The organism is Enterobacter cloacae complex sp. P15RS (genome assembly GCF_014895905.1).
In the GTDB taxonomy this organism is placed as follows: Bacteria; Pseudomonadota; Gammaproteobacteria; order Enterobacterales; family Enterobacteriaceae; genus Enterobacter; species Enterobacter quasihormaechei.
Map to the genome: position 1 here is coordinate 1 of NZ_JADBQL010000005.1, position 56,868 is coordinate 56,868.

58 protein-coding genes and 1 pseudogene (1 of these 59 only partly in view) are annotated in these 56,868 nt (G+C 54.0%); 20 read left to right on the top strand and 39 right to left on the bottom strand.

Annotated elements, in window-relative coordinates; genetic code table 11:
* The first annotated feature begins 260 nt into the window (after positions 1-260).
* Positions 261-1,370, top strand: coding sequence for a porin OmpC (gene ompC / locus IM267_RS03330; RefSeq protein ID WP_193032747.1), 1,110 nt, complete (start codon positions 261-263; stop codon positions 1,368-1,370).
* Positions 1,371-1,404: 34 nt separating this feature from the next.
* Here ompC and IM267_RS03335 read toward each other — a convergent pair whose 3' ends face one another.
* The 3 genes from IM267_RS03335 to IM267_RS21460 form a co-directional block, all read right to left on the bottom strand.
* The gene (locus tag IM267_RS03335; protein ID WP_193032749.1) at positions 1,405-1,827 is read right to left on the bottom strand and encodes a GFA family protein; all 423 of its coding nucleotides are present in this window, start codon (positions 1,825-1,827) and stop codon (positions 1,405-1,407) included.
* A gap of 3 nt (positions 1,828-1,830) precedes the next feature.
* Positions 1,831-2,028 carry a hypothetical protein gene (locus IM267_RS03340; protein WP_112791814.1) on the bottom strand — a complete coding sequence of 66 codons (198 nt, stop codon included), beginning with the start codon at positions 2,026-2,028 and terminating at the stop codon, positions 1,831-1,833.
* A 74-nt stretch (positions 2,029-2,102) separates the two neighbouring features.
* Positions 2,103-2,234: a hypothetical protein gene (locus IM267_RS21460; RefSeq protein WP_255507681.1), complete on the bottom strand. Its 132-nt coding sequence runs from the start codon at positions 2,232-2,234 to the stop codon at positions 2,103-2,105.
* Positions 2,235-2,267: 33 nt separating this feature from the next.
* Between IM267_RS21460 and IM267_RS03345 the strand changes: the two are divergent.
* Both IM267_RS03345 and ttcA read left to right on the top strand, forming a co-directional pair.
* Positions 2,268-2,513 (top strand): annotated as a pseudogene (locus tag IM267_RS03345) (tyrosine-type recombinase/integrase); the annotation flags it as partial.
* A gap of 49 nt (positions 2,514-2,562) precedes the next feature.
* Positions 2,563-3,498: a tRNA 2-thiocytidine(32) synthetase TtcA gene (ttcA, locus tag IM267_RS03350; RefSeq protein WP_063866612.1), complete on the top strand. Its 936-nt coding sequence runs from the start codon at positions 2,563-2,565 to the stop codon at positions 3,496-3,498.
* 42 nt (positions 3,499-3,540) lie between these two features.
* Here the strand turns inward: ttcA and dbpA are convergent, their stop codons facing one another.
* The 5 genes from dbpA to IM267_RS03375 form a co-directional block, all read right to left on the bottom strand.
* Positions 3,541-4,914 carry an ATP-dependent RNA helicase DbpA gene (gene dbpA, locus IM267_RS03355; RefSeq protein WP_193032751.1) on the bottom strand — a complete coding sequence of 458 codons (1,374 nt, stop codon included), beginning with the start codon at positions 4,912-4,914 and terminating at the stop codon, positions 3,541-3,543.
* A 57-nt stretch (positions 4,915-4,971) separates the two neighbouring features.
* Positions 4,972-5,118, bottom strand: a complete 147-nt coding sequence (locus tag IM267_RS03360) for a hypothetical protein (protein WP_369750614.1) — start codon at positions 5,116-5,118, stop codon at positions 4,972-4,974.
* Positions 5,119-5,398: 280 nt separating this feature from the next.
* A complete protein-coding gene (zntB, locus tag IM267_RS03365) occupies positions 5,399-6,382 on the bottom strand; it encodes a zinc transporter ZntB (protein WP_102751095.1) in 984 nt (327 codons plus the stop codon).
* Between the two features lie 90 nt (positions 6,383-6,472).
* Positions 6,473-7,603, bottom strand: a complete 1,131-nt coding sequence (locus IM267_RS03370; RefSeq protein ID WP_193032753.1) for a methyl-accepting chemotaxis protein — start codon at positions 7,601-7,603, stop codon at positions 6,473-6,475.
* A gap of 706 nt (positions 7,604-8,309) precedes the next feature.
* Positions 8,310-9,926: an ABC transporter substrate-binding protein gene (locus IM267_RS03375; RefSeq protein ID WP_063866594.1), complete on the bottom strand. Its 1,617-nt coding sequence runs from the start codon at positions 9,924-9,926 to the stop codon at positions 8,310-8,312.
* A gap of 183 nt (positions 9,927-10,109) precedes the next feature.
* Between IM267_RS03375 and mpaA the strand changes: the two genes are divergently transcribed.
* A complete protein-coding gene (mpaA, locus tag IM267_RS03380; RefSeq protein ID WP_193032755.1) occupies positions 10,110-10,823 on the top strand; it encodes a murein tripeptide amidase MpaA in 714 nt (237 codons plus the stop codon).
* Here the strand turns inward: mpaA and ycjG are convergent.
* On the bottom strand, positions 10,814-11,779 hold the full coding sequence (gene ycjG, locus IM267_RS03385) for an L-Ala-D/L-Glu epimerase (RefSeq protein ID WP_193032756.1): 966 nt from the start codon (positions 11,777-11,779) through the stop codon (positions 10,814-10,816). The genes mpaA and ycjG overlap by 10 nt on opposite strands.
* A 106-nt stretch (positions 11,780-11,885) precedes the next feature.
* Here ycjG and tpx point away from each other — a divergent pair, with 106 nt between their 5' ends.
* On the top strand, positions 11,886-12,392 hold the full coding sequence (gene tpx, locus IM267_RS03390; protein ID WP_063452311.1) for a thiol peroxidase: 507 nt from the start codon (positions 11,886-11,888) through the stop codon (positions 12,390-12,392).
* Between the two features lie 34 nt (positions 12,393-12,426).
* On the opposite strand, the gene tyrR is transcribed toward tpx, so the two are convergent.
* The 3 genes from tyrR to IM267_RS03405 all read right to left on the bottom strand — a co-directional run bounded on the left by tyrR (position 12,427) and on the right by IM267_RS03405 (position 16,526).
* Positions 12,427-13,968: a transcriptional regulator TyrR gene (gene tyrR / locus IM267_RS03395; protein ID WP_193032757.1), complete on the bottom strand. Its 1,542-nt coding sequence runs from the start codon at positions 13,966-13,968 to the stop codon at positions 12,427-12,429.
* A gap of 111 nt (positions 13,969-14,079) precedes the next feature.
* Positions 14,080-15,132, bottom strand: a complete 1,053-nt coding sequence (locus tag IM267_RS03400; RefSeq protein WP_193032758.1) for a YcjF family protein — start codon at positions 15,130-15,132, stop codon at positions 14,080-14,082.
* On the bottom strand, positions 15,129-16,526 hold the full coding sequence (locus tag IM267_RS03405; protein WP_193032759.1) for a YcjX family protein: 1,398 nt from the start codon (positions 16,524-16,526) through the stop codon (positions 15,129-15,131). The genes IM267_RS03400 and IM267_RS03405 overlap by 4 nt, the downstream gene beginning before the upstream one ends.
* 155 nt (positions 16,527-16,681) lie before the next feature.
* Here IM267_RS03405 and IM267_RS03410 point away from each other — a divergent pair, with 155 nt between their 5' ends.
* Complete coding sequence (locus IM267_RS03410) at positions 16,682-17,692, top strand: LacI family DNA-binding transcriptional regulator (protein ID WP_193032760.1); 1,011 nt, start codon at positions 16,682-16,684, stop codon at positions 17,690-17,692.
* Positions 17,693-17,725: 33 nt separating this feature from the next.
* Here IM267_RS03410 and IM267_RS03415 read toward each other — a convergent pair whose 3' ends face one another.
* From IM267_RS03415 to pspA, 15 genes are all read right to left on the bottom strand, one after another.
* The gene (locus tag IM267_RS03415) at positions 17,726-18,640 is read right to left on the bottom strand and encodes an OmpG family monomeric porin (protein ID WP_063866586.1); all 915 of its coding nucleotides are present in this window, start codon (positions 18,638-18,640) and stop codon (positions 17,726-17,728) included.
* Positions 18,641-18,706: 66 nt separating this feature from the next.
* Entirely contained in the window at positions 18,707-19,789 is a 1,083-nt protein-coding gene (locus IM267_RS03420) for an ABC transporter ATP-binding protein (protein WP_107535455.1), read from the bottom strand.
* 13 nt (positions 19,790-19,802) lie between these two features.
* Positions 19,803-20,468 (bottom strand): beta-phosphoglucomutase, encoded by a 666-nt coding sequence (gene pgmB, locus IM267_RS03425; protein ID WP_193032803.1) that lies wholly within the window; start codon positions 20,466-20,468, stop codon positions 19,803-19,805.
* Positions 20,458-22,737 carry a glycoside hydrolase family 65 protein gene (locus IM267_RS03430; RefSeq protein ID WP_193032761.1) on the bottom strand — a complete coding sequence of 760 codons (2,280 nt, stop codon included), beginning with the start codon at positions 22,735-22,737 and terminating at the stop codon, positions 20,458-20,460. The genes pgmB and IM267_RS03430 overlap by 11 nt, the downstream gene beginning before the upstream one ends.
* Entirely contained in the window at positions 22,731-23,789 is a 1,059-nt protein-coding gene (locus tag IM267_RS03435) for a Gfo/Idh/MocA family protein (RefSeq protein WP_193032762.1), read from the bottom strand. The genes IM267_RS03430 and IM267_RS03435 overlap by 7 nt, the downstream gene beginning before the upstream one ends.
* Positions 23,790-23,800: 11 nt before the next feature.
* Entirely contained in the window at positions 23,801-24,589 is a 789-nt protein-coding gene (locus IM267_RS03440) for a sugar phosphate isomerase/epimerase (protein ID WP_193032764.1), read from the bottom strand.
* Between the two features lie 17 nt (positions 24,590-24,606).
* Positions 24,607-25,659, bottom strand: a complete 1,053-nt coding sequence (locus IM267_RS03445) for a zinc-binding alcohol dehydrogenase (RefSeq protein WP_193032766.1) — start codon at positions 25,657-25,659, stop codon at positions 24,607-24,609.
* 28 nt (positions 25,660-25,687) lie between these two features.
* Positions 25,688-26,530: a carbohydrate ABC transporter permease gene (locus IM267_RS03450; RefSeq protein ID WP_063866579.1), complete on the bottom strand. Its 843-nt coding sequence runs from the start codon at positions 26,528-26,530 to the stop codon at positions 25,688-25,690.
* Positions 26,517-27,398, bottom strand: a complete 882-nt coding sequence (locus tag IM267_RS03455; protein WP_102750156.1) for a carbohydrate ABC transporter permease — start codon at positions 27,396-27,398, stop codon at positions 26,517-26,519. Before IM267_RS03455 ends, IM267_RS03450 begins: the two co-directional genes overlap by 14 nt.
* 21 nt (positions 27,399-27,419) lie before the next feature.
* Entirely contained in the window at positions 27,420-28,712 is a 1,293-nt protein-coding gene (locus IM267_RS03460; protein ID WP_193032768.1) for an ABC transporter substrate-binding protein, read from the bottom strand.
* Between the two features lie 13 nt (positions 28,713-28,725).
* Positions 28,726-30,423 (bottom strand): sugar phosphorylase, encoded by a 1,698-nt coding sequence (locus tag IM267_RS03465; RefSeq protein ID WP_193032770.1) that lies wholly within the window; start codon positions 30,421-30,423, stop codon positions 28,726-28,728.
* A gap of 184 nt (positions 30,424-30,607) precedes the next feature.
* Positions 30,608-30,832 carry a phage shock protein PspD gene (pspD, locus tag IM267_RS03470; RefSeq protein ID WP_063866575.1) on the bottom strand — a complete coding sequence of 75 codons (225 nt, stop codon included), beginning with the start codon at positions 30,830-30,832 and terminating at the stop codon, positions 30,608-30,610.
* Between the two features lie 12 nt (positions 30,833-30,844).
* Entirely contained in the window at positions 30,845-31,204 is a 360-nt protein-coding gene (gene pspC / locus IM267_RS03475) for an envelope stress response membrane protein PspC (protein ID WP_063452295.1), read from the bottom strand.
* A complete protein-coding gene (gene pspB, locus IM267_RS03480) occupies positions 31,204-31,428 on the bottom strand; it encodes an envelope stress response membrane protein PspB (protein ID WP_063452294.1) in 225 nt (74 codons plus the stop codon). Before pspB ends, pspC begins: the two co-directional genes overlap by 1 nt.
* A gap of 49 nt (positions 31,429-31,477) precedes the next feature.
* The gene (pspA, locus tag IM267_RS03485) at positions 31,478-32,146 is read right to left on the bottom strand and encodes a phage shock protein PspA (protein WP_063452293.1); all 669 of its coding nucleotides are present in this window, start codon (positions 32,144-32,146) and stop codon (positions 31,478-31,480) included.
* A gap of 151 nt (positions 32,147-32,297) precedes the next feature.
* Here pspA and pspF point away from each other — a divergent pair, with 151 nt between their 5' ends.
* From pspF to sapF, 6 genes are all read left to right on the top strand, one after another.
* Positions 32,298-33,290, top strand: coding sequence for a phage shock protein operon transcriptional activator (pspF, locus tag IM267_RS03490; protein ID WP_193032772.1), 993 nt, complete (start codon positions 32,298-32,300; stop codon positions 33,288-33,290).
* Between the two features lie 88 nt (positions 33,291-33,378).
* Entirely contained in the window at positions 33,379-35,019 is a 1,641-nt protein-coding gene (gene sapA, locus IM267_RS03495; RefSeq protein ID WP_193032774.1) for an ABC transporter substrate-binding protein SapA, read from the top strand.
* A complete protein-coding gene (gene sapB, locus IM267_RS03500; RefSeq protein WP_063452290.1) occupies positions 35,016-35,981 on the top strand; it encodes a putrescine export ABC transporter permease SapB in 966 nt (321 codons plus the stop codon). Before sapA ends, sapB begins: the two co-directional genes overlap by 4 nt.
* Positions 35,968-36,858: a putrescine export ABC transporter permease SapC gene (sapC, locus tag IM267_RS03505; protein ID WP_063452289.1), complete on the top strand. Its 891-nt coding sequence runs from the start codon at positions 35,968-35,970 to the stop codon at positions 36,856-36,858. The genes sapB and sapC overlap by 14 nt, the downstream gene beginning before the upstream one ends.
* Positions 36,858-37,850, top strand: a complete 993-nt coding sequence (gene sapD / locus IM267_RS03510) for a putrescine export ABC transporter ATP-binding protein SapD (RefSeq protein WP_063866571.1) — start codon at positions 36,858-36,860, stop codon at positions 37,848-37,850. The genes sapC and sapD overlap by 1 nt, the downstream gene beginning before the upstream one ends.
* 1 nt (position 37,851) lies before the next feature.
* Complete coding sequence (gene sapF, locus IM267_RS03515; protein WP_003856838.1) at positions 37,852-38,658, top strand: putrescine export ABC transporter ATP-binding protein SapF; 807 nt, start codon at positions 37,852-37,854, stop codon at positions 38,656-38,658.
* Here the strand turns inward: sapF and IM267_RS03520 are convergent.
* Complete coding sequence (locus IM267_RS03520; RefSeq protein WP_193032776.1) at positions 38,655-39,245, bottom strand: TetR/AcrR family transcriptional regulator; 591 nt, start codon at positions 39,243-39,245, stop codon at positions 38,655-38,657. The genes sapF and IM267_RS03520 overlap by 4 nt on opposite strands.
* Before the next feature lie 131 nt (positions 39,246-39,376).
* Here IM267_RS03520 and IM267_RS03525 point away from each other — a divergent pair, with 131 nt between their 5' ends.
* The 7 genes from IM267_RS03525 (at position 39,377) to osmB (ending at position 45,878) form a co-directional block, all read left to right on the top strand.
* The gene (locus tag IM267_RS03525) at positions 39,377-39,793 is read left to right on the top strand and encodes a RidA family protein (RefSeq protein ID WP_193032805.1); all 417 of its coding nucleotides are present in this window, start codon (positions 39,377-39,379) and stop codon (positions 39,791-39,793) included.
* 260 nt (positions 39,794-40,053) lie between these two features.
* Positions 40,054-40,842 (top strand): enoyl-ACP reductase FabI, encoded by a 789-nt coding sequence (gene fabI, locus IM267_RS03530; protein WP_003856831.1) that lies wholly within the window; start codon positions 40,054-40,056, stop codon positions 40,840-40,842.
* Positions 40,843-40,995: 153 nt separating this feature from the next.
* A complete protein-coding gene (locus IM267_RS03535) occupies positions 40,996-41,982 on the top strand; it encodes a CMD domain-containing protein (protein ID WP_193032778.1) in 987 nt (328 codons plus the stop codon).
* Positions 41,983-42,070: 88 nt separating this feature from the next.
* Positions 42,071-44,005 (top strand): exoribonuclease II, encoded by a 1,935-nt coding sequence (locus IM267_RS03540; RefSeq protein ID WP_193032780.1) that lies wholly within the window; start codon positions 42,071-42,073, stop codon positions 44,003-44,005.
* Positions 44,006-44,424: 419 nt separating this feature from the next.
* The gene (locus IM267_RS03545) at positions 44,425-44,607 is read left to right on the top strand and encodes a hypothetical protein (RefSeq protein WP_063867062.1); all 183 of its coding nucleotides are present in this window, start codon (positions 44,425-44,427) and stop codon (positions 44,605-44,607) included.
* Positions 44,608-44,644: 37 nt separating this feature from the next.
* Positions 44,645-45,397 carry a DNA-binding transcriptional regulator YciT gene (locus IM267_RS03550; protein ID WP_107535470.1) on the top strand — a complete coding sequence of 251 codons (753 nt, stop codon included), beginning with the start codon at positions 44,645-44,647 and terminating at the stop codon, positions 45,395-45,397.
* Between the two features lie 262 nt (positions 45,398-45,659).
* A complete protein-coding gene (gene osmB, locus IM267_RS03555) occupies positions 45,660-45,878 on the top strand; it encodes an osmotically-inducible lipoprotein OsmB (protein WP_017384212.1) in 219 nt (72 codons plus the stop codon).
* Between the two features lie 104 nt (positions 45,879-45,982).
* On the opposite strand, the gene yciH is transcribed toward osmB, so the two are convergent.
* From yciH to pgpB, 5 genes are all read right to left on the bottom strand, one after another.
* Positions 45,983-46,309 (bottom strand): stress response translation initiation inhibitor YciH, encoded by a 327-nt coding sequence (gene yciH / locus IM267_RS03560; RefSeq protein WP_193032781.1) that lies wholly within the window; start codon positions 46,307-46,309, stop codon positions 45,983-45,985.
* Positions 46,309-47,046 carry an orotidine-5'-phosphate decarboxylase gene (pyrF, locus tag IM267_RS03565; RefSeq protein WP_193032782.1) on the bottom strand — a complete coding sequence of 246 codons (738 nt, stop codon included), beginning with the start codon at positions 47,044-47,046 and terminating at the stop codon, positions 46,309-46,311. Before pyrF ends, yciH begins: the two co-directional genes overlap by 1 nt.
* Positions 47,047-47,230: 184 nt before the next feature.
* Positions 47,231-48,400, bottom strand: a complete 1,170-nt coding sequence (lapB, locus tag IM267_RS03570) for a lipopolysaccharide assembly protein LapB (protein WP_193032784.1) — start codon at positions 48,398-48,400, stop codon at positions 47,231-47,233.
* A 6-nt stretch (positions 48,401-48,406) separates the two neighbouring features.
* A complete protein-coding gene (locus IM267_RS03575) occupies positions 48,407-48,715 on the bottom strand; it encodes a LapA family protein (protein ID WP_006810839.1) in 309 nt (102 codons plus the stop codon).
* Between the two features lie 148 nt (positions 48,716-48,863).
* On the bottom strand, positions 48,864-49,631 hold the full coding sequence (gene pgpB / locus IM267_RS03580) for a phosphatidylglycerophosphatase B (protein ID WP_193032786.1): 768 nt from the start codon (positions 49,629-49,631) through the stop codon (positions 48,864-48,866).
* 197 nt (positions 49,632-49,828) lie between these two features.
* Between pgpB and ribA the strand changes: the two genes are divergently transcribed.
* Positions 49,829-50,419, top strand: coding sequence for a GTP cyclohydrolase II (gene ribA / locus IM267_RS03585; RefSeq protein WP_013096372.1), 591 nt, complete (start codon positions 49,829-49,831; stop codon positions 50,417-50,419).
* 37 nt (positions 50,420-50,456) lie between these two features.
* Here ribA and acnA read toward each other — a convergent pair whose 3' ends face one another.
* The 6 genes from acnA to topA form a co-directional block, all read right to left on the bottom strand.
* Positions 50,457-53,132: an aconitate hydratase AcnA gene (gene acnA / locus IM267_RS03590; protein WP_193032787.1), complete on the bottom strand. Its 2,676-nt coding sequence runs from the start codon at positions 53,130-53,132 to the stop codon at positions 50,457-50,459.
* 165 nt (positions 53,133-53,297) lie between these two features.
* Complete coding sequence (ymiC, locus tag IM267_RS21170) at positions 53,298-53,399, bottom strand: small membrane protein YmiC (protein WP_226847890.1); 102 nt, start codon at positions 53,397-53,399, stop codon at positions 53,298-53,300.
* Positions 53,400-53,533: 134 nt separating this feature from the next.
* Positions 53,534-53,704, bottom strand: a complete 171-nt coding sequence (locus IM267_RS03595; RefSeq protein WP_063866560.1) for a hypothetical protein — start codon at positions 53,702-53,704, stop codon at positions 53,534-53,536.
* Between the two features lie 2 nt (positions 53,705-53,706).
* A complete protein-coding gene (locus IM267_RS03600; protein ID WP_216636322.1) occupies positions 53,707-53,847 on the bottom strand; it encodes a YmiA family putative membrane protein in 141 nt (46 codons plus the stop codon).
* Positions 53,848-54,183: 336 nt separating this feature from the next.
* The gene (gene cysB, locus IM267_RS03605; RefSeq protein WP_006810844.1) at positions 54,184-55,158 is read right to left on the bottom strand and encodes an HTH-type transcriptional regulator CysB; all 975 of its coding nucleotides are present in this window, start codon (positions 55,156-55,158) and stop codon (positions 54,184-54,186) included.
* A gap of 186 nt (positions 55,159-55,344) precedes the next feature.
* Positions 55,345-56,868 carry the 3' portion of a type I DNA topoisomerase gene (gene topA / locus IM267_RS03610; protein ID WP_063866559.1) on the bottom strand. The gene runs 1,074 nt beyond the window's last position, so the window shows 1,524 of its 2,598 coding nt (coding positions 1,075-2,598); its start codon lies off the right edge, out of view; the stop codon is at positions 55,345-55,347.

A 56,868-nucleotide genomic window follows, 5' to 3' on the forward strand; every position in this document is an offset into this window, starting at 1 on the left:
GATGAAAAAATCTTAAAGGCATATAACGCCGGGAAGATTACCTGTTTACTCCGCAAATAATAATTTTTATTTTGTATCTGTCACTGTAATTTATTCACGGCATCAATCATCATTTCAGCCGCATTATTTGGTTGAGATTTTACTTAACCCGTAACAATTATATTTTATTCATCCGCCATCAGAGTGATTTAGCATGGGACACCTTTCCAGTCCGGAAAGTTCACGAAGTAATAAAAAATAACCGCAAAGGAATAATCCAAATGCAAAGAAAAGTACTGGCACTGATGATCCCCGCTTTGTTAATGGCTGGAACCGCTCACGCAGCTGAAATTTATAATAAAGACGGCAATAAACTGGATCTGTATGGCAAAGTCGATGGTCTGCATTATTTCTCTGACGACGCGTCGAAAGATGGCGACCAAACCTATATGCGTCTGGGTTTTAAAGGTGAAACCCAAATCAACGACATGATGACCGGCTACGCGCAGTGGGAATATAACATTCAGGCAAACAACACCGAAGGTTCTGACAATCAGTCATGGACGCGTCTGGCCTTCGCGGGTGTGAAGGTGGGCGACTATGGCTCCTTCGATTACGGCCGTAACTATGGCGTACTGTACGACGTAGAAGGCTGGACCGATATGCTGCCTGAATTTGGTGGCGACTCTTACACTTATGCCGACAACTTTATGACCGGTCGTGCCAATGGCGTTGCGACCTACCGTAACACCGACTTCTTTGGTCTGGTGCAGGGCCTGAACGTTGCGGTGCAGTATCAGGGTAATAATGAAGATGCCAGCAACAATCAGGAAGGCACCAACAATGGTCGCGATGTGCGTCATGAAAACGGTGATGGTTACGGTATCTCCGCTACCTATGATTTTGGCATGGGCTTCAGTGCGGGCGCCGCATACGCCTCTTCTGACCGTACCAACGATCAGGTAAATTACACCACTGCGGGCGGCGACACTGCGGATGCATGGACCGCAGGTCTGAAATACGATGCCAACAATATCTACCTGGCGGCAATGTATTCCGAAACCCGTAATATGACGCCGTACGGTGACAATGCGGATGCGGTAGCAAATAAAACGCAGAACGTAGAAGTCACTGCGCAATATCAGTTTGACTTTGGCCTGCGTCCGGCTATTTCGTATTTACAATCTAAAGGCAAAGATCTGGGCAATGGCCAGGACGATAAAGACCTGGTGAAATATGCTGACGTAGGTGCTACCTACTATTTCAACAAAAATATGTCCACCTATGTTGATTATAAAATCAACCTGCTGGATGAAGATGACTCATTCTACAAAAACAACGGCATTGGTACAGATGACGTTGTCGCATTAGGCCTGGTTTATCAGTTCTAATGGTATCAGCCCGCAGAAATCTGCGGGCTAACGTTTAATGATGTTTCGCTTCTTCTTTACGGAATGAGAGATAACCAACCACCCCGCTGTCGCCATCCATGGGATGATTTACCCCATCCATCACCGCCACTTCCGGGAAGTCGAATGGCGTGACATTTTCCAGGCAGGCGACATTGACACCGTATTCGTTGGGATTGGAGCGTCGTTGATGGAACGTGTAAATACCGCAGACCGAGCAGAAGAAATGGCGCGCTGTGCCCGTGTTAAAGCGGTACTCCGTGAGCCTGTCCTCCCCCTTTGTCACCTTAATGCCCGTCAACGGCGCAGATACGACTACCGCCCCACGCATACGACAAAATGAGCAGCTACAGCGGCGTGCGGTATTCAGGCCGTCTGTCAGCTCAACGGTAAACTGTACCGCCCCACAATGGCACTGTGCTTGCCGAATTTCAGCCATCGCTTAAACCCCTTTTCTCACTAACTCAGCTGCTTTTAAAAAGACTTCATCTTCGACACCATCCCCCTTCTGCCTGCCGAGCCTGACCAGCTCATCGACAATACTTTGACGGTTGATGATCTTCTGTGATGAAACCAGCCCAATAACGGCGGCACCAATCGCCAGCCCAACTAATCCTGTCTGTTCGTCTTTATTCTTCATGGTATCGTAGATAATGGAAAGCTAAGAGGTGCTGTACATTTTGTTAAAACCGCCTTCGTGAAGGCGGCTTGTCATCACTCTGGATCTTTATCGCCCGATTCAGGCGCTGAGCCAGGATCGTCTTTGGACTTACTTCCATCCTTCTCCGGATTATCCGGGATGGGGTTAAAATCAGGATGGTCACCATTAACTGGTCGGTCAGTCATTTTCACCTCCGTTTTATTACTGCGTAAGCTTTAAGTGTAGACAACCCATTCGCCTTGTGGGACTCAATTGTAAAACGTGCTGGCATTCGTCGCTGCAATCCGTACCATACACGGCACACTTTCGCATGCTGGTTTTTACCAGCAGCCGCAAACCCGTCTTTTATTGCTAACCAGATGGGGCACGATAATGCGCAGATGGTGTATGAAATCTATGCTACATGCAGAGAAGAGATGAACAGCGAACAGGTGGAAAAGCGGGATACGAAGCTGACGCTTTGAAATCGTTTTCCTCGCCTTGTGCCCCATTTGAGATCTGAGTAACAAATAAATGCAAGAAAATCAAGAAATTAACAAGAAAGAACAGTACAACCTGAATAAACTGCAAAAGCGACTGCGCCGCAACGTGGGCGAAGCCATTGCAGACTTCAACATGATTGAAGAAGGCGATCGCATCATGGTCTGCCTGTCGGGCGGTAAAGACAGCTATACCATGCTGGAGATCCTGCGCAATCTTCAGCAAAGCGCACCGGTGAACTTTTCCCTGGTCGCGGTTAACCTCGATCAGAAACAGCCGGGCTTCCCGGAGCATATTCTCCCCGAGTATCTGGAGAACCTGGGCGTTGAGTACAAAATCGTTGAAGAGAACACCTACGGAATCGTTAAAGAGAAGATCCCAGAGGGCAAAACAACCTGCTCGCTCTGCTCACGTTTGCGTCGCGGCATTCTGTACCGCACCGCAACAGAACTGGGCGCAACCAAGATTGCACTTGGTCATCACCGGGACGACATCCTGCAAACGCTGTTTTTGAACATGTTCTACGGTGGCAAAATGAAGGGCATGCCGCCGAAGCTGATGAGCGATGACGGCAAACACATTGTGATCCGCCCACTCGCCTACTGCCGCGAGAAAGACATTGAGCGTTTCTCTCAGGCTAAAGCCTTCCCTATTATTCCGTGCAACCTGTGCGGCTCACAGCCGAACCTGCAACGTCAGGTCATTGGCGACATGCTTCGTGACTGGGATAAACGCTATCCGGGCCGTATCGAAACCATGTTTAGCGCGATGCAGAACGTGGTGCCTTCGCACCTGGCCGACGTTGAGCTGTTCGATTTCAAAGGCATTAACCACGGTTCAGAAGTAGTGAATGGCGGGGATCTGGCCTTTGACCGCGAAGACATCCCGATGCAGCCTGCCGGCTGGCAGCCGGAGGAAGAAGAGGCACAGTTCGATGAACTGCGCCTGAACGTGGTGGAAGTGAAATAACCTGACAGCGTCTCAGGCATTGCTTCTGAGACGCTTTTTTCCTTACTTCAGCAGCCGAACGCGGCAGGTTTTCCCTTTAATCTTCCCGCCCTGCAACTGTTTCCAGGCCTTGTGGGCAACCGACTGGCGAACCGCGACGTAGACATGTGCAGGATGGACCGTGATCTTGCCAATATCTGCCCCGTCGAGACCGATATCTCCTGTTAACGCCCCCAGAACGTCACCGGGACGCATTTTGGCTTTTTTACCGCCGTCGATGCAAAGCGTAGCCATTTCCGCCGCCAGCGGAGCAACGCTGGTGTTCACTGGGGCATTTACCCAGTTGAGCTTCAGTTGCAGCATTTCCGCAAGAATATTGGCGCGCTGCGCCTCTTCAGGTGCGCAGAAGCTGATAGCGAGACCGCTGTTACCCGCACGCGCGGTACGTCCGATGCGGTGGACATGCACTTCCGGATCCCATGCCAGTTCGAAATTCACCACCAGCTCAAGCGATTTGATATCAAGGCCACGGGCTGCCACATCCGTTGCAACCAGCACGCGAGCGCTGCCGTTTGCAAAACGCACCAGCGTTTGATCGCGGTCGCGCTGCTCCAGATCGCCATGCAGCGATAACGCGCTCTGCCCGGCATCGTTCAGGGCATCGCACACCGCCTGACAGTCTTTTTTGGTATTACAGAACACTACGCAGGACGCCGGCTGGTGCTGGCTCAACAATTTTTGCAGCAGTGGAATTTTGCCCTGTTGAGAGGTTTCAAAGAACTGCTGCTCTATCGCCGGCAAGGCATCGACAGTATCGATTTCAATGGTCAGCGGATTTTTCTGCACACGCCCGCTAATCGCCGCAATGGCCTCAGGCCAGGTGGCAGAAAAGAGCAGCGTCTGACGTGTGGCCGGGGCAAAGCGGAGCACTTCGTCAATCGCATCGCTGAAGCCCATATCCAGCATGCGGTCAGCTTCGTCCATGACCAGCGTTTGCAGTGCATCGAGTGACACGGTGCCTTTTTGCAGATGATCGAGCAGACGGCCCGGCGTCGCCACAATGATATGCGGCGCATGCTGAAGAGAATCACGCTGCGCACCGAACGGTTGCCCGCCGCAGAGCGTTAAAATTTTAGTGTTTGGCAAAAAACGCGCCAGGCGACGCAGCTCACCCGCGACCTGGTCGGCCAGCTCACGCGTCGGGCAGAGTATCAAGGACTGGGTCTGAAACAGGGTTGCATCAATGTGCTGCAACAGGCCAAGTCCGAAGGCAGCCGTTTTTCCACTGCCGGTTTTCGCCTGCACGCGCACGTCACGGCCTTCGAGGATAGCCGGCAGGGCGGCGGCCTGGACGGGGGTCATAGTGAGGTAGCCCAACTCATTCAGATTAGTCAGTTGGGCTTCAGGCAGAACATTCAGCGTGGAAAAAGCGGTCACAATATACTCTCGTGGTAATGATTGCAGTCAGATGGCGCGTATCCTCGCAGATCTCCGCTAACGATGCGACAATTTAATCGGTTCTTCGTCCGGTGGCGGATCCGGCATCGGCTGCGGACGTGGGATGGGATCGGGTATCGGGGTCGGATCGGTGGGCACCGGATCGGACTGCCAGGTAGTCAGGCGTTGCAGGGCAAGTAGCATACTCATCTTTTCCTCCAGATTTGGGTGCTGACCCCTAAAGGGTAGACGCAGATAAACAGGAGGCAAAAAAAAGCCGACTATAAAGTCGGCGTCGTACGAATCAATTGTGCTATGCAGTAATTCAAAAAAAGGAAGTAAGACAATATGGAGCGCAACGCCCATCGCTTGACGTTGCATTCACCTGCGGGAGTAATATTGCACCTAACATGGTCGGAGTTTATTGACTTCGCTCAATTAAAATGTCGTTTTGAAGCAGCCGAAGCATCATAAAAACGTAAATTTACAGCCATTTACTACGATGCAACCACCATGCAACACCCCCAATCAAAACCACTAACATGACGCAAAACGTGGTAAAGCCATAGTGGTATTCCCCGCCGGGTATGCCCCCCAGATTGACGCCAAACAGCCCGGTTAAGAACGTACTCGGTAAAAAGACCATCGCCATCAGCGACATGGTGTACGTTCTCCTGGCTAGTGATTCCTGCATCACCTGCGCTATCTCATCCGCCATGACCGCCGTTCTGGCGATACACGAATCGATCTCGTCCAGACCACGGCCAAGCCGGTCGGCAATATCCTGCATTCTGCGACGCTGATCGTCGTTCATCCAGCTCATGCGTTCGCTGGCCAGTCGCGCATATACGTCGCGCTGCGGGGTCATATAGCGGCGCATCACGATGAGCTGTTTACGCAGCAACGCAAGAAAACCACGCGGAGGAATTTGCTGATCGAGCAGGTTATCTTCCAGATCGATGATTTTATCGTGGAGTTCTTCAATAAACTCGCTGGCATGATCGGTTAGCGCATCACATACATCCACCAGCCAGCTTCCGCAATCCGTAGGCCCCGTGCCCTCTTTCAGATCGTTAATGACGTCATCAAGCGCCAGCACTTTACGCTGCCGGGTAGAAACAATCAGTTGTTCATTCATGTAAACACGCATTGCCACCAGCTGATCCGGACGTTCATCCGTACTGCCATTTATGCAACGCAGCGTGATTAACGTCCCCTCACCCATCCGGCTTACGCGGGGTCTGAGACTTTCTCCCGCCAGCGCATCCCGGACATTGTTGGGCAATAGCGGCGTGGACGCGAGCCACTCGGCGCTGTCCGGATGCGTGTAGTTAAGGTGCAGCCAGCACGGATGTTCGCTGTCGATTTGATCCTGATCTTCAAGCGGCCTTGCGCCCCCGCGTCCATCAAATACCCATGCAAAAACCGCGTCAGGTACGTTAACTTCAGACCCTTTAATGCTCTCCACAGCGCCTCCACCGTTTTATCTCTTCCGGTGTCAGTCTAGCTTTCGTCGAGGGTTAAGCAATAATTATATGAGGCATCGTCCTGAATACGCTCAGGAATTCACCGCCCACTCGCGGCGTGTTAACGCATTGTCAGTCTCGTACTCATTTTCCAGACGGAAATTGCGTGTTCGCGCCTGTAACTCTATCACCTGATTGCGCAGCACATCAGACGAACCACTAAGTTCTTCAACCATCGACACGTTGCTTTGCGTTACGCGTTCCAGCTCCGACAATGCCTGCGTAATTTGTGATATGCCTTTTTCCTGTTCTGACGTTGAGGCGGAAATTTCATCCATCAGTCGGCTCACGTTGCCAGAACCGGTAACAATGTCGTGCATGTTTTTTTCGGCCTCAGAGACCACGTTCACGCCCTGCGTCACGTTATGGCTGGTAACTTCAATCAGTGATTTAATATTTTTTGCCGCCTCGGCGCTACGATGCGCCAGGCTTCTGACCTCACCGGCCACCACAGAGAATCCTTTACCATGGTCGCCCGCTCTTGCCGCTTCAACGGCGGCATTTAGCGCCAGAATATTGGTCTGGAAAGCGATCCCGTCAATCAGGGATATAATCTCCGTCATTTGCTGGGCGCAATCGGTAATTGATTGCATATTATTTGAGACCTGACCCATTAACTCTCCGCCTTTACGCGCCTGCAACGTCGCGATATTCGCCTGCTCGCTGGCTAAACGGGTATTGTCGGCATTATTTTTTGTACTTGCAGCCATCTGTTCCATGCTGGCAGCCGTTTCCACCAGCGAGGCAGATTGCTGTTCTGTTTTGATCGAAAGCTGCGCGCTGCGTGAAGAGAGCTGATCTGAAAGCGTCATCGCGGTTTGCGCGGAGGCGCGGATCTCACGGACCAGCGTTGCAATGTTGCTGGACAGACTATTAATGCCCGGGATCAGCCGTCCCGCACAGTTGTTGCCAAATTCAGGTATCGACACGCCGAGATTACCTGACGTCACTTCTTCAATACTTTTTTTCACAGTATTGATCGGCGTCACAAGATATTTTGTCATATACGTCCAGAGTAAAATCAAGGCGATGCATTGTACGATAACGACAGCAATAAAAAGCGAAAAACTCCCTGAAAATAGCGCTATAACTCCATCACTTACCAAAAATACACATAAAAGGAAATAGACAATGAAGGTTCTGACACTAATATTTCTTAGCATAGTTTTTCCTACAGCTTTATATTTTGGTGGGCACTTAGGGTTATAGCATTGCCACAGAAATTTGTCCTCACGTTCGTCGCTGGTTTGTTGTTTTGCAGTTTGATTTGCGCAGTTTCACTTAAGGTAGAGAAAAAGCATGCTATATGGTAAATATTCGGTTTGTAATTTGGTTACCGCTCCCCTTAAATAATAGCATTTACCTATTTTAGGATGAGTACCGTTGGGCAACAGTGTTTAGTCATGCTTAATAAGTTAACGTGGTTAATATATTAACTACGTTTCAGTGACGTCTCCCGCGAGGGTGGCTTACGTTCAGGCCAGACAGTCGACGGCATGGAAAAAATAGTCCTCTGTCATGAGGACATTCTCTTTCGCACTTTGATGTTCGCGACGTATATACCAGCCTGTTTCAGGCGCCATGCTTAAATGGTATATCCTCTCCCCCGATATACTGCCGGGGGCTTTAATGCACATTGTCATACACCCCTTCTCGGATCCCCTGATTACCTGTTCTGGTATAATGGTGACAAGTGAGTGAGAGTTCTTAAAGTAATATCGCTGGAAGCATTCATCAAAAGAATGAATGCCACTTTTTATGGAAGGATTTTTGGTAATAACTCGCCTGTAAATAGCATTAACCCTGCGTTCAGGCGCTTAAGCGATGTACGGCTATTTGCCTTAGCCACTTAAGCGCCTTACCTAGTTTTTAATGCTTTTCAATGTACATTGTTCGACTGTACGCAACATCCTCTGGGTTATTTATCGGATACCCTTTAACCCAGGGCTTAATGAGACGGCCATTGGTGTACTGATAAATAGGGGCAATCGGTGCTTTCTCGGTGAGGATCTTCTCGGCCATGTTGTAGTCTGCATTACGCGCTTTTTCAGTCGTTTCAAGCGTCGCCTGATGAAGAATCTTATCGTAAGCAGGATCGTTAAACCGGGAGATGTTGCCGGTGTGTGAGGACGTCAGCAGCGACAGGAATGTCGACGGCTCATTGTAGTCCCCTACCCACGACGCACGGATCACGTCAAAATTCCCGGTATTGCGGCTGTCGATGTAGGTCTTCCACTCCTGATTCTGCAACTTAACGTCAACGCCCAGATTTTTCTTCCACATAGATGCGACGGCAATTGCGATTTTCTGGTGGTTTTCAGACGTGTTGTACAGCAGCGTTAATTTCAGCGGGCGCTGGGGACCATAGCCTGCCGCCTGCAATAACGTTTTCGCCTGAGCATTCAGCTCCTGCTGTGACATCTGCTCAAATGGCGAGGGTTCCGGCGTAAAACCCGCAGTGACATCAGGAGTGAAATGCCAGGCCGGTTTCTCACCGGTTCCCAGAACTTTTTCCGCCATAATGCGCCGATCGATAGTCATGCTGAGCGCCAGACGCACGCGCGCATCAGCGGTTGGGCCTTTTTGCGTGTTAAACGCGTAGTAATAGGTTCCAAGCTGTGGCGGGGTATACACCTGCCCCGGAATATCCTTTAGCAGCTTCTGGTACATGTTTTTCGGAAATGATTCCGTGATATCAATGTCGCCCGCCAGGTAGCGTTTGGTCGCTGAGGACTCCTGGTTGATCGGCACGAATGTGACTTTTTTTATCACCGTATTGGCATTATCCCAGTAGTGAGTGTTCGGCTCAACCACCAGCTTTTCATTCACCACGCGGTCTTTCAGCACATATGCACCGTTGCCGATGAGCGCGCCAGGGCGCGTCCATTCTTTACCGCTTTCCACGTTTGCCTTTTGAACCGGATAGAACGCAAAGTTCGCCGTGAGGTTGCTGAACCATGGCAGCGGTTTGTCCAGCTGCACGCGCAGCGTTTTAGCATCAACTGCCGTCACGCCGAGCGTATCCGGAGCAGCTTTACCATCAATAATGGCCTGCGCATTGTTAATGCCCGCGAGCGCTGCAAACCAGGCGAAAGGTGACGTCGTTTTGGGATCAACCAGGCGACGCCAGCTGTAGACAAAATCTTGTGCCGTCACCGGGCTACCGTCAGACCACTTAGCGTTATCCCGCAACGTGAACGTCCAGACACGGTTATCATTGCTTTGCCAGCGCGTCGCCACGCCGGGAACCAGCTCCCCTTTTTCGTTCTGATTCACCAGCCCTTCATAAAGGTCGCGGATCACCTGTATCTCGGGTAAACCCACCGCTTTTGCCGGATCGAGCGAAGCGGGTTCATCTTTAATGTGTCGAACCAGCTCCTGCTTTTGCGCCAGAACCGTTCCTTTGGGAACCTCCGCGGCATATGAAAGTGAAGAAAGCCCGCACAGCCACAGCGCAGTACAAAGAAGCGAAACAGGATGCTTCATACGATCCCCTTAATGATGTCAGGTAACAGGCAGATGCGTAATTATTTGTTTCGACACGGAGAAATGCAAATGCTTCCTCTGGAAAGTTGATGTCAGGCAATTTTCCATCCAGACGGAAACTATTTGATTAAGCGCGGGTTTTGCACAACACTGCCAGAAGCGACTTCATCATCAGGGTTTACTATGGCAACCACCCGACCAAGAACGGAACGCGGCGCCTTCCCGCCCGGGACTGAACATTATGGCCGCTCATTTTTAGGCGCTCCACTGATCTGGTTCCCCGCACCCGAGCCCGATCGTACCAGCGGCTTAATCATTGCGGGCACGCATGGCGATGAAAACTCGTCCATCGTGACGCTTTCGTGCGCGCTACGTACGCTGGCCCCCGATTTACGACGACATCATGTGATTTTGAGCGTCAACCCGGACGGTTGCCAGCTTGGATTACGGGCAAATGCACGAGGCGTTGACCTTAACAGGAATTTTCCGGCAGCAAACTGGCGCGCGGGTGAAACGGTATATCGCTGGAACAGTTCGGCGCAGGAACGCGATGTGGTCCTGCTCACGGGCGACAAACCGGGTTCCGAGCCCGAGACTCAGGCGTTGTGCCAGCTTATTCATAAGATCCACCCGGCCTGGGTAGTCTCTTTCCACGATCCCCTCGCCTGTATTGAAGATCCTCGTCATACGGCGCTCGGGCAGTGGCTGGCGGATGCGTTTGCTCTTCCGCTGGTAACCAGCGTCGGCTATGAAACTCCCGGGTCGTTTGGAAGCTGGTGCGCCGATCTCGGCCTGCACTGTATCACCGCAGAATTTCCGCCGATCTCCTCGGATGAAGCGAGTGAAAAATACCTCAAAGCGATGACAGATCTTCTGCGCTGGCAGCCTCAAAGATGAAGAACGCCAGAGGTAAAACTCAGGGCGGGTGAAACGTCAACCGCCAGCCAGGTTGGGCCATCCAGATCGGCAAAACGCACGCTGTTCACCAGCGGGAGTGCAGCGCCGATCGCTCTGGACGTGCACAACATACAACCCAGCATCAGGGTAAAGCCTTGCGCCTGCGCATGCTTTGCCAGCGCCAGGGCCTCGGTTAACCCCCCTGTTTTATCCAGCTTGATGTTCACCATCTCGTAGCGGCCTTTGAGATCTGAAAGACTCTCGCGCGTATGACAGCTTTCATCTGCACAGACGGGAAGCGGATGAATAAAATTCGCCAACGCGGCGTCGTCGTCTGCCGGGAGAGGTTGCTCCAGCATGGCAACGCCCAGATCGGCAAGCAGCTGACAGCGGGCCGCCAGCCCTTCGCTGTGCCATGACTCGTTCGCGTCGACTATCAGGGTGGCATCTGGAACCGCCGCACGAATGGCGACCATGCGTTCGCTAATCAGACGATCGTCGAGCTTCACCTTTAATAAGGTTGCACCGGTGGCATATAACGCCTGAGCGCTGGCCGCCATTTGCTCGGGTTCACCGATGACGACCGTTTGCGCGGTGACGATCGATTGCGGCAGCGTAACGTCCAGCAGTGAAGGCAGCGTTTTGTGTTGCTTCGCCGCTTCCAGACTCCAGAGTGCGCAGTCAATCGCATTGCGTGCCGCGCCGGCCGGCAACCGCTGCTGAAGGGCCTCACGCGTCAGGCCCGCCTGCAAGTCGGGCACCACCGTCATAATTTGCGCCATGACCGAGGCCAGGCTTTCTCCGTAGCGAGGATAAGGGGTACATTCCCCGACGCCTTTTACGCCATCCTCTTCACATTCAACGACCACCACGCAGGCCTCATTACGGCTGCCGCGCGAGATCACAAACGGAGTGTGCAATGGCCAGGCTTCTTCATAGACCTTAACGCTTCTCATCACTGACTCCTTGCAGGCCGGTAAGGCATAAAATTGGTTTGCCGTGCTAACTGCGGATGACATACACTAGCCACGACGTTAACTATTTGTAAACAGGAAGATATCTATGTCACAACTCGTTCATTTCCAGGGCAACCCGGTAGCTGTTGCAGGTTCCATCCCTCAGTCTGGCAGCAAAGCACAGCCTTTTACTCTGGTGGCTAAAGATCTGTCTGACGTCACGCTGAGCCAGTTTGCTGGCAAACGTAAAGTCCTGAACATTTTCCCAAGCATCGATACGGGCGTTTGCGCGGCATCCGTGCGTAAATTCAACCAGCTGGCGACCGAAATGGACAACACCGTGGTGCTGTGCATTTCTGCTGACCTGCCGTTTGCCCAGTCCCGCTTCTGCGGCGCTGAAGGCCTGAGCAACGTCATCACCCTTTCCACTCTGCGTAGCCCGGATTTCCTGGAGCAATACGGCGTTGCCATTTCCGAAGGCGCGCTGAAAGGTCTGGCTGCACGTGCGGTGCTGGTCATCGACGAAAACGACAACGTTGTTTTCAGCGAGCTGGTTAACGAAATCACCACCGAACCGGATTACACCGCTGCACTTGAGGCACTTAAAGCCTAAACGTAAAAAAGCCTCTGCAAAGAGGCTTTTTTGTTTATTCGTCGCCCTTCTTCTGATTCAACCCATATTCGCGCAGCTTATTCGCAATCGCGGTATGTGAGACCCCAAGACGTTTCGCCAGCTTGCGCGTGCTCGGATAGCTACGATAGAGCTGCGTTAACACCGAACGCTCGAAACGGCTGGTGATGTCGTCCAGCGAGCCCTCCATTGCCTCTTCACCTACCGATACCGTCCCGGCATCGTAATCCGGCAACAAAATATCCTGAGGACGCAGTTCATACCCTTCAAGCTGAGTTAATGCGCGATAAACCGCATTTTTTAGCTGACGAATATTGCCCGGCCAGCCGTAACGCGTCAGCACGGTGCCGAGGTCGGCAGAAAGCTTCGGACGCGGCACGCCCTGCTCGTCGGCAAAACGGGCGACGAACAGCTCCGTCAACGGCATGATGTCCTGCGGGCAATCGCGCAGCGGCGGGATATTGAGCGTCAGAACGTTCAGACGATAGTAGAGATCTTCGCGGAAAACCCCTTTCTGCACCAGCTCCACCAGGTTTTTCTGGGTGACGCAGATGACGCGCACATCCACGTGCACTTCATGATCTTCCCCCACGCGACGGAACGTGCCGTCATTCAGGAAGCGCAGCAGCTTCGCCTGCATGCGGGGCGACATTTCGCCAATCTCGTCCAGCAGCACCGAACCGCCGTTTGCCTGTTCAAAGAAGCCTTTTTTGCCTTCCGGCGCATGCCCGAACAGCTCGCTTTCCACCGCATCTTCCGGAATCGATGCACAGTTCAGCGCCAGATACGGTTTTGCCGCGCGCGGGCTGGCCATATGCACAGCATGCGCCAGCAGATCTTTCCCCGTGCCGGTATCACCGGTAATCAGCAACGGCGCGGTCAGATTAGCCAGCTTGCGCGCCTGGTCGATCACATGACGCATCTTAGGGCTTACCGCAATAATCTGGCTGAATGCGCCAACGTCCTGGCTGGACAGATTTTGCAACTGGCGGCCCATGCGCACCGTGGAGCGCAGCATGATCACTGCGCCGGTCAGCACCCGCGCGGCATTTTCGCCTTTCAGGTAGACCGGCGTGATCTCCATCAGGAAATTCTGTCCGTTAATGACGACGTGCTCGCTATGGGTATTTTGCGGGCTGCTGTCCAGCCAGCGCTGGAAATTAAACCCCGGGATCAGCTGCGTAGCGTGGTGACCGATGAGCTTTTCCTGGCTCTGCGCAAACAGCTGGCAGCTGGCCTGGTTAACGCGCTCGACTTTATTTTTCAGATCGAGAGACAGAAACGGCTCCGGCATCGCTTCCAGCAGCGCGCTCAGCGCGAGATGTTCTCGCTCGGACGGCATCCAGGGGATGGTGCGAACATCCGTAACGCCAGCGATACGGCGAATTTCCGCCATCAGGCTACTGAAGGTATTGAATTCAATTTCGGCAAAATTGAGGTAAATTCGCCCGACAGGGTCGATCTCAATGCCACGTAAATCAATGCTACGTAAAACAAGAAGATCGAGTAACTCGCGGGTCAGACCGAGACGGTCCTCACAAAAGACTTCCAGACGCATGGGAAATTCACCGTTTAAGCCATTAACAGTAAAATGATATGTCAGATCACGGTGTTCGGGAAGGTGGCTGTCAACAAATATTGACAGCCCGCACGATTAGTAAACAAATCCTCACTGCACAGGTTTTTTACTGAGCGTCTCTTTAAGCTGACCTACCAGCTCGCGGCGGAAATCGCCCAATCGCGGCTTGTCACCGTCGATCCAGGGAAGCGGACGACAGACCTCCATCGCTTTAATACCTAAGCGTGCCGTCAGCAGACCGGCACCGATCCCCTGCGCCGCCCGCGCGGAGAGACGCGCCGCGAGATCCTGCGACATCCAGTCCATTCCGACCTCGCGCACCAGCTCGCTGGCCCCGGCAAAAGCGATATTCAGCAACACCAGTTTGAACAGGCGCAGACGGCTGTAATAGCCAAGCTCAATGCCGTACAGCCTGGCGATGCGGTTAATCAGGCGCAGGTTGCGCCAGGCGATAAAGGCCATGTCCACCATCGCCAGCGGGCTAACGGCGATCATCAGCGTGGATTCCGCCGCCGAACGGCTGATCTCACGGCGAGCCTGCGAATCCAGTACCGGCTGGACAATATGGGCATACAGCGTGACCACCTCCTGATCATTCTGGGTTTCGTGGATCGCCGCATACCAGCGCTGTAGCGCCGGATGAGAGTGATCTATCCCGGCCTGAGCCGCCAGCTTTTCACAAAATGCGCGCCCCTTTCCCGTACCGTGGCTGTGCAGCAGATCTCGCGCTTCATCGCGTTCGTGCGCGCGCTGACGCAAACGCCAGAGGCGACGCCACTCGGTGACGACTGAGCCTACGCCCGCACCAACGATCAACACTCCGGCGGCACAGCCACCCAACGCCACCCAATCCTGGGTTTGCCAGGCATTGATGCCCCACTGCACGCCCTGCCCGATTACGCTCGCGCCAAAAAGGGCCAGCCCGGCGGTGACCATCTTGCGCCACAGGCTGCGTTTCGGGCGCAGTGCCGCGTCAATGACCGCTTCCGCCTGCCCCTCTTCAACCAGCGGCTCCTCTGTCAGCACGGGAGCAAAGTTGTCGGCCTGCGGGCCGCTGAAGGTTTGCGCCGTTTTAAACGCTTCCTGCGGGGTCTGATCAAGCTGACCGGTAAAATCAATGCGTGGTTTCAACGGTTCCGTCATCGCAATTTATCTCCAATCAAAAACTCCAGCGCCGCATCCAGACGGATGTGCGGCAGTGGCTGGTCAACGCTCATCCTCTGCGGACGGAAGGCTTCGAACTGAAAACCCTGGCTTTGCCAGAAGGCCTGGCCCGGCAGACGCGCGGGAACTTCCCCCGGATAGACCGTGAGCGGCTCTCCGTCGCTGAGGCGGTTGCCCCGAAGGGCCGGAATTTTCTCGCCGTTAACGTCAATCAAACCGCTTTGCGTAGCCTGTACGGACGCCAGCCCCAGACAATCCATGCCGATCCCTTCGAAAGCCGCATTCTGCCAGGCATCCTGCACCAGCTGTTGCAGCAGGGAGACCATATTGGCGTGCTGATCGACCGTCACGTGGTCGGCTTTTGTGGCGGCAAACAACAGCTTATCGATGACCGGAGAGAACAAACGGCGAAACAGGGTGCGCTGTCCGTAATGGAAACTCTGCATCAGCTGCGTCAGCGCCAGCCGCATATCATTGAACGCCTGCGGCCCGCTGTTGAGCGGTTGCAGGCAGTCCACCAGCACGATCTGGCGGTCAAAGCGCAAAAAGTGATTTTTATAAAAGCCCTTAACCACCTTTTCACAGTAGTAGTTGTATCGCTCGCGGAGCATACCGGCGTTGGTGGTCTTGTCCGCCTGCGCCAGCTTCGATTCGCCGATGCTGTCAACGTCCGGCCACGGGAAAAACTGGAGCGCGGGAGCGCCGGCTAAATCACCCGGCAGAACAAAACGGCCCGGCTGGATAAAATGAAGCCCCTCCTGTTTGCACTGGTGCAGGTAATCCGTCCAGGCTTCGGCTATGACGGCCAGACGATTTTCATCCGCCGGCGCCAGCGGATCCAGCCCTTCGCAAAGCTGGCGCCATTTGGTCGACCACTCTGCCCGCTGCCCCTGCAAAAGGCCGGTCATCTGCCGGGACCAGCTCAGGTAATCCTGCGCCAGCATCGGTAAATCAAGCAGCCATTCACCCGGATAATCCACAATTTCGAGATACAGCGTGGACGTTTCTTTGAAGTGACGCATCAGGGATTCATTCGAGCGAAAACGAAGCGCAAGGCGAATTTCGCTCACGCCACGCGTCGGGGTGGGCCAGGCGGGAGGCTCCCCGTATAACTGCGCCAGACCTTCATCATAGGTGAAACGGGGGATGCCAAAATCACGTTGCGGTACGCGTTTCACGCCCAACAGCCGCTCCTCGCGCACCGCGCTAAGCAGCGGCAGCCGCGCCCCTGCATGCAGGTTCATCAGCTGATTGACCATTGCCGTAATGAATGCCGTCTTACCGCTGCGGCTCAGCCCCGTCACGGCTAGACGCAGGTGGCGATCGACGCCACGGTTCACCAGAGAATTGAATTCGTTTTTAAGTCGCTTCATCGCCGTCCTTCATTGCCTGGAACCCTGAAAAGAGTCACTTCAGAATACAGTAAATTGGGGCAGATCGTTGATTATCAATTCTTAATTATTGCTATTGCCGTTTTCTCTCCAGTAAGATGGGCGCAATTGCTGTCCGTCTGGAGTGAGTAAGGTGTATGTCACCCACCATCTATGATATTGCCCGCGTTGCTGGCGTTTCGAAATCAACCGTGTCACGCGTTCTGAATAAGCAAACGAATATTTCTCCTGAAGCGCGTGAAAAGGTGTTGAAGGCGATAGATGAATTAAATTACCAGCCTAATAAACTTGCCCGCGCACTCACCTCTTCTGGCTTCGACGCCATTATGGTTATTTCGACCCGCTCAACCAAAACCACTGCTGGAAATCCCTTTTTCTCTGATGTACTGCATGCCATAACGGCAAAAGCAGAAGAGGAAGGTTTTGATGTTATTTTACAAACGTCCAAAAGCAGTGAAGACGATCTGCAAAAATGCGTGGGTAAAATAAAGCAAAAGATGATCAAAGGGATCATCATGCTAAGCTCGCCGGCGAACGAGTCTTTTTTCTCGACGCTGGATGAATACGGTGTGCCCGTGGTTGTTATTGGTAAAGTAGAAGGGAATTACCAGAATATCTATTCTGTCGATACGGATAATTTCCGCGACAGCGCCATATTAACAGACTCTTTTATCAAGCATGGCCGCACCAAAATTGCCTGCCTGCATGCCCCGCTCGATTATCACGTTTCTATCGATCGCCTGGCGGGCTATAAGTCCAGCCTTGAGAAACACGGCATCAAAATTAACCCGGCCTGGGTTATCGATGGCGGATATACCCATGAAAGCGCGCTTCAGGCGGCCAGCCAGCTCCTCTCCTCAGACAACCCGCCCGATGCGGTTTTTGCAACTGACAGCATGAAATTGCTAAGTCTTTATCGTGCCGCGGATGCGCTAAATCTGACGATCCCGGAGCAGGTTGCCATGGCAGGATACAGCGACCCGATGCTGTCTCTCATCTTGACCCCTGCACCCGGCGGCTTTGATATCCCAACGAGAAAGCTGGGCGAAGAGAGCTGCACTCTTTTATTCAAGTGCATTGCAAGTAAACCTGCGCCGCATAAGGTGTTAGTTGAAACCCACTTTACAGATGCGGCTTCGTTACGCTAAAAACCAGGGGCAAACGCCCCTGGTATCACGTCATCAGAACGCGTAATTCACGCCGACACCCGCATAGTGGAAGCGGTCGCTGTCACCTTCGTCATGATTTTCCCATTCGTAGGCATACTCCAGCGTCATGGAAAGGCCATTCGCAAAGTCGTAAGCGTAGAGCAGCCCCAGTCGGTTGAAGTCATGCCCTTCACGGGTTGGATCGTCCTGCCAGTCCCAGTTTGACCAGCGATCGAGCCCCAGACGGGTGTAAGGCGTAAGCGTTGTCTGGCCTAATGAAACAGGCAGGTAGGCACGAATTTCCTGGGTGGAGAATTCACCGTTATTACGTGAACTGTCCATATTGAAACCACGCTCTAAATAGTAGTTAACTTTTGCAGAGACGGTTTCGTTTATTGTCCAGGTAAAACCGGTTTCCGTTTCAACACGGCTGTCAGAATAACCGGTTTTTCCCAGGTCATTCGCAAACTGGTACATGGCAAACCAACCGCTAAAACGCCAGTCATCGGTTAATTTCAGATCCCAGTCTGGCTGAATTTTGTAGCGCTGCATATTAGCACTGCCGTCTTTCGCACCGTGTTCATCTTTAAAATGATATCCATAATTACGGAAACCGCCCGTAAGACCTAGCGTAAAATCATCGGTGCCAATGAAGCGATACCGTAATTCGAATTCAGGGCGATCGAAATAGGTGCCGCGCGTCATGCTGCTGTAATCAACCGGGCCTTCCTGATACATGGCCAGTGAAATGGTCCACGCATCATACGTGGCGTTAAACCACACGGAAGGTTCATATAATCCATCTTTATCGTCACCCTGCCCTTCGACGTTTTCAATTTCATACATGGCACCAATATTAAACTCCCAGTGTTTTGCTGTTTCTGTTGCTTGCGCGCAGCTAACCCCTGCGCACAGAACGAGCGCAGCACTTCTTAGTAGAGTACTCATTAAAATATTCCTTTATAATTAACTCACAAAAAAACCGGAAATTTTCATTTCCGGCGAACACCTTTCTTATCTAATTGCTGCTTCAGTTTCAGCATCGAAGAAATGGCACTTACTCATATCGAACTGGATGCCGATAATATCCCCTGCAACGTAATCATCCGCCGCACCCGCACGGACAACCAGTTCATGCCCACCCACGGTGGCATACAGCATAAATTCTGCCCCGGTGAGTTCCGCGACGCTGATTTTCGCCGTAACGTTTTCACCGCTACGCTGTAGAGTAAGAATGTCTTCAGGACGGATCCCAAAGACGACCGCTTTACGCTGGTAACCCTGTGCATTCAGTTCGGCGAGCTTGTCTTCCGGGATCTCCAGGCGCAGCGTTTCCGTCACGAAATAGCGATCGTCGATCGCGCCACGAATAAAGTTCATCGCAGGTGAACCAATGAACCCTGCCACGAACATATTCGCGGGCTCGTTGTAGACCTGCTTCGGCGCGCCCACCTGCTGGATGATGCCGTCTTTTAAAATCACGATGCGGGTCGCCATGGTCATGGCTTCCGTCTGATCGTGCGTCACGTAAATCATGGTGGTATTGAGCTTCTGGTGCAGCTTGCTGATTTCAGCGCGCATTTGCACACGAAGCTTGGCATCAAGGTTTGACAGCGGTTCATCCATCAGGAAAACCCCGGCTTCGCGCACTATCGCCCTGCCTAACGCCACGCGCTGGCGCTGACCGCCGGACAACGCGCCAGGTTTACGCTGGAGATAGTCGCGTAAGCCCAGGATCTGGGCCGCCCAGCTAACGCGTTCTTCGATGATGGAGGGGGCAATTTTTTGCATCTTCAGGCCAAACGCCATGTTGTCGTAGACCGTCATATGCGGATAGAGCGCATAGTTCTGGAAAACCATCGCGATATCACGGGATTTGGCGGGAACATCATTCATGCAAACCCCGTCAATAATCAGTTCACCTGCGCTGATTTCCTCAAGGCCGGCAATCATTCGCAGCGTCGTGGATTTACCACAGCCCGATGGACCGACGAAGACAATAAATTCTTTGTCTTCAATTTCGAGATTAAAATCCTTAACCACGTGGACCTGGTTATCATAGATTTTCTGAATGTGTTTCAGAGACAGTTGAGCCATTATAAATTCCTTATCAGTACGCCCGAGATGCCCAGAACGCCATCAGGCGTTCCCAGGTCAGTTCCTGCGTTGAATGAAGTTGTAATCCCGCATGGTCCAGGCCAGGTCCAATCCCGACCGACAGCATTCCTGCGGCGTTGATCGCATCCACCCCCGCGGCGGCATCTTCGATACCGATGGCCTCTTCAGGACGCACGTTCAGTCCTTTACATGCCGCGAGGAAGATCTCCGGGTCCGGCTTTGAGCGGCGGATCCGGGAAGCATCGGCGCAAAAATCGAAGGCCTGATGAATACCCAGCGCATGCAAAATCCCCGGGGCGTTAAGCGATACGGATGCCAGCCCAGTTTTGACCTCCGCAGCACGAATATCCGCCAGCACCTCGCGAATACCCGGAAGCAGCGAATCCTGCGTCAGAGACGCCAGCGACTGGACATAAAGGGCGTTTTTCCTGGCTGCAAGCGCCAGACACTGCTCTTCACTGAACATCCCCGCTTTCCCACCGTGCTTCAGGATGCGCTGGAGGGAATCCATGCGGCTTATTCCCTTCAGCTGTTCGTTAAACACTTCGTCGAAGGTGATCCCGATCTCCCGGGCCACGGCACGCCAGGCCAGAAAGTGAAGGTGCGCGGTATCGGTGATCACCCCGTCCAGATCGAATACAACAGCGTTAAGCATTATGGCGCCCCTCCGTGGTAGCGGTCCCATTAACAGGTGCAAGAAAGTCCTGATGCGCACATACCTTCCGCCCCGATACGTTCAGCGTTTGACCCCACAGCGTCAACGTGACGGGGGCGGTAGTTTCAATGGTTAACAGATCATCTTCAAAGGTGATGTGCATTGTTGCGTCGCGCCACCGCAGCGGGAAGGCGAGTTTCCGCCAGTGAGCGGGCAGCTTCGGCGCAAGATGCAGTTCCCCGTCGCTAATGTGCATCCCGGCAAACCCCTGAATGGCACCCAACCAGATCGCGCCGGTGGCCGCAGCATGTATACCGTCATCGCTGCTGTGCGGGTCGTCCCCCAGATCGATGGCGATACCGTCACGCCAGAACGCATAGGCCCCCTCGGTGTCACCGCAGCGCGCGAGCACAATGCCGTGAATGGCTTTACTCAGCGACGAATCATGAATCGTGCGCGGCTCGTAGAACGTCAAATTGGCGGCACATTGCTGCGGCGTAAACCGTTCCGGCAGCAGGTAGTTAAGCATCACGACATCGGCCTGCTTCAGGATCTGCATCTCGTTCACTTCCGCGCGGGAGTAATCGAGCAGAATGGTCTGTTTACCCGCTTTGGCCTTGTAGCGGCTCAGATCGATGGCCGGTTTTGTCATAAAGGTATCATCCTGCGGGATCACACCCTCTGCATCGGCCTCCGGTAACCACAAACGCGCCAGAAACGTCTCGGCATTTTCCGTAAAACGCGCATCGTCACGCCCAAACATCGCCATAAACTGGCGCGCACAGGCCACGTTGTGCCAGGCCAGGTAGTTGGTGTAGGCGTTGTTGTTGACATGCTCGGTGTATTCGTCCGGTCCGATCACGTCATGGATTTCCAGACGACCATTGACGTCCGTCGCGCGTCCCATCCAGAACGAAGCGGTTTCCATCAGCAACGTCAGGCCTTCGTGACGCATAAAGGCATCATCATGCGTCGCTTGCCAGTAAGCGACGACAGCCCAGGCGATATCTGCCACGATGTGGTGTTCAGCAAGTGCGGAAGTCACCTTCTGGCGAACCCCGGTACGAATGTTAATTGCCGCGAACTCAGGCGTCTCTTCCTGTCCGCTGGCGGCACTTTCCCACGGAAACAGCGCGCCCGGCCAGCCGTTACGACGTGCTTTTTCACGGGCGCCTGAGAGATTAAGCCAGCGATAGCGCAGCAGGCTGCGGGCAATCTTTGGGCGGGTAAACAGATGGAACGGCAGCAGGAAAATTTCGGTATCCCAGAAGACGTGCCCCTTGTACCCCTCACCCGTCAGCCCTTTTGCGGCGATACTGCTTCGCTCATCATGGGCAGGCGTCATTGTCGTCAGGTGCCAGACGGCGTAATCCAGCGCCAGCTGATCCTGTTGCTCCGGGGAAGTCACTTCCACACGGGCGTCGCGCCAGACGTCTCTCCAGGCATACGCTGAGCTCTCACGCAGCGCCTCGTAGCCTCTTGCCGCACAGACTTTGAGATCGGCCAGCGCGTTGCGCGCGAAAGTTTCCTGCGACAGCGCTTTATCGCTGCGATGCGTTACCCAGACGATCTTCTCAAGCGTGACAGTGTCACCCTGAGCAATCGTCAGCGAATGATGCACGCTGAGCCGACGATTTTTGGCGGTGAAGCAGCTGTCGCTCTTCGTCGAGAGCTGGCAAAACGCCGAAACCACAATCTCAGAAGCCCGGTCCTGCGTTTCATACACGCCCTGCATGTAGTGCTGGTCAAAGACCCTGACCGAGATTTCATCCAGATGCTGCCTGCCGCTGTTCGTTTGCGTCGCATCGATGCCGGATTTCAGCACGGCCTGCGCGGGGGCATCAAGGGGGGTGATTGCAAGCTGCATAGCCACTAAAGGCAGCTGGTCCAGCGACACAAATCGGCGACTCTCCAGCCGATAGCGTTTGCCGTTGGGTGAACGCCAGACAACGTTGCGATGCAGTTCGCCGTTTGCAAAGGCCAGCTCGCGCTGCCACTCAAGTATTTCCCCTGAAAGGAGGGTGAAATTGACGCCGTCCAGCTCAACATCAATACCGGTGATATCCGGCAGGTTGACCAGTTCAGTGGTCTCGTTGCGACCCGCGCGATGATAAAGGCCGGCAAGATACATGCCCCTGGTTTGCAGGGTGTAATCTTCTTCATGCGCAGCGCGAATGCCCATGTAGCCATTACCGCAGGTCATGACTGAGGCATATTTATTCAGGCTGTGAGGACAAAATCCCGGATCGGTTAATACAGATACGTTCAGCATAATGTCACGCTTTCCCCTGTTTCTGCGGATTCATAAAGCGCGGCGACAAGCTGTTGAATAACCAGTCCCTGCTCTGCGTCAGCGATCATCACGGGCTCACCCAGGACATGCCGTACGAAGGCATCCATGCTGCGCAGATGGCGCCGATCGTCCGCCTCTTCACGCTGGGCAAGGGTTTCCAAAACACCGGCTTCGTCGTTATAGATATGCGCCGGGAACAGCGTTGCGCCCGCCTTTTCACCGCAGAAAGAGACGTTCATGATGGACTGCTCGCGGATGTTAAGCGCAAAGGAGGTATCCAGACGCAGAACGCCGCCGTTGCAGAACTCGATCGTGCCAAACAGGGCATCTTCTACGGTAAACTGCGCGGGATCCCACTCGCCAAACTGGCCGCTGTGTTTCTGGTTTCCGAGCTTCTGGAAGCTGTGCGCGGTCACCCGCTTCACCGCCGGGAAACCCAGGACGTACATGGCGGCATCCAGCATATGAATGCCAATATCAATAAGCGGTCCACCGCCCTGGAGCGATTTGTTGGTAAATACGCCCCAACCCGGTACACCGCAGCGGCGCAACGCCTGCGCCGAGGTAAAGTAAACTTCGCCGAGCGTGCCGTTCATCACCGCATCACGCAGCAGCTGGGTATCCAGGGCAAAGCGATGATGAAAATCATACGCGAGGACTTTTCCAGCCTTACGCGCCGCAATGCGCATCTGGTCGGCCTGTTCCGGCGTCATCGCCGGCGGCTTTTCACACATCACATGACAACCCGCTTCGAGGGCCGCCATGACGTGTTCAAAATGGAACCGGTTAGGCGAACAGACGCTCACCACATCCGGTCTTACTGTCTGCAACATCTCGTGAGCGTCCTGCCATGCCGATGGAATAGCATAACGTTCCGCGAACGCCTGTGCCTGTTCAGGGCGGCTGTCCATGACAGCCACCATTTGAACATCACTGCGCGTGGCGTAATACGAGGCATGCACTTTGTCTGCAACCTGCCCGGCGCCAATGATGGCGACGCGCAGAGGCAAAGGTGTAGAAGCACTCATCACGCTCGTCATCCTTAGCAATCACGCAGGTAATTGAGTGAGTCCTGATAGGCCTTGGCCGGATCGTCGGCACGAACCCGGCATTCGTACACCACATAACCCTGATAGTTATCGGCACGCAGTCGATCGAACAGGCTGGCGAAATCGAGGCTGCCGCTGCCCGGCTGATAGCGGTGGTTATCAGCGATGTGCACATGGCCCAGCAGATCGCGGTTCTGATGCAGCGCATCCGTCAGTGAGTCTTCTTCAATGTTCATATGATAGAAATCACCGATGATCTGCACGTGCTTCAGGCCGTTCTCTTCGATATAACGACGCGCGTCGGCCAGGGTATTGATCATATGATCCTGATAACGGTTCAGCGGCTCCAGGTAGACGGTGGTCCCGGTACGCGCGGCGACCTCATCCAGCCAGCGCAGCGAGGCGCTAACCGCCTTGCGGTCACCGTCCAGGCTGCGTGGCGAGGTCATAGGCGGCAGACGAAAGGTAAACATCCCCCAGGCCGCCGGCACGATAATCCCCTTTCCGCCCACTTCCGCCAGCGCTTCCAGAATGCGTTCGATCTGCTGTAAACCGTTCAAACGGCGTTCTTCGATGAAATCCCCGATCCAGCCGTCGTATCCGCCACATGCCGTCGTCACCGGCAGGCCGGTGGCTTTAATAGCGGCTTTTACTTCATCGAGATTTTCCACCAGCAGGCGGCCATCAATTTCAAAGCCATCAAATCCCATCGCTTTGATGTATTTGAATTTTTCCATGATGTTGGTTGGGAAAAAGGCCTGGTTTTGTGTTGCGATCTTCATGATTTGCTGTCCTTAGCTTAAAAAGTGACGCCCATTTTGATGCTCAGTTCCGGATGCTGATCGACATACTTCATATAGCTGTCCGGGCTGGTGGCGAAAGTGACGACCGGGTCGATGAGATCCTCACAGTTGAGATAACCGTTCATCAGCAGTTCCCAGCAGGTCTCTTCAATGCGCTTGCGGCTCCAGCGCGGATAGTCCGGGTTCGGTTCACTGCACGCGCGGGAGAAGACAATCTTCGCGTTGTTGAAGTGTGCTTCGCGGCCCAGGTTGAAGCCCGCCGCAAACGGTTTGGCGAATGCCACGTAAGAGATCGTGCCGCCGTAGGCGAGCCCGCGCAGCGCAGATTGCAGCGCATCCGCAAAACCGCTGGTTTCGATGATCACATCCGCACCCTGTTTGCCGGTCAGTTTCTTAATTTCAAGACCGACATCGGTACCGATTGGGTTCAGGCAGTGGTCAGCACCGTGACGGCGAGCGATGTCACAGCGGTGTTCGATAGGATCGACACCAATCACCACGGACGCACCGGCCTTTTTCGCCAGCTGAATGGCGATCTGGCCAATCGCGCCCAGCCCGACAACCACAACGAAATCCCCCACGCGGACGTTTGCGTCACGCACGCCGCTCATGGCGAACTGCGCCGGATCGTAGCAAACGGCGTTTTTCCAGGACGCACCCTGCGGCATTTTGCGCAGCTTATAGTTGTTCACCGCGTTGACGATGACCGTCTCCTGCAATGGGCCGTAGCAGCAGACGCTGTCGCCGATCTGGTATTCCGTCACGTCTGCACCACACTCGATGATGTCGCCGACGATCATGTTCCCCAGCTGAAATTTGCCAAATTCGATGCCGCGCGCTGCCCCTTCTTCACGTGGGGTAAACATCTGCCACTCGGCGTTGAACTCTTCATCGATAAACGGGCTTGCCGCGCGAAAATCCACGACTTCGGTGCCGTGCTTCGGCGCGCCATAACGGGCGCGAATTTTCACCTCATGCGTTGCAACAGGACGATCTTCGTATTCAACCAGCGCCGCTACACGGGGCGCTGTCGCAACTAATTTTTTCATGACTCACTCCTTGTTAAAATCGGCCGCCTCAGCCCTTCACGCCGCCGGCGGTCAAACCACTTTTAATAAAACGTTCAGACAGGGCATACATAATGACGACCGGGAGCGCCGTCACCAGCGATGCCGCCATCATTCGGCCCCAGATGTAATCTGGCGTACTGAAGAGCGTGTTCAGCCCAACCGGCAACGTAAAGTTGCTGGAGCTGGACAGGAAAATGGAGGCGAACAGATAGTCATTCCACGCCACCATGAAGCAGTAAACAAAGACCGACACCAGGCCAGAGATCGCCAGCGGCACGGTGATGCGGAAGATAATTTGCAGGCGGTTCAGGCCGTCCATCATGGCGGCTTCTTCAATTTCGTCCGGGATGGTGTCGAAATAGCTGCGCAGCATAAAGACCGCTGTCGGTAACGTCTGGGTCACCATAGTGACGATCAGCGCCAGCTCGGTGTCATAAATGCCAAGCGCGGTGATGATTTTGAACAGCGGCACCACCAGCAGGATCCCGGAGAACATATAGACGGTGTAAAAGCTCGCATTGATCGTCGTGCGCCCCTTAAAGCGCAGTTTGGACAACGCATAAGCGCCCAGCGTGCCGAGAAACACCGCAATGACCGAGGAGGTCAGCGACACCACCATGCTGTTACGGAAGTAATCCACAAACGGGAAAATCAGCGGGTTAAAAATGTCGACGTAATGCTGAAGCGTCCACTCCTGCGGCAGAATGGTCGGATGCAGCGATATCGCCTCTTTCGCGCTTTTAAACGACGTCATTAACATCACAAAAAACGGAAACAACGTGATAATCAGAAATACCGCCAGCCCCAGATAAAAACCGATGCGGCCCAGTACGCGTTTATTTGTTGCCATTGAGGTTTACCCTTTTTCTGGTCAGCAGAATGACGGCGAAGATGATCACAAACAGCACAACGGAGATCGCAGCCGCTTTGCCCAGGTCATTGAATGCGAAGGCCGTTTTGTAAAGATACACGCCCAGAATATCGACCTTCGTGGTCAGCAGATAAACATCCGCGAACATGTAGAACATCCAGATGGTTCGCAGCGTAACCACCGTAGCCAGCACCGGCATGATGGCGGGCAGCGTGACGATGCGAAAACGCTGCCAGGCGTTGGCGCCATCCATCTCTGCCGCTTCGTACAGTGATTTATCAATGGTCTGCAAAATCGCGAGGAACGAGATAAAGGCATACGGGAAGTAGCGCCAGATGGCGAACAGCACCACCAGCACAAAGCTGCTGCCCGGATTGTCGAACCATAGCGGTGCCTGATCATAGAGATGCAGCAGGTCAACGCCCAGATAGTTCACAATCCCGTAGCCGTTGTTGAACATGTATTTCCAGGCAAACACCAGGGAAATAGACGGCGTCACGTAGGACAGAATCACCAGCGAACGCGCCGTTTTCCGCATACGGAATTCACGGTTAAAGAAGATCGCCACGGCCAGCCCCAGCCCGGTACTGCCGATCACTACCAGCGCCGTGTACCAGAACGTCATCCACAGGGAGTGCCAGAACGCGGCATCGCCCAAAATGCGAATGTAGTTATCGAGGCCGACGAAAGCCGCATCAATACGCGGGTTCAGCGGTAAACGTAAAAAACTGATTTCAATATTGGAAATCATTGGCCAGGCCACCAGGCCCCCCAGCAAAATCAGGCTGGGGGCCAACAGCAGCATGGCGAAAGGCATATCTGAACGACCAGAAAACAACGTCTTCATAATTCCCTTCGCAAAGCGCTCCTATCGTTGTGATATCAGGTCAGTCAGTTTTTTCTGGCTGTTGCTTAACGTCGCATTGAGATCTTTTTGTCCCACCGTCACGTTATGCACCATGGAACTGATAATGCCGGACCCGGTAACGTCTCCCATGCGGGTAAAGTTTTTGTCGCCCACGGCACCAAACACCTGGACGTTCGGGAACTGCGCAATCAGCTCATATGGCAGTTGACCAAAGGCCTTGATCACGTCGTTGTTTTTCCAGGAATCTGTGCCCACCACGAGTTTGTTGACCGGTAGCGCGGCGCCCGGAGACATCATGACCCAGTCAGAGGCGTTCTGAGCCTGCTCCATCCAGGTGACAAATTTCTCGGCGGCCTGCGTTTCTTCTTCGGTCTGACCGGTGGTGATGGTCAACGAGGTGATCATGCCGTAGACGGCGGAGGATTTTTCTGTTGGGACCACGAAGCCCAGGTTGGCCGGCGAGCCATCTTTGTAGACCGCAGGCAGGATATAGGTGGAATACACGGCCATAGGCGCAGAGCCGTTCATGAAGGCGTCTTTGATCTCCATGACATCGTTCGAACCCGGCATCGTGGTCGCGGCCAGCGCCTTATAAAACGCCAGCGCTTTCGACATTTCAGGGGTATCGATTTCCACGTTGCCGTTTGCATCAAAGACGTTGGCGCCGCCCGACAAGGCAAACTGCGAGAAGGCCTGCTCGGTCATAACGCTTTCTGCGGTTGGAAGCGCAATACCGTAATGTTTTTTAGCCGGATCGTTGAGCGCCTGACTGGCTTTCAGCAGTTGCTCCCAGTTGTGCGGCTCATCAATACCCGCAGCTCCGAGCGCATCTTTGTGATACCAGATGCCGGACAGCCAGGCGCTAACCGGCACCCCCGTCCATGCGCTGCCATCTTCCGTGCGAACCACACGTAAAATGCCGTCGTAAAATGTCTCTTCGCCCACCGCCTTGATGGCGCGGCCGATGGCGTCACGATCCAGCAGCTGCTCTTTATCCATGACTTTGGCGTAGTCATGGCTGATCTCAATCACCTCCGGCAGCGCACCGGTACGAGCCAGCGTAATAACCTTGGTATTGTAAGCATCTTCTTCAACGGGTACCTGCTTCACCGTAATCGACGGGTTTTCTTTCTCGAATTTCTCGATCAGTTTCGTTATCACCGCCTGGCGTTCCTGTTCCACCGACGAGTGCATAAACTCAATGGTGACCTGAGATGCTTTATCGTCCTTACAGCCTGATAACAGGGCGCACGAAACCAGTGCTGATAACAGCACAATTTTGGGCATTTTCATTTTAGGGTCCTTTTTAGTTTTCTTTAATCCACATTACCTGCCATGGATTGAGGGTCAGATCCGTACCGCTAATATGTTGTCCTGATAGTAATTCCTTACCAGATAGCGTTTGCTCATAAACGGTCTGCATTTTATTGCTAAAATTAAATAATGCTGTAATACGTTCGCCATTTTCAGCAACGCGGATAATTTTAAGAATTTGTTCACCCACTGCGTCGAAAACAGCCTGACTGTCTGGATGGAATGCACTTTCCCCGCGACGAATAGCGATAAGCTCACTCAAACGAGAATAAATTTGAGAACGAATAATCTTATTATTATTCAGTTCGCTATCGACCTGCCCCGCCGTGTATTTTTTCCGGTTAATCGCGCGGTTATAGCCAAGGCGTTCAACACCTTCATAATCGTTACGCGAACCAAGAATGCTCTGAATATAAACGGCCGGTACACCTGGAAAACTTAACAACACGGCATGCGCGAGGATGAACCGGGCAATACGCTCATCATCTGAACTGTCTTGTAAACTTAAGGCATCAAGATAGGTGACATTAATTTCGTAGGGGCTTCGCGTTCCATCAGGGTTATTTTTCCAGTTGACCAGCGCGCCTTCCTGCTGAAGCTTCTCGACCAGCGAGAGGATCTCTGATTCCGGAAGAATGCTGCGCAGCGGGTTCAAACCGATACCATCATGCGAGGCCAGGAAGTTAAACCAGGTGGTGTGTGTTGAAGGCAGCGCCAGCGACCCCGCCCACTGGCTGAGGGCTTTAACGTCCTGACAATGAACGGCATGCAGCACCAGCGGAGGTAAGGAGAACTGATAGACCATCTGGGCTTCATTTTCACCATCACCGAAGTAAGAGATATTGTCTTTGTGCGGAACATTTGTCTCAGTGATGATCACCGTTCCGGGTGCAACGGCATCCGTAATGGCGCGGAACAACTGGATAAGGCAATGGGTTTGTTCCAGATGGATACAGCTCGTGCCAGGGATCTTCCACATAAAACCGACCGCATCCAGTCGGATGTAACGCGCCCCTTCTGCAAGGTAATGGAGCAGTACGTCCACCATGGCAATCAGCACCTGCGGCGAGGCGAAGTTGAGGTCGATCTGGTCTTCACTGAATGTGGTCCACAGATGACGAACGCTGCCATCATGCAGCGTAAACGGCGTCAGCAGCGGCAAGGCACGTGGACGCGTCACCGCGGATAAATCGGTTTCGGGGTCGACTGAAATAAAGAAATCTTCATAGCCGGGCTTCTGCGCCAGATAATGAGCAAACCATTCGCTTTTCGCTGACATATGGTTGCAAACGAAGTCAAACATTAAGCTGGCTGACTGTTTTAATTCCGCGACATCCTGCCAGGTACCCGTTTCAGGTGCAACGTTGTGATAATCGATAACGGAAAATCCATCATCTGACGACCACGGATAAAAAGGTAAAAGATGGACATGGGAAAACGTGCGAGAAAGCCATTCATTATAGAACCGGGTAAATACCGGTAATGCCTTCTCCCCTTTCGCGGAGAACTGGTTAGCATAGGTAATCAGAACAACGTCTTTTTCATCCCAGCCTGACTTACGCTTTTCCGTAATATTAACCGCCGCCTGTTCAAGCTTCGTTAATAACACGTTCAGGTGTGCATCTGAAAATGATTCACCGTAAATATGATTGATGAGTTTTTTAATTTTTGCGTTCACTTTATTTTCCATGGTAGCGGTCCCACGGACTGGCAATCTACTCCCATGAAAAATATCTGTCAACGCACCTGTGGGCTGAAAAAGGCATTCTCAAAGCAGCGCAACGCAGTAATGTGAGCTGCCGCAAAGAACGAGAAAAAGCAGAGGGGATATTCATGCCCTCTCTCTGAGCGAGAAAGGGCTTTTGCGCGAGGGATTAGCGTGAAAGGTAGCGGCGGGAAACGCGTTTCGCCAGTTTCTTTAATAGCGGCTCCAGTGCGACCGCCAGCACCATTCTGACCGGCTTACGGGCAACAGACTTGATCGCCCAGCCAGCCACACCCGCCGGACCATAACGTAACGCCGTCATCAGAACCAGTTTACCTGCGATTTTCAGGCCGGGTTTTACCTTCTGACCGGCCTGTTGCCAGTTTTGTTTCATGTTTGTTCTCTCTTAAAGCTGACGAAAACGACTTCTCAGCGTAAAGGTATCGGAGGTGACGTAACGTTCCATCTCGCGCAATCGCTTCTCCCCTGCGCTCAGCTGCTCGTCTACCGCATTGAGGAGATCGCTGCTGGTAGGCGTGTTCTCTGCATCCAGTTCACCGTCCGGCATAGGATCGAGTACAAACGACAGAATGATGTAAGCCACCAGAGTAATAAAGGCCAGGCCAAAGAAAATCGACAATACGGTGACCACGCGCACCAGTTTTACCGGGACATCCAGATAGTGAGCCAGCCCGGCGCAAACGCCCCGTACCATGCCCTGCTGTGGAATGCGCCACAGTTTTTTATTCAGATTCAGTCCAGCCATTAACGCTCCCTCCAGTTTGGGTGTTCCGCATCCAGGATAGCTTCCAGCGCCTGAATACGTTCGCGCATTTTGTTTGCCTCAGCAGAGAGCTGCGCCAGCCGCTGCTGTTCACTCTGCGACAGCTCACCGCGTGAAGTGCGGTTGCTGTAGTGCAGCCATAACCAGATGGGCAGAACAAACAGCACAAAAATTGTCAGGGGTATTGCCAGAAAAAGCGCGCTCATGTGTACTCCTTGTCTTGCGATGCGGCACGCTCAGGTGCCGCAGGAATTATTATTGATTATCTTGTTTCATTTTGGCTTTCAGCGCAGCCAGCTGCTCGCTAATTTCATCATCGGCTTTCAGGTCAGCAAACTGCTGATCGAGGGTTTTCTGCTTACCGATGCTGTGGCTTTCGGCTTCCGCTTCCATGTGGTCGATACGGCGTTCGAACGATTCGAAACGCGCCATCGCTTCATCCAGTTTGCCGCTGTCCAGCTGGCGACGCACGTCGCGGGACGAGCTCGCAGCCTGGTGGCGCAGCGCCAGCGCCTGTTGACGCGCACGGGTTTCGCTGAGTTTATTTTCAAGCTCACCGATCTCTTTCTTCATGCGGGTCAGGGTATCATCCACCAGCGTCACTTCATGTTCCAGCGTGGCAACCATCTCGGTCAGCTTCTGCTTCTCAATCAGCGCAGCGCGGGCCAAATCTTCTTTATCTTTGCGCAGCGCCAGTTCAGCTTTTTCCTGCCACTCGTTGAGCTGGGCAGTCGCCTGCTCGATACGACGCGTTAACTGCTTTTTCTCTGCCAGCGCGCGGGCGGAGGTGGAGCGTACTTCAACCAGCGTGTCTTCCATTTCCTGAATCATCAGGCGCACCAGCTTCTGCGGATCTTCCGCTTTCTCCAGCAGCGAGTTGATGTTGGCGTTCACGATGTCGGCAAAACGAGAAAAAATACCCATAATTCAATCCTCATAGTTCTGTTATCGGGCGATGCCCTGCTGTGTAGTAAATACAATTCCCGTGCCAACTTTTTATCTTATTGATTTTACTGAATCTGATTGATATTCACCCAGCCAGAGACTATTCTCACCTGGTGAATATCACTAAGGAGTGGTTAATTTCATCATGGCTGAATACAAAGACAATTTGCTTGGCGAAGCGAACAGCTTCCTGGAAGTGCTTGAACAGGTGTCACGCCTCGCGCCGCTGAATAAACCGGTGCTAATCATCGGGGAACGTGGAACCGGTAAAGAACTCATTGCTAACCGCCTGCACTTTCTGTCTGGCCGCTGGGACGGTCCCTTTATTTCGCTTAACTGCGCAGCACTGAATGAAAACCTGCTCGATACGGAGCTTTTCGGTCATGAAGCCGGAGCCTTTACCGGCGCACAAAAACGCCATCCCGGCCGTTTTGAGCGCGCCGATGGCGGAACGCTTTTCCTCGACGAGCTGGCCACAGCGCCGATGCTGGTGCAGGAAAAGCTGCTGCGCGTCATAGAGTATGGCGAACTGGAACGCGTTGGCGGTAGTCAGCCGCTCCAGGTCAACGTTCGCCTGGTGTGCGCCACTAACGCCGATCTGCCCGCGATGGTGGCAGAGGACAAATTCCGCGCTGACCTGCTGGACAGGCTGGCTTTTGATGTCGTTCAGCTGCCGCCGCTGCGGGAGCGACGTAGCGATATCATGCTGCTGGCCGATCAGTTTGCCATTCAGATGTGCCGGGAACTGGGCCTGCCGCTCTTTCCGGGCTTTAGCGAACAGGCCACCGAGACCCTGCTCGGTTACCACTGGCCGGGAAATATTCGTGAACTCAAAAACGTGGTGGAACGGTCCGTATACCGTCATGGCAGCAGCGAGTCCGAGCTGGACAACATTATACTCGATCCGTTTCGGCGCGAGGTTAAACAGGCCCCTGCTCCGGCGGCGCGCCAGCAGAGTCCGGCGTTGCCGCTCGATTTACGCCAGTTCCAGCATCAGCAGGAGCAGCAGCTGCTCGAGCAGAGCCTGAAAGAGGCGAAATATAATCAGAAACGGGCGGCTGAACTGCTGGGTCTGACCTACCATCAGTTAAGGGCATTGCTCAAAAAACATCAAATGCGCTGACATTATCAGCACTTACCCCCAGACATTTTTACGAAGCAGGCGTAAGTGCGATACACTTTGCAGATCGAATCTAAAAACCTTAAAAACTATGCGCCTGGTTTTATCGTCCCTGTTTGCACTCGGTCTGTTCAGCAATCTGGCCTTTGCTGCGCCCGATCGCGCTGTGCCCCCTGATATCCGTGAGAGTGGTTTCGTCTATTGCGTCAGCGGACAAGTTGATACCTTTAATCCGCAAAAGGCCGGGAGCGGCCTGATTGTTGATACGCTGGCCGCACAGCTCTACGATCGCCTGCTCGACGTCGATCCTTATACCTATCGGCTGGTTCCGGAGCTTGCCGAAAGCTGGGAAGTAATGGATAACGGCGCAACGTACCGCTTCCGTCTACGCGATGATGTTGCTTTTCAGCACACCCCGTGGTTCACGCCAAGCCGCAAGCTCAACGCGGATGACGTGGTTTTCACCTTCCAGCGCATCTTCAACCGCAATCATCCCTGGCATAACGTCAACGGCAGTAACTTCCCCTATTTCGACAGTCTGCAATTCGCGGACACGGTCAAAAGCGTGCGCAAGCTGGATAACCGCACCGTTGAGTTTCGCCTGACGCACCCGGACGCCTCCTTCCTCTGGCACCTGGCGACGCACTACGCCTCCGTCATGTCAGCGGAGTACGCGGATCAGCTGACGAAAAAGGATCGTCAGGAACGCCTCGATCGTGAGCCCGTGGGCACAGGGCCGTTCCAGCTGGCTGAGTACCGCGCCGGACAATACATTCGCCTGCAACGTCACGATAATTTCTGGCGCGGCAAACCGCTGATGCCGCAGGTTATCGTTGATCTGGGTTCAGGAGGAACTGGCCGCCTCTCCAAACTGCTGACCGGCGAGTGCGACGTCCTTGCGTGGCCGGCGGCCAGCCAGTTAACGATTTTGCGCGACGACCCTCGCCTGCGCCTGACCCTGCGCCCGGGAATGAACATCGCTTATCTGGCATTTAACACCGATAAGCCGCCGCTGAATAATCCGGCCGTGCGCCATGCGCTGGCGTTAGCGATCAACAATCAGCGTCTGATGCAGTCGATTTACTACGGTACCGCGGAAACCGCCGCCTCGATTCTGCCGCGTGCCTCATGGGCCTATGACGGCGAGGCGAAGATCACGGAATATAATCCCGCGAAAGCGCGCGAACAGCTTAAAGCGCTGGGGGCAGAAAACCTGACGCTACAGCTTTGGGTTCCTACCAGCTCTCAGGCGTGGAACCCCAGCCCGCTGAAAACCGCCGAACTGTTGCAGGCAGATATGGCGCAGGTGGGCGTTAAGGTGATCATCGTTCCGGTCGAAGGCCGTTTCCAGGAGGCGCGGCTGATGGACATGAACCACGACTTAACGCTGGCTGGCTGGTCTACCGACAGTAACGATCCGGACAGCTTCTTCCGTCCGCTACTGAGCTGTGCGGCGATAAATTCCCAGACCAACTATGCACACTGGTGTAACCGTGAATTTGATGCCGTGCTGCAAAAAGCGCTGGCGTCCCAGCAGCTCGCGTCACGCATTGAAGCCTACGATGAGGCGCAAAATATTCTGGCCAGAGAGTTGCCCGTATTGCCACTTGCCTCATCCCTGCGCCTTCAGGCCTACCGTTACGATATTAAAGGTCTGGTACTCAGCCCGTTTGGTAACGCCTCCTTCGCGGGCGTGACCCGTGAGAAAGAGCAAGAGGTGAAAAAGCCATGATTATTTTTACCTTGCGTCGGCTGCTGTTACTGCTGGTCACCCTGTTCTTGCTGACCTTTGTCGGCTTTAGCCTTAGCTACTTTACGCCGCACGCTCCGCTTCAGGGCTCATCCCTCTGGGACGCCTGGCTGTTCTGGTTTAACGGCCTGCTGCACTGGGATTTCGGCGTGTCCAGCATCAACGGACAGCTCATCTCCGAGCAGCTTAAGGTGGTGTTCCCGGCCACCATGGAGCTGTGTATACTCGCCTTCGGCTTTGCCCTTATGGTGGGGATCCCGGTGGGGATGCTGGCGGGAATTTATCGCAATAAATGGCAGGATAAATTCATCAGCGCGCTTGCCTTAATTGGCTTCTCCATCCCAGTCTTCTGGCTGGCGCTGCTGCTAACCCTCTTCTTCTCATTGACGCTGGGCTGGTTGCCGGTGTCGGGGCGTTTTGATCTGCTGTATAACGTGCAAACGGTGAGCGGCTTCGCCATCGTTGACGCCTGGCTTTCTGATTCGGTCTGGCGCGACGAAATGATCGTAAGCGCGTTGCGCCACATGGTGCTGCCGGTGCTCACGCTGGCCGTCGCGCCCACGACAGAAGTGATCCGCCTGATGCGTATCAGCACCATCGAAGTCTTCGAGCAAAACTATGTTAAAGCCGCGGCCACGCGCGGACTGTCTCGTCTGACGATTTTGCGCCGCCACGTGCTGCACAATGCATTGCCGCCGGTGATCCCCCGTCTTGGGCTGCAATTCTCAACCATGCTGACGCTGGCGATGATCACCGAGATGGTCTTCAGCTGGCCGGGCCTTGGGCGCTGGATGATCAACGCGATTCGCCAGCAGGACTATGCGGCTATCTCCGCCGGCGTGATGGTGATTGGCTCACTGGTTATTATTGTTAACGTTGTTTCCGATATTTTGGGTGCCATGGCCAACCCGTTGAAGCATAAGGAATGGTATGCCTTACGATAACGTCTACAGCGAAAAGCGCACGCCCGGTGCGCTACGTACCGTGTGGCGTAATTTTTACGGCGACACCACGGCAATGATCGGCTTTTACGGCTGCATTGGCCTCGTGTTGCTGTGCGTTTTGGGTTCGTGGTTTGCGCCGTATGGCATCGATCAACAGTTCCTTGGTTACCAGCTTTTACCGCCGTCATGGTCGCGCTACGGGGAGGTTTCTTTCTTCCTAGGCACTGACGATCTCGGACGCGACGTGCTAAGCCGTCTGCTGAGCGGCGCGGCCCCCACGGTGGGCGGCGCATTTGTGGTGACGCTTGCCGCGGCGATCTGCGGCCTGGCGCTGGGTATTTTTGCCGGATCAACCCACGGGCTGCGGTCAGCCGTGCTTAACCATATTCTGGATACCCTGCTCTCTATTCCTTCGCTGCTGCTGGCGATTATCGTCGTGGCCTTCGCGGGGCCGCACCTGACGCACGCGATGTTTGCCGTCTGGCTGGCGATTCTGCCGCGTATGGTGCGCTCGGTTTACAGCCTGGTTCATGACGAACTGGAGAAAGAGTATGTCGTCGCCGCCCGTCTGGACGGTGCCACTACGTTCAATATTCTGTGGTTTGCCGTGCTGCCTAATATTGCCGCCGGGCTGGTGACGGAGATCACCCGCGCCCTGTCGATGGCGATTCTGGATATCGCGGCGCTGGGCTTCCTTGACCTGGGCGCGCAGCTCCCTTCTCCGGAATGGGGCGCTATGCTCGGCGATGCGCTGGAGCTGATTTACGTTGCGCCGTGGACGGTCATGCTGCCGGGCGCGGCCATTATGGTGAGCGTTCTGCTTATCAATCTGCTGGGCGACGGGATCCGCCGCGCAATCAATGCGGGGGTGCAATAATGCCGTTACTTGATATCCGCAACCTCACCATCGAAATCAAAACGGGTGAAGGCTGGGTTAAAGCCGTGGATCGCATCAGCATTACCCTTGCAGAAGGCGAAATCCGCGGTCTGGTGGGCGAATCGGGTTCAGGTAAAAGCCTGATCGCCAAAGCCATTTGCGGCGTGTCGAAAGACAACTGGCGCGTCACCGCCGACCGTATGCGCTTCGACGACATCGATCTGTTGCGTCTCTCACCGCGAGAACGCCGCAAGCTGGTGGGCCATAACGTCTCGATGATTTTTCAGGAGCCGCAATCCTGTCTTGACCCGTCCGAGCGCGTGGGCAAACAGCTGATGCAGAACATCCCCGGCTGGACCTATAAAGGCCGCTGGTGGCAGCGTTTCGGCTGGCGTAAGCGCCGTGCCGTTGAGCTATTGCACCGCGTCGGGATCAAAGATCATAAAGACGCAATGCGCAGCTTTCCGTATGAGCTGACCGACGGAGAATGCCAGAAAGTGATGATAGCTATCGCCCTGGCCAATCAGCCGCGTCTGCTGATTGCGGATGAACCCACGAACGCGATGGAGCCAACGACCCAGGCGCAGATTTTCCGCCTGCTTACGCGTCTGAATCAGAATAACAACACCACCATTTTGCTGATCAGCCATGACCTGCAAATGCTCAGCAAGTGGGCGGATAAAATTGACGTGATGTACTGTGGACAAACGGTAGAAACCGCGCCAAGTGAAGACCTGGTGACGACGCCGCATCATCCCTACACGCAGGCGCTGATTCGGGCGATCCCTGACTTTGGCAGCGCGATGCCGCACAAGAGCCGTCTGAATACCCTGCCCGGCGCGATCCCCCTGCTGGAGTCGCTGCCCATTGGCTGCCGTTTGGGTCCGCGTTGCCCGTATGCTCAGCGTAAATGTATTGAAACACCGCGCCTGACAGGGCCGAAAAACCATCTGTTTGCCTGTCATTTCCCGCTGAACATGGAGAGAGAGTGAAATGGTCGAAACCTTACTGGAAGTGCGTAACCTGAGTAAGACCTTTCGCTATCGTACAGGGCTGTTTCACCGTCAGACCGTCGAGGCGGTTAAACCGCTGAGCTTCACGCTGCGCGAAAAGCAGACGCTGGCGATTATCGGTGAAAATGGTTCTGGCAAATCGACCCTCGCAAAAATGCTCGCGGGCATGGTAGAGCCGAGCGGCGGTGAAATACTGATTGACGATCACCCTCTGGAATTTGGTGACTACTCTTTCCGCAGTCAGCGCATCCGGATGATATTTCAGGATCCGTCGACGTCCCTCAACCCGCGCCAGCGTATTTCCCAGATCCTGGACTTCCCGCTGCGGTTGAATACCGACCTGGAGCCGGAAGCGCGTCGCAAGCGCATTGTCGAAACACTGCGTCTGGTAGGACTCCTGCCCGACCACGTGAGCTATTACCCCCACATGCTGGCTCCGGGCCAAAAGCAGCGTCTCGGTCTGGCCCGCGCGCTGATCCTGCGCCCGAAGGTGATTATCGCCGACGAAGCGCTGGCGTCGCTGGATATGTCGATGCGTTCGCAACTCATCAACCTGATGCTGGAGCTACAGGAAAAGCAGGGGATCTCGTATATCTACGTAACTCAGCACCTGGGCATGATGAAGCACATCAGCGATCAGGTGCTGGTGATGCACCAGGGTGAAGTGGTTGAGCGCGGCAGTACCGCTGACGTGCTGGCCTCCCCGCTCCACGACCTGACAAAACGCCTGATTGCCGGACACTTTGGTGAAGCGTTGACGGCGGACGCGTGGCGGAAAGATCGTTAGCCGTTGCGTAACCCGCTTGCCAGCAGAGTAAACACCTCAATAGCATGCGGCAGCGCCTTCTGCGGCTCATCGCTCGCGGCAATCATCAAAGCAGCATTCAGCGCAGCGCCGTTTAGCAAATGGGCTGCGACTTTTGCATCCATTTTTTTAAGCACGTTGCGTTCGATTAATGTTTCGATGGTCTGACGGGTCGACTCAAGACAGCTGTTCTGGCTGGGCCATTGCGCCGGATCGCCCAGAACGGCCGGGCCGTCAAGCAGCACGATGCGCTGAACTTCCGGAACGAGCGCCATGTTGATGTAGGCGATACCTTCCGCCAGAAGGCGCTCCCAGTCATCGTCTGCGGCTGCGGCAATGGCTTTCGCGTTGGCCGCCATTTCGCTGTCTATCTGCGCGACTACCGCCGCCAGTAATCCTTTCTTATCGGTAAAATTATGATACAGCGCGCCGCGCGTTAACCCCACGCTTGCCGTCAGTTCATCCATCGACGCTGCGGCATAGCCTTTTTCAGCAAAAGCCTTCCGCGCCGCCTGAATCATTTTTTCGCGATTTTCCTGAGCCGTTTCAGCACGACGTTTCGTAGCCATAGAACTTCCTATAAAAGCGGTATTTAAATTTGACATACGAGGCGTATGTGAATTACATTTTTTCACATACATCGCGTATGTTACTTCTCTTGCGTAACCACAACAACACCTTTGACAGAAAAGGAAATACCATGCCTCCACGTAATCCTGTCTTCCCTGCCAGTCGACATGCCCTTTATGAGGAGCATGGCTATTCGGCTGCCATTCGCTCTGGCGATCTGTTATTTGTTTCCGGTCAGGTCGGCAGCCGCAGCGATGGCACGCCTGAACCTGACTTCGCCGCTCAGGTGCAACTCGCATTCGATAATTTACAGGCGACTCTGGCCGCCGCAGGATGCACGTTTGACGATCTGATTGATATCACGACGTTTCATACCGATCCTGAAAATCAGTTCCCCGTCATCATGGAGGCGAAAAAACGGGCGTTTCCGCAGCCTCCTTACCCCAACTGGACGGCTATCGGCGTTAACTGGCTGGCCGGATTTGATTTTGAAATTAAGGTTATTGCCCGAATCCCCTCGCCAGCGAATGAATATCCGCCCCTGTAAGCGTGAAGGCCAGCTTCTGGTTGGATGAGGCGAACCCAGCACCCGGTGATATACTGCTGGAATACGCACGAAACAGCCTGATGAAGCGTCAGTTCAACGTCTTCCATGAGCCCAGTCAACGCCCTGAAGCGAGAAATATCGTGACACAAGGGGCTGTGAGTGGGCTATAATTTCGAGCTAATTTCGAATGATTTTGAAATACTGCCTGTAACGCTATGAATTACAAGGCAAAACAAGCAATGAATATAAGGATTAAAGCTATGGGTTTTCTTTCCGGTAAGCGCATTCTGGTGACTGGCGTTGCCAGCAAACTGTCCATCGCATACGGCATCGCACAGGCTATGCATCGCGAAGGCGCTGAGCTGGCGTTCACCTACCAGAACGACAAGCTGAAAGGCCGTGTTGAAGAATTTGCCGCGCAGCTGGGTTCCAGCATTGTTCTGGAATGTGACGTTGCACAAGACGAAAGCATTGATGGCATGTTTGCTGAACTGGCAAAAGCATGGCCGAAATTCGACGGTTTTGTTCACTCCATCGGCTTCGCTCCAGGCGACCAGCTGGACGGCGACTACGTGAACGCGGTTACCCGTGATGGCTTCAAAATCGCGCACGACATCAGCTCTTACAGCTTTGTTGCGATGGCAAAATCCTGCCGCGCAATGCTGAACCCGGGCGCAGCCCTGCTGACCCTGTCCTACCTGGGCGCAGAACGTGCTATCCCTAACTACAACGTGATGGGTCTGGCGAAAGCGTCTCTGGAAGCCAACGTACGCTACATGGCGAACGCAATGGGTCCTGAAGGCGTGCGTGTTAACGCCATTTCTGCGGGTCCAATCCGTACCCTGGCCGCTTCCGGCATCAAAGATTTCCGTAAAATGCTGGCACACTGCGAAGCGGTTACCCCGATTCGTCGTACCGTTACCATTGAAGATGTGGGTAACTCTGCGGCATTCCTGTGCTCTGACCTTTCCGCGGGTATCTCCGGCGAAGTGGTTCACGTTGACGGCGGCTTCAACATCGCTGCAATGAACGAGCTGGAAATCAAATAAGCCTGTAACTCTCTTCCCGCCTGGGAAGAGAGTTTTCTCCCCTCCCCGCACGTCGTTATTCCGTTCTGCTATTTGTTATCACCTAACAATATTTTTCCCCTCATCCGCCTTACGCCAGGATATTGATCGCCATTTTGAGATCAAGGAACGCCCATGGAACAACGCCGTTTTTCCGGCAAAGGCCACTGGTATCATGAAACCCAGTCGAATCATTCGCAGACGGATGTTCTGCCGCTGGTGCCTGAAGCCGCTAACGTCGACGATCGTTTTTTGCTCGATTTAGCCCTGCCTGATGAGATCCTCGCAAGCTGCGCTGGCTGGCTCACGCCTGCCCGAGCTCTCTGTCACCTCCTGTTCCCGCTTGATACTCCTGTCAACCGTCTGCACACGCTTAGCGCCTACGACAGGCTGAGTACGGCCTTAACGGTTGCGCAGGCGTGTGGCGTCCAGCGGCTCTGTAACCACTACGCGGCGCTGCTCGCCCCCCTTCCGGGCCCCGACTCTTCCCGGGAAAGCAATCGACGCCTTGCAGAAATCACCCAGTATGCCCGCCAGTTAGCCAGCTCGCCCGATGTCATCGACGATAAAGCCCAATACCAGCTTGATGAGGTTGGACTCACGACGTATGACATTGTGCTTATCAACCAGATCATCGGTTTTATCGGTTTTCAGGCACGCGTAGTTGCGGTGTTTCAGGCGCTGCTCGGCCATCCGGTACGCTGGCTGCCCGGACACCACATTCAGCCCCATACGCTACCGGTCAGCTTCCGCAGATGGGCCGCCACGCTACCCGCGGTTGAACTAAAATATGCCAGCGCGCTTCAGCTTGAGGCACTTTCACGCTGGCAGGCGGAACCGGCGCTACAGGCGCTCACGCCGGTGCTGTGCCATGAACCGATGCTGCTTAATCTGACGGGCGACATTCTGGTTAACCATCCGCAAAGCGAAGACCCCTCCTCTTCGATGCTCTCAGCCGCCCATACGCTGCTCGCCGCTTCGCCGGATCGCTTTAGCGCCGCCCAGTTAACACCCCTGACCGAGTCGGGTATCCCGCCAGAAACCGCCATTAATTTGCTCACCCGTCACGCGTTTTACGGCTGGCTGGACCGCCTGCGCGTGGCGCTCGGCAGAGAGGAATAACCGTACTCTTTACCTAAAGAGCGCTTGCTGTAGCAGTGAGAATCGCGTAAAACTGTCAGCCGCTCAATGGCTACGAAAATAGAACATTATGTTTCAGGACAACCCGCTGCTTGCGCAGCTTAAACAGCAACTGCATTCCCAGACGCCGCGTGCAGAAGGGGTCGTAAAAGCCACGGAAAAGGGCTTTGGCTTTCTGGAAGTTGACGGACAAAAGAGCTACTTCATTCCGCCTCCTCAGATGAAGAAAGTGATGCATGGCGACCGCATTTCGGCCGTTATTCATACCGAAAAGGAACGAGAGTCTGCCGAGCCGGAAGCACTGATCGAACCGTTCCTGACCCGCTTTGTCGGGAAAGTGCATAAAAAAGACGATCGTCTCTCTATCGTGCCGGATCATCCTCTCCTGAAAGAGGCTATTCCGTGCCGCGCCGCGCGTGGCGTTGAGCATGATTTCGTAGAGGGTGACTGGGCCGTTGCTGAGATGCGCCGTCATCCGTTAAAAGGCGATCGCGGCTTTTACGCCGAACTGACCCAGTTCATCACCTTTGGCGACGACCACTTCGTGCCGTGGTGGGTGACGCTGGCGCGCCATAACCTGGAAAAAGAAGCGCCGGATGGCGTGGCGACAGAAATGCAGGACGAGGGCCTGGAGCGTCGCGATCTGACCGGGCTGGACTTTGTCACCATCGACAGCGCCAGCACCGAGGATATGGACGACGCGCTGTACGCGGAAGAAGCCGCGGATGGCAAACTGCATCTGACCGTTGCCATCGCCGACCCTACCGCATGGATTGTCGAAGGCAGCAAGCTGGACGAAATGGCCAAAGTGCGTTCGTTCACCAACTACCTGCCGGGCTTCAACATCCCGATGCTGCCGCGCGAACTTTCCGACGACCTCTGCTCCCTGCGTCCCCATGAAGTGCGTCCGGTACTGGCGTGCCGCATGACCATCGCGGCTGACGGCACCATTGAAGAAGATATCGAATTCTTCGCCGCCACCATCGAATCCAAAGCCAAGCTGGCCTATGACAACGTCTCCAACTGGCTGGAGAACACCGGTAACTGGACACCTGACTCTGAGAATATCGCCGCGCAAATTCGCCTGCTGCACCGCGTCTGCCTGAGCCGCAGCGAATGGCGTCAGACCCACGCGCTGGTCTTCAAAGATCGCCCAGACTATCGTTTCGTGCTGGGTGAAAAAGGCGAAGTGCTGAACATCGTCGCTGAGCCACGCCGTATTGCCAACCGCATCGTTGAAGAAGCGATGATTTCCGCCAACATTTGTGCCGCACGCGTGCTGCGCGACAAATTAGGCTTCGGCATTTACAACGTGCACACCGGGTTCGATCCGGCGAACACCGAAGCGCTGGCTGCCCTGCTGAAAACCCATGACGTACACGTTGATCCTGAGGAAGTGCTGACCCTGCAAGGTTTTTGCAAACTGCGCCGCGAGCTGGACGCGCAGCCGTCAGGGTTCCTTGACAGCCGTATTCGCCGTTTCCAGTCCTTCGCGGAAATCAGCACCGAGCCAGGCCCGCACTTTGGTCTCGGTCTTGAGGCGTACGCCACCTGGACCTCCCCGATCCGTAAGTACGGCGACATGGTTAACCATCGTCTGCTGAAAGCGATCGTTAAAGGGGAATCCGTTGCCCGCCCACAGGATGATACGACGTTGCAGATGGCAGAGCGTCGCCGTCTGAACCGTATGGCGGAGCGTGATGTCGGTGACTGGTTATACGCGCGCTTCCTGAATGATAAGGCAGGAACTGACACCCGTTTCCCGGCTGAAATTATCGACATCAGCCGAGGCGGTATGCGCGTACGTCTGGTGGATAATGGCGCCGTAGCCTTTATCCCTGCCCCGTTCCTGCATGCCGTTCGCGACGAGCTGGTTTGCAGCCAGGAAAACGGGACAGTGCAAATTAAAGGCGAAACGGTTTACAAGGTCACTGACGTGATTGATGTCACCATCGCTGAAGTTCGCATGGAAACCCGCAGCATTATCGCGCGCCCTGTCGTCTGATAATCACCTGGAATATCGGCCATCTTCTGAACGGATGGCCGATACTTCTCTCCCGTACTATCTCCCGCAAAATCATCGTTTTTACTCACACTTTTCAGTATTCCACCGCCATGTATACCGCGGGGTGGAGAGCGCGAAAGAAGACACCTTTCTGACGAAGAACGGCGTCAACGAACGGCAGGGTTATCTTTTTGCTCAGCCATGCCTGCTGCCGAATTAGAACGATGGCTAAAGCGCTATCAGGCCAGGAATGCCCGTTAGCGCCGTTTTAGACTCATCACCCCCTGGAACCCGCAGCCTGCGGGATTTACATTTCTCACTTTCATTTAACGAATTTGGTTATTGCATTTTTTACCTTCTCTTTTGAATCAATTTTCTGCATCATTGATAATATTAACTTTTCGCTTCAGGGTGAGCTTATGTCTAACATTGATGCAGCAGCCGTGGCACAGCGTATCGATACCGTGCTGGATATTCTTGTCGCGGGCGATTATCACTCTGCTATCCGTAATCTTGAGATCCTCAAGTCTGAACTGCTGGCTGAGAACGGCGCCGATAACGCACCAGACTCCACTCAACCAAAAGCCCCGTGGGAAGTGTAACCACGTCTTTTCCGCCTTTGTCTTTTAAATGGATGCTATGAATTCCCGACAACAAATCATTTTGCAGATGGTGATCGATCAGGGACGCGTTAGCGTGGTCGATCTCGCTAAAGCCACCGGCGTTTCTGAAGTCACCATCCGTCAGGATCTGAATCTTCTGGAAAAACAGAGCTACCTGCGTCGTGCGCACGGTTATGCCGTTCCACTGGACAGTGACGACGTCGAAACCCGTATGATGAACAATTATGCGCTCAAGCGGGAGCTGGCGGAGTTTGCGGCATCCTTAGTGAATAACGGTGAGACCGTCTTTATTGAAAATGGCAGCAGTAACGCCCTTCTGGCACGCACGCTTGCCGATCAAAAAGATATTACCATCATCACCGTCAGCAGCTATATCGCCCACCTGTTGAAGGAAACTCGCTGCGAGGTGATCCTGCTGGGCGGTATTTACCAGAAGAAAAGCGAAAGCATGGTCGGGCCTTTAACGCGTCAATACGTTCAGCAGGTTCACTTCAGCAAAGCCTTTATTGGTATTGACGGCTGGCAGCCTGACACCGGTTTTACCGGCCGCGACATGATGCGCTCCGATGTGGTTAACGCCGTGCTCGCCAAAGAGTGTGAAGCGATTGTGCTGACCGACAGCTCTAAGTTTGGCGCCGTACACCCGTATACGATGGGGCCTGCTTCGCGCTTCAGCCGCGTAATTACGGATGAGCGTTTGCGCGAGGAATACCGCCAGCAATTAGAACAGGACGGCCTGACTGTCGATATTGTGAAAAAAACGGCCTGATTATCCTGCTGCGCCCGAATAAAGGGCGCACTTAAACCTTTCTCTGAGATTATTCCGATCCCTCCTTTAAGAGTTTTTACCTGTTGAAACCTTTCTAAATACGTAAAATTAATATTAGCGATATAACAGGAAGTGACTATCACCTGCGTGATGATGAAACGCCTGCGCGACCAGCTTTCACGGAAACAGAATTTAGGTATGAATATTGTCTATACTTAATATGCATTCCTTTCCGTGAATCGATAATTCAGGAGAAAGTATTATGACCTTTACCAGCAAAAAATTAGCCGCCGCTGTTCTGGCAATCACTGTAGCAATGTCCCTGAGCGCCTGCTCTAACTGGTCTAAACGTGACCGTAACACCGCAATTGGTGCCGGTGCTGGTGCGCTTGGTGGTGCAGTGTTAACGGATGGTAGTACGCTGGGTACGTTGGGTGGTGCTGCCGTAGGTGGTGTTATCGGTCACCAGGTGGGCAAATAATCACCATAACGGTTCTCACCGGTATAATAATATATTTTGTATTTTCAGGTCTGACTTACGCACGTAAAAAAAAGAGCCACGGCAATGTCCGTGGCTCATTTATTTTAGCCGCCCGCCAGTTTGACTTTCATGCCTTTGGCTTCCAGCAGCGATTTAATTAAATCGCGTTTATCGCCCTGAATTTCAATAATGCCGTCTTTCACTGCCCCACCGCATCCGCATTTCTTTTTAAGCTCAGCGGCGAGTTTTACCAGCTCTGCATCATCCAGATCGACGCCGGTAACCAGGCAAACGCCTTTACCCTTTCTGCCGCTGGTCTGGCGCTGGATCCGCGCGATGCCGTCGCCTTTCGGGCGTTCCGCTTTTTCTTTTGGCTCTTCGATGCGCCCGGTATCCGTTGAATAGACCAGACGACTGTTGGCGTCACGCATTATGCCCCCTTTTTCAGTGATGCATTAATCGCTTTCAGGGTCTCTGCCGGATGAGCAGATTGCGTCACCGGGCGACCAATCACCATATAGTCTACGCCCGCGCTCAGCGCCTGCTCTGGCGTCATGATGCGTCGCTGATCTCCTGACTCACTGCCCACCGGACGAATACCCGGCGTCACCAGCTTAAAGTCGCGGCCTAACTCAGTTTTGAAGCGGACCGCCTCCTGAGCGGAACAGACCACCCCATCTAGCCCACATTGTTGCGTGAGGCGAGCGAGACGCTCTGCATGTTCGGCAGGTGACAATGTCACACCCAGGTCGCGCAGGTCGGATTCATCCATACTGGTCAGGACGGTGACGGCGATCAGAAGCGGTGCGTCATTGCCAAACGGCATCAGCGCTTCGCGCGCCGCTGTCATCATCCGTGCCCCGCCGGAAGCATGAACGTTAACCATCCACACTCCCAGTTCAGCCGCCGCAGCAACGGCGTGCGCAGTGGTATTAGGAATATCGTGAAATTTCAGGTCGAGGAAAACGTCGAAACCACGCTGGTGCAGATCGCGAACGATTTGCGGGCCGAACAGCGTAAACATCTCTTTGCCGACTTTCAGACGGCAATCACGGGGATCAATACCATCAACAAAGGCCAGTGCGGCATCACGGTTATTGTAATCCAGAGCAACAACAACGGGAGAATCGGTAACTATGCGGGAAGTGGAGGAAGTAACAGACGTCATGACCAGCCCTTTTCGTCTATGGGCGCACAGCGGCGCGGAACAGATAAACGGCGTGCATTCTACCTGCCATCGGCATAAATGAACAGAATCGAATGCTTTTCCTGCTGAACCACAGACCGCACGGTGCTGACGGCATGAATTCAGTTATTAGTATGTTGTAACTAAAATCAGGTGTTTTAAAAAATCACTGCCCGTCCAGACCACGGATTGGCTTAATGGTGGACCACGCACGGCATGAAGGGCAATGCCAGTAGAGCGAGTAAGCGGTAAAGCCACATTTCTGGCAGCGATAGCGCGGTTTACTCCGCACCTGCTCGCCCACCATGTCTCGCAGCACCATCAGGCTCTCTTTAGCGCGCCCTTCTTCTGCATCGTTAAGGTGGTAATCCATCAGCTTGTGGAAGACGCGCATCGTCGGATGGCGCTGCAACTGACGGGTAATATACACCTGGGCGGTATCACTCCCTTCGTGCTGTTCGACGACGTCGGACAGCATAAGCTCGGCGGTAGCCCCGGTGTTCTCTTCAACGCAGCGGCGCAAAAACGCAACCCATTCATCCTGCTTACCTAACTGCTGATAGCAGGTTTGCAGCATTTCCAGCGTTTCGCTGACCAGCTCTTTGTCCTGATCGATAACGCGAAGCAGGCTTTCCACCGCTTTAGCGTAGTCACCGTTTGCCATTAAGACCCGCCCCATCATGATCGAGATGCGGGCGCTGTTGCGATCGGCCGCGGCGCCTTTCTTGAGCAATGCCATGGCTTTATCCATGTCATCGCTACCCATTTGCTGAAGGGCCAGTTCGCAGTAAAAGTGGGCAATCTCAACGCGCTGTTTGTCTTTGCCGAGTTTGACCAGCCGTTCAGCGGTATCAATCGCTTTTTGCCAGTCGCTGGTAGCCTGGTAGATTTGCAGAAGCTGCTGAAGCGCACCGATACGGAAATCGGTCTCATCCACCAGCTGGGAGAACATGTCTTCAGCGCGATCGTAAAGCCCCGCCGCCATGTAATCTCTGCCCAACTGCTGCACGGCCAGCAACCGTTGCTCATAGGTCAACGACGCGCTTTCCATCAGGGTCTGGTGGATACGGATGGCACGGTCAACCTCTCCGCGCGAGCGGAACAGGTTTCCCAGGGTGAGATGCGCCTCTACGGTGCCGGTATCCTCTTTGAGCATGTCGAGGAACAGATCGACCGCTTTATCCTGCTGATTACTCAGCAGGAAGTTCACCCCCGCAACGTAGTCACGGGAGAGTCGGTTTGCTTCATCCTGTTTTGTTTGTTGCGCGCTTCTGCGGCCCATATACCAGCCATAGGCTGCGGCGACAGGCAAAAGCAGAAACAACAACTCCAGCATATTCGATTATTCCTTGACTACCGGCACACCAGAGCTCGCCGGAATGTCAGTCGCAGGCGTAAGTTGATGTTCAAGTCGTTTAATTTTACGTTCAGCGCGAACAAGAGAAACACGAACCTTAAGCCAGAACAGGCCGCATACGAGCCAGCCAATGACAAAACCCGCTGCGAACAACACGGCCAGCAGGCTCGACACCCGGTACTCGCCCTGCGCCAGCAGATAGTTGAAACTGACCTGTTGATCGTTTTGCGCGCCCAATGTGACTGAAATGACAAAAATCGCCAGTACCAGTAAGAAAATGAGTAAATATTTCACATGACTTCCCGTTATGTGGTTCGAGCGTATAAAGCGTGTTCAACTCACTGCAATCAGCCTTATAAGCTACCATTTTAGTGGCGGGCGCGAAATGGAAAAAGTGACGCGCCCTTCATGGATTTATGGTCAAATTGCGGAATATCAACCTTCAGGTTCCGCCAGACTCCCTTTCGGCTATTTCTTGCTCCTCTTGCGGCGGCGGCGTCAGTGGTCCACAAAAACGTTGTGCAAGCCAGGTCGCCAGCGTCACCAGTATCCACGAGATCAGCGTTGCCACCACCAAATCGCGCGGCCAGTGCATCCCGAGCAGCATTCGGCTGCCCATTACGCCTGTCGCCCAGACAAGCAAAATCGCAATCGTGAGGGTACGCCGACGCGGCCACAGAAGCCCCACGCCGAGTAACGCCCAGCTGGCAGCAAACATCGTATGACCGGAAGGAAAGGCAAAGCCGGTCTCTTTTTGCCAGTGTTTGCGTAAAAAAGCCGGGATATCCTGCTGTTCCGCAAGCTGTTCTTTCACCAGCGCCCCGCGATCCTTACGCTTTAAAGTGTAGAACTCATCTACCGGAATATGATGCGTTTTTTCCAGCCAGACAACAAAGGGACGGGGCTCCTGCACGCGATCCTTCACCCATGACTTCACGCCCTGCCCCACAAGAATGGCGCCACCGAGAATGGCAAACAGCACCAGCGCCGCGCGAAGGCGAAAGCGCAGGCACCACAGAAACCATGCACAGAGCAGCACATGCGTAATAATCCCCCACGGCTGGGTAACCGTTTCGGTTATCCAGTATAAGGCTTTCAGCCACGTCTCGTTATGTCCAGGCTGCCACATCCAGCCGGAGAACCAAACGACAAGGGGTATAACTAGCAATACGGCGGCCCCGGCGGCCGTACGTCTGGCAATTGAAAGCATGTCCTCTCCTTTTTGACTAAGCACCACAATCATAACTGAATTTCATCATTCTGGTGGAGATGTCGGATCGTGCGTTTAACGTTCGTATAGCGTGGTGGTGATTAGGTGAAGTTGCCGGGCTTGTGGCAAAATAGTCGAATACAGAAAGCAAAATGGGGCACAGACACGAAACGTGTCAGCCTTCTCTGGAGAATCACATGCAGCTTAAACGTGTGGCAGAAGCCAAACTGCCAACCCCATGGGGCGATTTCCTGATGGTGGGTTTTGAAGAACTGGCAACCGGACAAGATCACGTCGCGCTCGTATACGGTGACATTTCAGGACAGACGCCGGTACTGTCTCGCGTTCATTCAGAGTGTCTGACCGGTGACGCGCTGTTCAGCCTGCGCTGTGACTGCGGTTTCCAGCTCGAAGCCGCCCTTTCTCATATCGCAGAGGAAGGTCGTGGCGTACTGCTGTATCACCGCCAGGAAGGTCGCAATATCGGGCTGCTGAATAAAATCCGCGCCTATGCGTTGCAGGATCAGGGCTACGATACCGTCGAAGCCAACCATCAGCTCGGCTTTGCTGCTGACGAGCGCGATTTCACCCTGTGCGCGGACATGTTCAAGCTGCTGGGCGTGGACGAAGTGCGTCTGTTGACCAACAACCCGAAAAAAGTAGAGATCCTTACTGAAGCGGGCATCAACATCGTTGAACGCGTGCCGCTGATTGTTGGGCGCAACCCGAAAAACGCGCACTACCTCGATACCAAAGCCGCCAAAATGGGCCATCTGCTGAGCGAGTAATCGCAAAACGCCCGGCACGTCTGCCGGGCGAGTTTTATCAGTCCAGCATCTTACGAATCACGTAATGCAAAATGCCGTCGTTCTGGTAATAGGTCAGTTCTGTTGCGGTATCAATGCGACACCGGCACTCCAGCACCTCCGTTCGACCGTCTGCGCGCGTTAACTTCACGGGCACCGTTTTACCCGGTTGCAGATTTTGCAGACCGCTGATATCAATCTGCTCTTCCCCGGTCAGCCCCAGCGTTTTACGCGTCACGCCCTGCGGAAACTCGAGCGGCAGGATACCCATCCCGATCAGGTTTGAACGGTGAATACGCTCAAAGGATTCGGCAATGACCACGCGAACCCCCAGCAGACGCGGGCCTTTCGCAGCCCAGTCGCGGCTGGAGCCGGAGCCGTACTCTTTCCCGGCAATCACGGCCAGCGGTGTCCCCTCCTGCTGATACTTCACGGCAGCGTCATAAATTGAAATGACCTCCGTATCCGGCAGGTGGCGCGTCATGCCCCCTTCCACGCCCGGCACCATTTCATTACGAATGCGGATGTTGGCAAAAGTCCCGCGCATCATCACTTCGTGGTTACCGCGACGCGAGCCGTAGGAGTTAAAATCACGTCGCTCCACGCCCCGGCTTTGCAGATAACGTCCCGCAGGGCTATCCGCCTTGATGCTTCCCGCCGGGGAGATATGGTCAGTCGTGACGGAATCCCCCAGCATCGCCAGGATCCGCGCACCCTGAATATCCTTCAGCGGTGCGGGCTCTGCCAGCATCTCATCGAAGAATGGCGACAGGCGGATATAGGTGGAATCATTCTGCCAGTCATAGGTATCGGAACCCACCACGTCGATCGTTTTCCACTCCGGCGTCCCTTCGAACACTTCCGCATACTCTTTACGGAACATCTCGGTGGAGACTTTCTCGACCGCACGCGCAATTTCACGCGATGATGGCCAGATGTCTTTCAGATAGACCGGTTCATTCTTGCGATCGTAACCAATTGGATCGGTCGCCAGGTTAATGTTCATGTTTCCGGCCAGAGCGTAAGCCACAACCAGCGGCGGCGAGGCCAGCCAGTTGGTTTTCACCAGCGGATGAATACGCCCTTCAAAGTTTCGGTTACCGGAAAGCACTGCGCCAACGGTCAAATCCCCCTGCTTGATCGCCACTTCAATAGGTTCAGGCAGTGGACCGGAGTTACCGATACAGGTGGTACAGCCATAGCCCACCAGGTTAAAGCCCAGCTCATCGAGATAAGGCGTGAGTCTGGCCTGCGCCAGATAATCAGACACCACTTTCGAGCCCGGCGCCAGAGACGCTTTCACCCACGGCTGTGGCTTGAGCCCCAGCTCGACCGCCTTTTTCGCCAGCAGCCCGGCGGCCATTAGCACGCTCGGGTTGGACGTGTTGGTACAGGAGGTAATGGCGGCGATGACCACGGCGCCGTCAGGGAGCTGATACTGATGCCCGTTGAGCACGTAGTCCACCGGACGGTGATCTTTTTGCGCGGCATTGACCTCCAGCTCATTGCTGGCGGCAAAAGCTTTCGGTACGTTGCTCAGCGCGACGCGGTCCTGAGGACGTTTCGGCCCTGCGAGGCTTGCCTCAACGGTGCCCATATCCAGCTCCAGCGTACTGGTAAATACCGGCTCGTCGCCCGGATTACGCCACATGCCCTGCGCTTTGGTGTAGGCCTCGACGAGGGCAACCTGCTCCTCGCTGCGACCGCTGAGACGCATGTACTCAAGCGTTACGCTATCAATCGGGAAAAAGCCGCAGGTTGCGCCATATTCCGGTGCCATATTGGCTATGGTGGCGCGGTCCGCCAGCGGCAGAGAATCCAGGCCATCACCATAAAATTCAACGAATTTACCAACCACGCCATGCTTACGCAGCATCTGGGTGACCGTCAGGACCAGATCCGTGGCGGTAATGCCTTCGGACAGCTTACCGGTGAGCTTAAAGCCCACAACATCGGGAATGAGCATCGATACCGGCTGGCCAAGCATGGCCGCTTCCGCTTCGATACCGCCCACGCCCCAGCCCAGTACGCCAAGGCCGTTAATCATGGTTGTGTGAGAGTCGGTGCCCACCAGCGTATCCGGGTACGCAACCCACGCCTTATCCTGCAATTCACTCCAGACGGCTTTACCAAGATATTCCAGGTTCACCTGGTGGCAAATTCCGGTGCCCGGTGGAACGACGCTGAAGCGGCTGAACGCCTGCTGACCCCATTTAAGGAATACATAGCGTTCATGGTTACGTTCCATTTCCAGGCGGACGTTTTCGCCGAAAGCATCGTCGTCACCGAAGTGGTCGACGGTGACGGAGTGGTCGATGACGAGGTCTACCGGGGAGAGTGGATTAACCTTAGCGGTATCGCCCCCGAGACGCTTGACGGCTTCACGCATGGCGGCCAAATCCACAACCGCCGGCACGCCGGTGAAGTCCTGCATCAGCACCCTGGCCGGGCGATAGGCAATTTCTCTGTCTGCATGTGCATTCTTAAGCCACCCTGCCAGAGCCTGGATATCCTCCTCGGTAACCGAGTCGCCATCCTGCCAGCGTAAGAGGTTTTCCAGTAAGACTTTCAACGACTTGGGCAACCGCGAAATGTCCCCAAGCGTCCTGGCAGCCAGCGGTAAGCTGTAGTAGTGCCAGGTTTTATTTTCCGCCTGTAACGTGTCCTTACTGGCTTCGCGTAGGGTTAACGACATAAGCTCCTCCTTAAAAACAGGGATGTCCTGACAATCATCAGGGCTGTAATTAAAGATAACACAAAGATGTCGTAACGTTTTGATAACAACCCAAATTGATAAATTTCGGAATGGTCCAACGCGAGGGATAAAACAAAAAACCCCGCCGTGGCGAGGTTTTACGATTTAGTTGAGAGCCAGCCAGATAAGCTGACACCAGAAGAGGATCGACGCTGAGAATACGCCGAGCCATGACCAGTATTTTACGGTTGTCATGTTATTTGTCATAGGGACACCAGTCTTTAATTATTTGAGGTTCCGAGGTCTGCCCTCGATCTATATTGCTGATGTGTATTTATTAAAGAGTACAAAAGCGCACAGTCTTTATTCAGACTATTTGCATCATTACGCAAAAAGCAAAATTATTGTTTTTTGGGCTCGTCTTCCGCGAACACATCAATAAAGGCCTGCTGCTGTGGCGTCAGTTTCCAGGAGGCTGGCACGCTGGTTGCTGGCACCTTACGCGCTTTGTGAGCATTGTCACGAAGCTGACATATCTCTTTTCGCACTTCCGTACGCACCGTCATGACCATATTCAACCCCAGAATTTCCAGACAAGGAGAGCAACCACCACCCAGAACAGGGCAGAGCCAAGAAAGACCGCCAGCCAGGCTTTACGCTTAAGTGCGGGATCCCTTTGCGGTTCTTCACTTCCTGACGGCATTGCTAACCTCATACAATCGACATCGCTTATCATTTAGAGACCAAACAATTGGCACAAGTAATCATCTGATGAGATAAATCCTAAAGAAACTTTAGCCGAAAAGCCAGTGAATTTACGCATCTGGGCCTGGGAAAAATTCAATCTTTTGACCAGAAATAAATAATTGAAAAGAATAATTTGCACACCTGTAAATTAGTTTCTACTTTTGTCGCAAATTTGCGACAGTAAAACCCCAATCATCAAATGGGTTATGACGATATATGACAGTCGGCGCAAATGCGGTTAATTCTAATTTAGCTTAAAGAGGAATGGCGGTATCTTTCCGCAGGAGAAAGATACCGGATGTGATTATTTGGCGGGAAGTTTGATGTCTTTAAACATCTCTTCAATATCTTCGTTGGAACGTAACGCTACGGCCGTATCTACCACGTCACGCGTTAAATGGGGCGCGAAGCGTTGAATAAAATCATACATATAGCTGCGCAGGAACGTGCTGCGACGAAAACCAATCTTGGTGGTGCTGTGGCTGAAAATATCATGCGCATCCAGACGCACCAGATCCGGGTCTGAAACAGGATCCACCGCCATGCTGGCAATAACCCCCACGCCCAGGCCCAGACGCACGTAGGTTTTTATGACGTCCGCGTCCGTCGCGGTGAAGACAATCCGAGGCGTTAATCCGGCGCGGTTAAAAGCGGTGTCCAGCTCAGAACGGCCCGTAAAACCGAACGTATAGGTCACCAGCGGGTATTGCGCCAGCTCTTCTATTGTTACTTCACCCTTCCCCGCCAGCGGATGGTCAGGAGTCACGACAATGGAGCGGTTCCAGTGGTAGCACGGCAACATAACCAGGTCATCGTACAGATGAAGGGCTTCCGTCGCGATGGCAAAATCGGCATTACCTTTGGACACGGCCTCGGCAATTTGTGTCGGCGAGCCCTGATGCATATGCAGGGAAACGCGGGGATAGCGTTCAATGAAACCTTTAATCACCCCGGGAAGCGCGTAACGCGCCTGGGTGTGCGTGGTGGCAATATACAGTGAGCCTTTATCCGGCCAGGTGTGTTCGCCTGCGACGGATTTAATGGCATCAACTTTGGAAAGCACTTCCCGTGCAATGCGGATAATTTCCTGTCCTGCCGGCGTGACCTGCGTCAGGTGCTTACCGCTGCGGGCAAATATCTGAATACCCAGCTCATCCTCCAGCATACGCACCTGCTTGCTGATGCCGGGCTGCGAGGTATAAAGGCCTTCTGCGGTGGAAGAGACGTTGAGGTTGTGATTAACGACCTCAACGATATAGCGAAGCTGCTGTAATTTCATGCCAGACCATCCGATTTAACGCACGCGACAATCGCTTAAGACGATTTAATAATAAGAAACGGGTTAACTATAACCACTATATCATTTATAGCCAGGCTGTATAGTACGGAACAAAAAATAATAACGAGGTAATAAAAAAGGGCCGGAGATCCGGCCCTTTCACAGGTAAGTTACGGTAAGAGAATATTATTTTTTGCCTTCAACCCATTTACCGTCGACAAAGAAGGCTGACCAGCCGGTCGCTTTTCCCTCTTTTTCTGCCGCCACGTACTGCTGCTTCGTTTTACGGCTGAAACGCACCACGGTTTTGTTGCCTTCCGGATCCTGCTGTGGCGCATCGGCCAGGTAACGCAGTTTCTCCGGCAGACGATCGCGGAAGCGGTATAGCTCTTCGACCAGCGGCGCACGAGTCTCGCGCGATTTCGGGAAGGTGTTAGCGGCCAGGAACACCCCAGCAGCGCCGTCACGCAGGACGAAATAGGCGTCTGACTTCTCGCACGGCAGTTCCGGAAGCGGAACCGGATCTTCCTTCGGCGGCGCAACTTCACCGTTACGCAGGATCTTACGCGTGTTTTTACAGTCGTCGTTGGTACATGCCATGTACTTACCGAAGCGTCCCATTTTCAGGTGCATTTCGGAACCACATTTCTCACACTCCACGACCGGACCGTCATAGCCCTTAATGCGGAACTCGCCTTCTTCGATCTCATAACCGTCGCAGGTCGGGTTATTACCGCAAACGTGCAGCTTACGTTTCGGATCGATCAGATAGCTGTCCATCGCCGTGCCGCATTTCTTACAGCGGCGTTTGGCGCGCAGCGCGTTGGTTTCCGCATCGTCCCCTTCCAGCACGTTGAGAACTTCGTTCTCCGGCACGAGGTTGATGGTGGTTTTGCAGCGCTCTTTTGGAGAAAGTGCATAACCAGAACAACCGAGGAATACGCCCGTTGTTGCAGTACGGATCCCCATTTTACGGCCACAGGTTGGGCAGTCGATGCTGGTGAGCACCATCTGGTTAGGCAGCATGCCGCCTTCTTCAGGATCTTTCTCAGCTTTCTCAAGCTGGCTGGTAAAATCGCTGAAGAAGCTGTCGAGAACTTTCTTCCACTCGGCCTTATGGCTGGCAACCTCATCGAGGCTGTCTTCCATCTGCGCGGTGAAGTCATAGTTCATCAGCTCACGGAAGTTAGCTTCCAGGCGGTCGGTGACAATCTCACCCATTTTTTCAGCATAGAAGCGACGGTTCTCAACGCGAACGTATCCACGATCCTGAATGGTCGAAATGATTGACGCATAGGTAGACGGGCGACCGATGCCGCGTTTTTCCAGCTCTTTTACCAGCGATGCTTCGCTGAAACGCGCAGGCGGCTTGGTGAAGTGCTGAGCCGGGACCAGATCGACCAGCGACAGCTCGTCCCCTTTGTTGACGGAAGGCAGCGTTCTGTCTTCATCACCTTTGCGCAGCGCAGGCATCACTTTTGTCCAGCCGTCGAAGCGCAGGATACGACCGCGCGCCTTCAGGCGGAAATCACCCGCACCAACGGTCAGCGTGGTGGAGTCGTATTTCGCTGGCGTCATCTGGCAGGCCACGAACTGGCGCCAGATCAGCTGATACAGCTTCTGCGCGTCCGCTTCCATATCCTTCAGCGATTCGGCCAGGACGGAAACGTCAGAAGGACGAATCGCTTCGTGCGCTTCCTGAGAGTTCTC

Excerpts from the sequence above, each read along its gene's own strand:
- pyrF (WP_193032782.1), bottom strand. The coding sequence starts at position 47,046 with ATGACGTCTGTTACTTCCTCCACTTCCCGCATAGTTACCGATTCTCCC.
- IM267_RS03535 (WP_193032778.1), top strand. The coding sequence starts at position 40,996 with ATGGAACAACGCCGTTTTTCCGGCAAAGGCCACTGGTATCATGAAACC.
- IM267_RS03595 (WP_063866560.1), bottom strand. The coding sequence starts at position 53,704 with ATGGTCATGACGGTGCGTACGGAAGTGCGAAAAGAGATATGTCAGCTT.
- lapB (WP_193032784.1), bottom strand. The coding sequence starts at position 48,400 with ATGCTGGAGTTGTTGTTTCTGCTTTTGCCTGTCGCCGCAGCCTATGGC.
- fabI (WP_003856831.1), top strand. The coding sequence starts at position 40,054 with ATGGGTTTTCTTTCCGGTAAGCGCATTCTGGTGACTGGCGTTGCCAGC.
- pspC (WP_063452295.1), bottom strand. The coding sequence starts at position 31,204 with ATGGCTGGACTGAATCTGAATAAAAAACTGTGGCGCATTCCACAGCAG.
- IM267_RS03545 (WP_063867062.1), top strand. The coding sequence starts at position 44,425 with ATGTCTAACATTGATGCAGCAGCCGTGGCACAGCGTATCGATACCGTG.
- pgpB (WP_193032786.1), bottom strand. The coding sequence starts at position 49,631 with ATGCTTTCAATTGCCAGACGTACGGCCGCCGGGGCCGCCGTATTGCTA.
- IM267_RS03360 (WP_369750614.1), bottom strand. The coding sequence starts at position 5,118 with ATGCTACTTGCCCTGCAACGCCTGACTACCTGGCAGTCCGATCCGGTG.
- sapB (WP_063452290.1), top strand. The coding sequence starts at position 35,016 with ATGATTATTTTTACCTTGCGTCGGCTGCTGTTACTGCTGGTCACCCTG.
- IM267_RS21460 (WP_255507681.1), bottom strand. The coding sequence starts at position 2,234 with ATGACTGACCGACCAGTTAATGGTGACCATCCTGATTTTAACCCCATC.
- IM267_RS03450 (WP_063866579.1), bottom strand. The coding sequence starts at position 26,530 with ATGGCAACAAATAAACGCGTACTGGGCCGCATCGGTTTTTATCTGGGG.
- sapA (WP_193032774.1), top strand. The coding sequence starts at position 33,379 with ATGCGCCTGGTTTTATCGTCCCTGTTTGCACTCGGTCTGTTCAGCAAT.
- acnA (WP_193032787.1), bottom strand. The coding sequence starts at position 53,132 with ATGTCGTTAACCCTACGCGAAGCCAGTAAGGACACGTTACAGGCGGAA.
- IM267_RS03600 (WP_216636322.1), bottom strand. The coding sequence starts at position 53,847 with ATGAGGTTAGCAATGCCGTCAGGAAGTGAAGAACCGCAAAGGGATCCC.
- mpaA (WP_193032755.1), top strand. The coding sequence starts at position 10,110 with ATGGCAACCACCCGACCAAGAACGGAACGCGGCGCCTTCCCGCCCGGG.
- ycjG (WP_193032756.1), bottom strand. The coding sequence starts at position 11,779 with ATGAGAAGCGTTAAGGTCTATGAAGAAGCCTGGCCATTGCACACTCCG.
- pspD (WP_063866575.1), bottom strand. The coding sequence starts at position 30,832 with ATGAAACAAAACTGGCAACAGGCCGGTCAGAAGGTAAAACCCGGCCTG.
- IM267_RS03415 (WP_063866586.1), bottom strand. The coding sequence starts at position 18,640 with ATGAGTACTCTACTAAGAAGTGCTGCGCTCGTTCTGTGCGCAGGGGTT.
- IM267_RS03550 (WP_107535470.1), top strand. The coding sequence starts at position 44,645 with ATGAATTCCCGACAACAAATCATTTTGCAGATGGTGATCGATCAGGGA.
- IM267_RS03445 (WP_193032766.1), bottom strand. The coding sequence starts at position 25,659 with ATGAAAAAATTAGTTGCGACAGCGCCCCGTGTAGCGGCGCTGGTTGAA.
- IM267_RS03460 (WP_193032768.1), bottom strand. The coding sequence starts at position 28,712 with ATGAAAATGCCCAAAATTGTGCTGTTATCAGCACTGGTTTCGTGCGCC.
- tyrR (WP_193032757.1), bottom strand. The coding sequence starts at position 13,968 with ATGCGTCTGGAAGTCTTTTGTGAGGACCGTCTCGGTCTGACCCGCGAG.
- IM267_RS03410 (WP_193032760.1), top strand. The coding sequence starts at position 16,682 with ATGTCACCCACCATCTATGATATTGCCCGCGTTGCTGGCGTTTCGAAA.
- IM267_RS03370 (WP_193032753.1), bottom strand. The coding sequence starts at position 7,603 with ATGCTAAGAAATATTAGTGTCAGAACCTTCATTGTCTATTTCCTTTTA.
- pspB (WP_063452294.1), bottom strand. The coding sequence starts at position 31,428 with ATGAGCGCGCTTTTTCTGGCAATACCCCTGACAATTTTTGTGCTGTTT.
- ompC (WP_193032747.1), top strand. The coding sequence starts at position 261 with ATGCAAAGAAAAGTACTGGCACTGATGATCCCCGCTTTGTTAATGGCT.
- ribA (WP_013096372.1), top strand. The coding sequence starts at position 49,829 with ATGCAGCTTAAACGTGTGGCAGAAGCCAAACTGCCAACCCCATGGGGC.
- IM267_RS03375 (WP_063866594.1), bottom strand. The coding sequence starts at position 9,926 with ATGAAGCATCCTGTTTCGCTTCTTTGTACTGCGCTGTGGCTGTGCGGG.
- IM267_RS03420 (WP_107535455.1), bottom strand. The coding sequence starts at position 19,789 with ATGGCTCAACTGTCTCTGAAACACATTCAGAAAATCTATGATAACCAG.
- tpx (WP_063452311.1), top strand. The coding sequence starts at position 11,886 with ATGTCACAACTCGTTCATTTCCAGGGCAACCCGGTAGCTGTTGCAGGT.
- IM267_RS03540 (WP_193032780.1), top strand. The coding sequence starts at position 42,071 with ATGTTTCAGGACAACCCGCTGCTTGCGCAGCTTAAACAGCAACTGCAT.
- ymiC (WP_226847890.1), bottom strand. The coding sequence starts at position 53,399 with ATGACAAATAACATGACAACCGTAAAATACTGGTCATGGCTCGGCGTA.
- cysB (WP_006810844.1), bottom strand. The coding sequence starts at position 55,158 with ATGAAATTACAGCAGCTTCGCTATATCGTTGAGGTCGTTAATCACAAC.
- IM267_RS03520 (WP_193032776.1), bottom strand. The coding sequence starts at position 39,245 with ATGGCTACGAAACGTCGTGCTGAAACGGCTCAGGAAAATCGCGAAAAA.
- IM267_RS03405 (WP_193032759.1), bottom strand. The coding sequence starts at position 16,526 with ATGAAGCGACTTAAAAACGAATTCAATTCTCTGGTGAACCGTGGCGTC.
- IM267_RS03455 (WP_102750156.1), bottom strand. The coding sequence starts at position 27,398 with ATGAAGACGTTGTTTTCTGGTCGTTCAGATATGCCTTTCGCCATGCTG.
- IM267_RS03440 (WP_193032764.1), bottom strand. The coding sequence starts at position 24,589 with ATGAAGATCGCAACACAAAACCAGGCCTTTTTCCCAACCAACATCATG.
- IM267_RS03430 (WP_193032761.1), bottom strand. The coding sequence starts at position 22,737 with ATGCTGAACGTATCTGTATTAACCGATCCGGGATTTTGTCCTCACAGC.
- yciH (WP_193032781.1), bottom strand. The coding sequence starts at position 46,309 with ATGCGTGACGCCAACAGTCGTCTGGTCTATTCAACGGATACCGGGCGC.
- sapD (WP_063866571.1), top strand. The coding sequence starts at position 36,858 with ATGCCGTTACTTGATATCCGCAACCTCACCATCGAAATCAAAACGGGT.
- sapC (WP_063452289.1), top strand. The coding sequence starts at position 35,968 with ATGCCTTACGATAACGTCTACAGCGAAAAGCGCACGCCCGGTGCGCTA.
- IM267_RS03525 (WP_193032805.1), top strand. The coding sequence starts at position 39,377 with ATGCCTCCACGTAATCCTGTCTTCCCTGCCAGTCGACATGCCCTTTAT.
- pspA (WP_063452293.1), bottom strand. The coding sequence starts at position 32,146 with ATGGGTATTTTTTCTCGTTTTGCCGACATCGTGAACGCCAACATCAAC.
- ttcA (WP_063866612.1), top strand. The coding sequence starts at position 2,563 with ATGCAAGAAAATCAAGAAATTAACAAGAAAGAACAGTACAACCTGAAT.
- IM267_RS03400 (WP_193032758.1), bottom strand. The coding sequence starts at position 15,132 with ATGACGGAACCGTTGAAACCACGCATTGATTTTACCGGTCAGCTTGAT.
- IM267_RS03465 (WP_193032770.1), bottom strand. The coding sequence starts at position 30,423 with ATGGAAAATAAAGTGAACGCAAAAATTAAAAAACTCATCAATCATATT.
- osmB (WP_017384212.1), top strand. The coding sequence starts at position 45,660 with ATGACCTTTACCAGCAAAAAATTAGCCGCCGCTGTTCTGGCAATCACT.
- sapF (WP_003856838.1), top strand. The coding sequence starts at position 37,852 with ATGGTCGAAACCTTACTGGAAGTGCGTAACCTGAGTAAGACCTTTCGC.
- IM267_RS03340 (WP_112791814.1), bottom strand. The coding sequence starts at position 2,028 with ATGAAGAATAAAGACGAACAGACAGGATTAGTTGGGCTGGCGATTGGT.
- IM267_RS03335 (WP_193032749.1), bottom strand. The coding sequence starts at position 1,827 with ATGGCTGAAATTCGGCAAGCACAGTGCCATTGTGGGGCGGTACAGTTT.